At 62.5% G+C, this 52644-nt stretch carries 53 protein-coding genes; 46 read left to right on the forward strand and 7 right to left on the reverse strand.

All coding sequences use genetic code 11. The annotated features are described in order from the left end of the window. The first annotated feature begins 200 nt into the window (after nt 1-200). From QAT43_RS00995 to QAT43_RS01010, 4 genes are all read left to right on the forward strand, one after another. A complete protein-coding gene (locus QAT43_RS00995; protein ID WP_305041158.1) occupies nt 201-761 on the forward strand; it encodes a YkgJ family cysteine cluster protein in 561 nt (186 codons plus the stop codon). Nucleotides 762-901: 140 nt separating this feature from the next. Next, nucleotides 902-1282, forward strand: coding sequence for a DUF948 domain-containing protein (locus tag QAT43_RS01000; protein WP_305041159.1), 381 nt, complete (start codon nt 902-904; stop codon nt 1280-1282). 4 nt (nt 1283-1286) lie between these two features. Then, on the forward strand, nt 1287-1604 hold the full coding sequence (locus QAT43_RS01005; RefSeq protein WP_305041160.1) for a YtxH domain-containing protein: 318 nt from the start codon (nt 1287-1289) through the stop codon (nt 1602-1604). 78 nt (nt 1605-1682) lie between these two features. Beyond that, nucleotides 1683-3068, forward strand: a complete 1386-nt coding sequence (locus tag QAT43_RS01010) for a YihY/virulence factor BrkB family protein (RefSeq protein WP_305041161.1) — start codon at nt 1683-1685, stop codon at nt 3066-3068. On the opposite strand, the gene QAT43_RS01015 is transcribed toward QAT43_RS01010, so the two are convergent. Then, entirely contained in the window at nt 3055-3768 is a 714-nt protein-coding gene (locus QAT43_RS01015; protein ID WP_305041162.1) for a UDP-2,3-diacylglucosamine diphosphatase, read from the reverse strand. The two genes, QAT43_RS01010 and QAT43_RS01015, sit on opposite strands and share 14 nt — an antisense overlap. A 162-nt stretch (nt 3769-3930) precedes the next feature. Between QAT43_RS01015 and QAT43_RS01020 the strand changes: the two genes are divergently transcribed. From QAT43_RS01020 to QAT43_RS01085, 14 genes are all read left to right on the forward strand, one after another. Further along, nucleotides 3931-4335, forward strand: coding sequence for a CoA-binding protein (locus tag QAT43_RS01020; RefSeq protein ID WP_305041163.1), 405 nt, complete (start codon nt 3931-3933; stop codon nt 4333-4335). Between the two features lie 84 nt (nt 4336-4419). Continuing rightward, nucleotides 4420-5013 (forward strand): superoxide dismutase, encoded by a 594-nt coding sequence (locus tag QAT43_RS01025; protein ID WP_305041164.1) that lies wholly within the window; start codon nt 4420-4422, stop codon nt 5011-5013. Between the two features lie 152 nt (nt 5014-5165). Further along, nucleotides 5166-5618: a nucleoside recognition domain-containing protein gene (locus QAT43_RS01030; RefSeq protein WP_305041165.1), complete on the forward strand. Its 453-nt coding sequence runs from the start codon at nt 5166-5168 to the stop codon at nt 5616-5618. After that, nucleotides 5615-6061 (forward strand): nucleoside recognition domain-containing protein, encoded by a 447-nt coding sequence (locus tag QAT43_RS01035; protein ID WP_305041166.1) that lies wholly within the window; start codon nt 5615-5617, stop codon nt 6059-6061. The genes QAT43_RS01030 and QAT43_RS01035 overlap by 4 nt, the downstream gene beginning before the upstream one ends. Before the next feature lie 3 nt (nt 6062-6064). Continuing rightward, nucleotides 6065-6307, forward strand: coding sequence for a hypothetical protein (locus QAT43_RS01040; RefSeq protein WP_305041167.1), 243 nt, complete (start codon nt 6065-6067; stop codon nt 6305-6307). Nucleotides 6308-6397: 90 nt separating this feature from the next. Further along, nucleotides 6398-7672 (forward strand): tetratricopeptide repeat protein, encoded by a 1275-nt coding sequence (locus tag QAT43_RS01045; protein ID WP_305041168.1) that lies wholly within the window; start codon nt 6398-6400, stop codon nt 7670-7672. A 10-nt stretch (nt 7673-7682) separates the two neighbouring features. Continuing rightward, nucleotides 7683-8150, forward strand: a complete 468-nt coding sequence (locus QAT43_RS01050; RefSeq protein WP_305041169.1) for a TIGR00725 family protein — start codon at nt 7683-7685, stop codon at nt 8148-8150. 38 nt (nt 8151-8188) lie between these two features. Continuing rightward, nucleotides 8189-9250: a DHH family phosphoesterase gene (locus QAT43_RS01055; RefSeq protein WP_305041170.1), complete on the forward strand. Its 1062-nt coding sequence runs from the start codon at nt 8189-8191 to the stop codon at nt 9248-9250. 93 nt (nt 9251-9343) lie between these two features. Next, nucleotides 9344-10417 (forward strand): N-acetylmuramoyl-L-alanine amidase, encoded by a 1074-nt coding sequence (locus QAT43_RS01060; protein WP_305041171.1) that lies wholly within the window; start codon nt 9344-9346, stop codon nt 10415-10417. Continuing rightward, on the forward strand, nt 10417-11148 hold the full coding sequence (rph, locus tag QAT43_RS01065) for a ribonuclease PH (RefSeq protein ID WP_305041172.1): 732 nt from the start codon (nt 10417-10419) through the stop codon (nt 11146-11148). The genes QAT43_RS01060 and rph overlap by 1 nt, the downstream gene beginning before the upstream one ends. Before the next feature lie 5 nt (nt 11149-11153). After that, a complete protein-coding gene (locus tag QAT43_RS01070) occupies nt 11154-11777 on the forward strand; it encodes an XTP/dITP diphosphatase (RefSeq protein WP_305041173.1) in 624 nt (207 codons plus the stop codon). Nucleotides 11778-11950: 173 nt separating this feature from the next. Then, the gene (locus QAT43_RS01075) at nt 11951-12256 is read left to right on the forward strand and encodes a hypothetical protein (protein ID WP_305041174.1); all 306 of its coding nucleotides are present in this window, start codon (nt 11951-11953) and stop codon (nt 12254-12256) included. A gap of 66 nt (nt 12257-12322) precedes the next feature. Beyond that, nucleotides 12323-13825: an SDR family oxidoreductase gene (locus QAT43_RS01080; protein WP_305041175.1), complete on the forward strand. Its 1503-nt coding sequence runs from the start codon at nt 12323-12325 to the stop codon at nt 13823-13825. Between the two features lie 16 nt (nt 13826-13841). Then, nucleotides 13842-14339, forward strand: a complete 498-nt coding sequence (locus tag QAT43_RS01085; RefSeq protein WP_305041176.1) for an SRPBCC family protein — start codon at nt 13842-13844, stop codon at nt 14337-14339. A gap of 46 nt (nt 14340-14385) precedes the next feature. On the opposite strand, the gene QAT43_RS01090 is transcribed toward QAT43_RS01085, so the two are convergent. Continuing rightward, nucleotides 14386-15309 carry a L,D-transpeptidase gene (locus QAT43_RS01090; RefSeq protein ID WP_305041177.1) on the reverse strand — a complete coding sequence of 308 codons (924 nt, stop codon included), beginning with the start codon at nt 15307-15309 and terminating at the stop codon, nt 14386-14388. Between the two features lie 15 nt (nt 15310-15324). Next, nucleotides 15325-17469, reverse strand: a complete 2145-nt coding sequence (locus QAT43_RS01095; protein ID WP_305041178.1) for a cation:proton antiporter domain-containing protein — start codon at nt 17467-17469, stop codon at nt 15325-15327. Nucleotides 17470-17637: 168 nt separating this feature from the next. Between QAT43_RS01095 and ndk the strand changes: the two genes are divergently transcribed. From ndk to coaBC, 16 genes are all read left to right on the forward strand, one after another. Beyond that, nucleotides 17638-18054, forward strand: coding sequence for a nucleoside-diphosphate kinase (gene ndk / locus QAT43_RS01100; protein ID WP_305041179.1), 417 nt, complete (start codon nt 17638-17640; stop codon nt 18052-18054). 90 nt (nt 18055-18144) lie between these two features. Continuing rightward, nucleotides 18145-19200, forward strand: a complete 1056-nt coding sequence (gene rlmN / locus QAT43_RS01105) for a 23S rRNA (adenine(2503)-C(2))-methyltransferase RlmN (protein WP_305041180.1) — start codon at nt 18145-18147, stop codon at nt 19198-19200. 25 nt (nt 19201-19225) lie between these two features. Continuing rightward, nucleotides 19226-20095, forward strand: a complete 870-nt coding sequence (gene mtnP / locus QAT43_RS01110; protein ID WP_305041181.1) for an S-methyl-5'-thioadenosine phosphorylase — start codon at nt 19226-19228, stop codon at nt 20093-20095. A 105-nt stretch (nt 20096-20200) separates the two neighbouring features. Continuing rightward, nucleotides 20201-21118 carry a PfkB family carbohydrate kinase gene (locus QAT43_RS01115; protein ID WP_305041182.1) on the forward strand — a complete coding sequence of 306 codons (918 nt, stop codon included), beginning with the start codon at nt 20201-20203 and terminating at the stop codon, nt 21116-21118. 9 nt (nt 21119-21127) lie between these two features. Then, entirely contained in the window at nt 21128-21670 is a 543-nt protein-coding gene (locus tag QAT43_RS01120) for a hypothetical protein (RefSeq protein ID WP_305041183.1), read from the forward strand. 11 nt (nt 21671-21681) lie between these two features. Then, nucleotides 21682-22431 carry a tetratricopeptide repeat protein gene (locus QAT43_RS01125; RefSeq protein WP_305041184.1) on the forward strand — a complete coding sequence of 250 codons (750 nt, stop codon included), beginning with the start codon at nt 21682-21684 and terminating at the stop codon, nt 22429-22431. A gap of 72 nt (nt 22432-22503) precedes the next feature. Beyond that, on the forward strand, nt 22504-23343 hold the full coding sequence (locus QAT43_RS01130; protein WP_305041185.1) for a helix-turn-helix domain-containing protein: 840 nt from the start codon (nt 22504-22506) through the stop codon (nt 23341-23343). Nucleotides 23344-23353: 10 nt separating this feature from the next. Next, nucleotides 23354-23899 (forward strand): response regulator, encoded by a 546-nt coding sequence (locus tag QAT43_RS01135; RefSeq protein WP_305041186.1) that lies wholly within the window; start codon nt 23354-23356, stop codon nt 23897-23899. Next, the gene (locus QAT43_RS01140) at nt 23896-24726 is read left to right on the forward strand and encodes a purine-nucleoside phosphorylase (protein WP_305041187.1); all 831 of its coding nucleotides are present in this window, start codon (nt 23896-23898) and stop codon (nt 24724-24726) included. Before QAT43_RS01135 ends, QAT43_RS01140 begins: the two co-directional genes overlap by 4 nt. 138 nt (nt 24727-24864) lie before the next feature. After that, on the forward strand, nt 24865-25254 hold the full coding sequence (locus QAT43_RS01145; protein WP_305041188.1) for a response regulator: 390 nt from the start codon (nt 24865-24867) through the stop codon (nt 25252-25254). A 32-nt stretch (nt 25255-25286) separates the two neighbouring features. Continuing rightward, nucleotides 25287-25739, forward strand: coding sequence for a universal stress protein (locus QAT43_RS01150; protein ID WP_305041189.1), 453 nt, complete (start codon nt 25287-25289; stop codon nt 25737-25739). Between the two features lie 153 nt (nt 25740-25892). Further along, on the forward strand, nt 25893-27038 hold the full coding sequence (locus QAT43_RS01155; protein ID WP_305041190.1) for a sensor histidine kinase: 1146 nt from the start codon (nt 25893-25895) through the stop codon (nt 27036-27038). 51 nt (nt 27039-27089) lie between these two features. After that, the gene (locus tag QAT43_RS01160) at nt 27090-28682 is read left to right on the forward strand and encodes an NAD(P)/FAD-dependent oxidoreductase (RefSeq protein WP_305041191.1); all 1593 of its coding nucleotides are present in this window, start codon (nt 27090-27092) and stop codon (nt 28680-28682) included. Next, nucleotides 28679-29845 carry a 3'-5' exoribonuclease YhaM family protein gene (locus tag QAT43_RS01165; protein ID WP_305041192.1) on the forward strand — a complete coding sequence of 389 codons (1167 nt, stop codon included), beginning with the start codon at nt 28679-28681 and terminating at the stop codon, nt 29843-29845. The genes QAT43_RS01160 and QAT43_RS01165 overlap by 4 nt, the downstream gene beginning before the upstream one ends. A gap of 3 nt (nt 29846-29848) precedes the next feature. Continuing rightward, a complete protein-coding gene (locus QAT43_RS01170) occupies nt 29849-30466 on the forward strand; it encodes an MBL fold metallo-hydrolase (protein WP_305041193.1) in 618 nt (205 codons plus the stop codon). 19 nt (nt 30467-30485) lie between these two features. Beyond that, the gene (coaBC, locus tag QAT43_RS01175; protein ID WP_305041194.1) at nt 30486-31700 is read left to right on the forward strand and encodes a bifunctional phosphopantothenoylcysteine decarboxylase/phosphopantothenate--cysteine ligase CoaBC; all 1215 of its coding nucleotides are present in this window, start codon (nt 30486-30488) and stop codon (nt 31698-31700) included. A gap of 3 nt (nt 31701-31703) precedes the next feature. Here coaBC and QAT43_RS01180 read toward each other — a convergent pair whose 3' ends face one another. Beyond that, complete coding sequence (locus QAT43_RS01180) at nt 31704-32609, reverse strand: zinc dependent phospholipase C family protein (protein WP_305041195.1); 906 nt, start codon at nt 32607-32609, stop codon at nt 31704-31706. Between the two features lie 87 nt (nt 32610-32696). On the opposite strand from QAT43_RS01180, the gene QAT43_RS01185 reads away from it, so the two are divergent. From QAT43_RS01185 to QAT43_RS01195, 3 genes are read left to right on the forward strand one after another with little or no spacing between them, the layout of a single operon-like run. Further along, nucleotides 32697-33425, forward strand: a complete 729-nt coding sequence (locus QAT43_RS01185; RefSeq protein ID WP_305041196.1) for a uracil-DNA glycosylase — start codon at nt 32697-32699, stop codon at nt 33423-33425. A 9-nt stretch (nt 33426-33434) separates the two neighbouring features. Further along, nucleotides 33435-34184, forward strand: a complete 750-nt coding sequence (locus tag QAT43_RS01190; protein ID WP_305041197.1) for an ATP-binding cassette domain-containing protein — start codon at nt 33435-33437, stop codon at nt 34182-34184. After that, nucleotides 34181-34969 carry an ABC transporter permease gene (locus QAT43_RS01195; protein WP_305041198.1) on the forward strand — a complete coding sequence of 263 codons (789 nt, stop codon included), beginning with the start codon at nt 34181-34183 and terminating at the stop codon, nt 34967-34969. Before QAT43_RS01190 ends, QAT43_RS01195 begins: the two co-directional genes overlap by 4 nt. A gap of 70 nt (nt 34970-35039) precedes the next feature. On the opposite strand, the gene QAT43_RS01200 is transcribed toward QAT43_RS01195, so the two are convergent. After that, a complete protein-coding gene (locus tag QAT43_RS01200; protein ID WP_305041199.1) occupies nt 35040-35411 on the reverse strand; it encodes a DUF3135 domain-containing protein in 372 nt (123 codons plus the stop codon). Nucleotides 35412-35588: 177 nt separating this feature from the next. Continuing rightward, nucleotides 35589-36977 carry a sigma-54-dependent transcriptional regulator gene (locus tag QAT43_RS01205; protein ID WP_305041200.1) on the reverse strand — a complete coding sequence of 463 codons (1389 nt, stop codon included), beginning with the start codon at nt 36975-36977 and terminating at the stop codon, nt 35589-35591. A 165-nt stretch (nt 36978-37142) separates the two neighbouring features. On the opposite strand from QAT43_RS01205, the gene QAT43_RS01210 reads away from it, so the two are divergent. The 9 genes from QAT43_RS01210 to QAT43_RS01250 all read left to right on the forward strand — a co-directional run bounded on the left by QAT43_RS01210 (nt 37143) and on the right by QAT43_RS01250 (nt 52242). Beyond that, a complete protein-coding gene (locus QAT43_RS01210) occupies nt 37143-38495 on the forward strand; it encodes an NfeD family protein (protein WP_305041201.1) in 1353 nt (450 codons plus the stop codon). 37 nt (nt 38496-38532) lie between these two features. Then, nucleotides 38533-39303, forward strand: a complete 771-nt coding sequence (locus QAT43_RS01215) for a slipin family protein (RefSeq protein ID WP_305041202.1) — start codon at nt 38533-38535, stop codon at nt 39301-39303. Nucleotides 39304-39619: 316 nt separating this feature from the next. Beyond that, nucleotides 39620-43072, forward strand: a complete 3453-nt coding sequence (locus tag QAT43_RS01220) for a pyruvate carboxylase (RefSeq protein ID WP_305041203.1) — start codon at nt 39620-39622, stop codon at nt 43070-43072. Nucleotides 43073-43302: 230 nt separating this feature from the next. Then, nucleotides 43303-44343 (forward strand): hypothetical protein, encoded by a 1041-nt coding sequence (locus QAT43_RS01225; RefSeq protein ID WP_305041204.1) that lies wholly within the window; start codon nt 43303-43305, stop codon nt 44341-44343. Nucleotides 44344-44349: 6 nt separating this feature from the next. Further along, nucleotides 44350-46764: a DNA internalization-related competence protein ComEC/Rec2 gene (locus QAT43_RS01230; protein ID WP_305041205.1), complete on the forward strand. Its 2415-nt coding sequence runs from the start codon at nt 44350-44352 to the stop codon at nt 46762-46764. Further along, nucleotides 46761-48098, forward strand: coding sequence for a GGDEF domain-containing protein (locus tag QAT43_RS01235; protein WP_305041206.1), 1338 nt, complete (start codon nt 46761-46763; stop codon nt 48096-48098). Before QAT43_RS01230 ends, QAT43_RS01235 begins: the two co-directional genes overlap by 4 nt. A gap of 137 nt (nt 48099-48235) precedes the next feature. Continuing rightward, nucleotides 48236-49516 carry a histidine--tRNA ligase gene (hisS, locus tag QAT43_RS01240; RefSeq protein ID WP_305041207.1) on the forward strand — a complete coding sequence of 427 codons (1281 nt, stop codon included), beginning with the start codon at nt 48236-48238 and terminating at the stop codon, nt 49514-49516. A 94-nt stretch (nt 49517-49610) separates the two neighbouring features. Then, nucleotides 49611-51398, forward strand: coding sequence for an aspartate--tRNA ligase (aspS, locus tag QAT43_RS01245; RefSeq protein WP_305041208.1), 1788 nt, complete (start codon nt 49611-49613; stop codon nt 51396-51398). A gap of 109 nt (nt 51399-51507) precedes the next feature. Continuing rightward, complete coding sequence (locus QAT43_RS01250) at nt 51508-52242, forward strand: DUF4398 domain-containing protein (protein WP_305041209.1); 735 nt, start codon at nt 51508-51510, stop codon at nt 52240-52242. Between the two features lie 202 nt (nt 52243-52444). Here the strand turns inward: QAT43_RS01250 and QAT43_RS01255 are convergent. Next, a partial coding sequence (locus QAT43_RS01255; protein ID WP_305041210.1) for a hypothetical protein occupies nt 52445-52644 on the reverse strand: 200 nt, incomplete at its 5' end.

A 52644-nucleotide genomic window follows, 5' to 3' on the forward strand; every position in this document is an offset into this window, starting at 1 on the left:
GCGATTTTTCCCGCGCCTTTTTCAATTTCCATGGTCCCGTCTCTCCCCTGGTCGGTTGACGATGTAGGCTGTCGATGCTGCCCTTTCATACTCCTGGAACTAGGGCTTGTCAATGGACCTTGTGGGGGTTGAGCCCGGAACGCGTTCCGTGGTAAATGACGGGTCGGACGGGACGATCCGGCATATGGAGGGGGCACGTCATGGAGCGGGAAGCGGAGATGCCGAAGGCGGCGCTGGTCAGTCTGCGCAATTATCAGGAACTGCGCGCCAAGGTCGATGAATTCTGTGGGCGCATCGAGGCTGAATTCCGCGAACAGCTGGCCTGCCGCAAGGGCTGTTCCGATTGCTGCCGTCACCTCTCCCTGTTCTGGGTCGAGGCCGTTGCCCTGGCCCTGGCCCTCGAACAACTGCCCGAAAGCGAGGCCGAGAGGATTCGCGCCGCGGCGCGTTCGGCGACGCCCGAGGGTCCCTGCCCCTTGCTCGCCGAGGGCGCCTGCCTGCTCTACGCGGCGCGCCCGCTGATCTGCCGCACCCACGGCCTGCCGGTGCTCAACGACGCCGAGGGTGGCGCGGTCGTCGATTTCTGCGCGCTGAACTTTCGTGGCCTGAGCTCCCTGCCGGCGCGGGCCCTGATCAACCTGACCCTGCTCAATACCACCCTGGCCGGCATCAATCATCTGTTTGTCTCCGAAGTTTTTCACGGCAATCCCCCTGAAAAAGAGCGCCTGAGCATCGCCGAGGCCTTGCTGCTCGACCTCTGAGGACGGTTCATCCTTTCCCTTTTTTCGCGCACCGCTTTTCCCCCAAAGCATTGCAAACCCGCCGGGCTGTGCTCTAATTGATGGAAATCAGTGCCGGGTTCGCCTTTCGAACCCTGCCATTGTCCGTCGGGAGGGCGTGCATGCCGTTGGAAGTTTTTACCCTGGTCATGATGATCCTGGTGCTCATCGTTGTTATTTTTCTCATTCCGCTGTTGCTGCAGTTGCGCGGCACGGTGCAGCGCATTGATGATCTGGTGCGCGACGTCCAGCATGACCTGGTGCCCATGATCAAGGAGTTGCGCGAGGCCTCCGAGCATGTCAAGCGCACCACCCAGGCGGCGGAAAAGGGCAGTGAGCTGCTGGCCGCCCTGGGTGAGGCGGGGGGCGCCGTCAACCAGTTTTCCCATTACCTCAAGCATGATGTCGGCCGCATGGCCGGGAACCTGGCGGGTTTTTGGGCCGGTTTTCGGGCCGCGGGCAAAACCCTGGCGCGATACGCCGAAAACAAGGAAAGGAGCTGATCTCATGAACGGAGAATGTCGGAGCAGCGGGTTTGCCGGAATTTTGCTGGCCTTTATCGCCGGCGCCGCGGTGGGTGGCGGCATCGCTCTGCTGGCCGCGCCGCGCTCGGGGCAGGATACGCGCGATCGCCTGACCAACCTGGCGGATGAAACCCGCGAGAAGCTGCACGAAATGGCCGAGGAGGCCGAATCCCACGTGCGCGAGGTGATCGAGGAAGGGCGTCAGGCGCTGCTGGAAAAGCGTGACCTGATCAAGGCGGCGGTGGACGCCGGCAAGCAGGCCATGGAGGCCGAGCGCGACAAGCATGCCAAGGCGACCTGAGAGCCGGGTCGTCGAAGCGAACCCGCGGTCTCGGGACCGTGGGTTTTTTTTCGGGTGAAGCGGGAAGGGCAGGTTTCGGTGTCTGGACTCAAGGAGAAAATCGAGCGGGTCGTCAGTCTCTTTCGGCCCGAGGTGGAGGTTTCCCCGAGCGCGGGCTACAAGGGGTTTTTCCTGAAAAAGGGGCGCATCGCCTCGCTGGTGTTGCATGATTTCGCGGCCGACGGCTGCCTGTTGCGCGCCTCGGCCCTGACTTTCACCTCGCTGTTGGCCATCGTGCCGCTGCTCGCCCTGATGTTCGCCCTGCTCAAGGGGCTGGGCGTGCAGAATCAGCTCGAACCCCTCATCCTGGAGAGTCTGGCGATGGGGTCGGAGCCGGTGGTCAATGAAATCCTGCAGTACATCGAGAACACCAATGTCGGGCGCCTGGGCCTGGTGGGGCTGCTGACCCTGTTTTTCACCGTGCTGGCCATGCTCTCCAACATCGAAAAAAGCTTTAACGCCGTGTGGGGCGTGGCGGAAACCCGTTCCATCTACCGGCGCTTCGCCGATTATTTTTCCGTGGTGATGATCGGTCCGGTGTTTATTTTCGCGGCCATCTCCATGACCAGCACCCTGCAGAGCAATGCGGTGGTGCATGCCTTGCAGGAAAAGGCCCTGGTCGGCGACCTGATTTTGTTTTTGTTCAAGATCCTGCCCTTCGTCGGTATGTGGATCGCCTTCACGGCCCTCTACATCTTCATGCCCAACAGCCGGGTCAGCGTGCGCGCCGCCCTGATCGGCGGCATCTTCGGCGGCACCCTCTGGCAGCTGGCGCAGTGGGGGTACGTCCATTTTCAGGTCGGGGTGTCCAAGTACAACGCCATCTACGGCACCATGGCGGCCCTGCCCATCTTCATGATGTGGATTTATCTCAGCTGGGTGATCGTGTTGCTGGGGTTGGAGCTGACCTACGCGGTTCAGCATCTGCGCCGGGTCAGCCAGGAGGTGCGGGTTCCCGAGGTAAATTACGCCAGCCGCGAAATGCTCTGCCTGGGGGTGCTGCTGGTGCTGGCCGAGGCTTTTTATCGCGGCGGGCGGCCGCGCACCCTGGAGGATCTTTCCGGTGAATTGCAGCTGCCGCCGCGTCTGGCGCGCAGCATTCTGGATCAGTTGGTGCGCCTGGGCACCCTGAGCGAGGTGCGTAGCGACGAGGAGTCCGACTATGCCTACCAGCCCGGACGCGCCCTGGAGACCCTGGGCGTGCACGATTTTCTCGAAAAAATCCGCTGGGACGGGGTGGATGTGCGCGGCGCCCGGCAGGGTCGGGTGCGCGAGTTGGTGCGGGACATCGATCAGCGTCTGGTGCAGGCCCGGCGCGAGGCCCTGGCCGGCATGAGCCTGCATGAACTGGCCATGCGGATGGTGGCCGAGGAGCAGGACCCGCGCGCCGGCGAGAAAGGCCCCCGCCCGGTCAGTAGGTCTTGAGTTCGAACCGGCCGTTTTCGTAAAGCAGGTAGGAGTACTGGTCGATCCAGTCGCCGAGGCCGATGATCTGGCCTGCGTTGAGATCCAGTTGGAAAGCCTGATGGAAATGGCCGGTGACGACGAGTTCGCAGCCGGCGGCGAACTGCTTGCGGGCAAAGGCCGTGATCTGGGCCTGGGGCAGGCGCCTGACGGCCTTGGGGTCCTGACCCTTCTGGCTCTGGCGGCTGGCCCAGCGGGAAATGGCCCAGGTCAGATCCCCTGGGGCCAGGGCGATCATGCCTTGCAGCAGGCGGCTGCGCAAAAAGCGGCGCAGCAGGCGGTAGCCGCGGTCCGACCCGTTGATCAGGTCGCCATGGGTCAGGTGGACGCGCTTTCCGTCGATGCTGACCTCGCCCCCGTCGGGCAGCACCCGGCAGCCGAGGAGGTCGCGAAAATAGGGACCGAGATGGAAGTCGTGATTGCCCTCGACATAGACGATTTGACTGCCGGCGGCGCGGAGTTCGCCCAGGGCGTTGAGCAACGGCACGTAGGGGGTGAACACTAGGTGCCGGTAACCGACCCAGAATTCAAACAGATCGCCCAGGATGTATAGGGTGCGCAGCTGCCCGCGCTGCTCGCCGAGAAAGGCCAGCAGGCGCCGGTAGTTGGCATCCGCGGGGGAGAGCAGATGAGCGTCGGCGAGGAAAATGTCGCGATTCATGGGGCGCATTTAACCATTGGCCCGGCGCCCAAGTCAATAACCGAGAACGCAACCGAGAAGAGCCCGCACCAATGATGACCGTCGCGGTTGCGAAATCACGACCATCGGTTATTATCTTTCGCTGATGGCTTTGTTCGGCCAACTTTTTTTCAAGGATCTGCCATGAACATTCGAGACAAAATCGACCAGTTTCTTGCCGCCGAGGCGTTTGGCGTGGTGGGCGCCTCATCCAAGCCCTACAAATACGGCAACAAGGTGCTGCGCTGCTATCTGCAAAACGGGCGGCGGGCCGTGCCCGTCAATCCCGCTGAAGCGCGCATCGAGGGCCTGGATTGCGTGGCGCGGGTCAGCGAGTTGCCCCCCGAGGTGAAAAGCATTTCGGTCATCACCCCGCCGCAGGTGACGGACAAGGTGGTGGAGGAGGCCATCGCCCGCGGCATCCGCAACATCTGGATGCAGCCCGGCGCCGAGAGCCCGACGGCCGTGGCCCTGGCGGAAAAAGCCGGGCTCAATGTCATCGCCGACGGCAGCTGCGTGCTGGTGGTGCTCGGCTACCACGATCATTGATGTCCCTGAAACTATCCGCGGCGCGAAGCTTGCCTGGCCATCGCCGCGCCTTTTCAACCCAAATCCGTCAAGGAGGAAATTCCCATGAGTCTGGTTCTGCCTGATCTGCCCTTCGCCCCCAACGCCCTGGAGCCTCACATCAGCGCCCGCACCCTCGAGTTTCATCACGGCAAGCATCACAAGGCCTATGTCGACAACGGCAATAAGCTGCTCGAAAGCAGCGACCTCAAGGGCCTGTCCATGGAAGAAATCATGAAGAAGACCGCCGGCGATGCAACCAAGGCCGGCATCTTCAACAACGTGGCCCAGGTGTGGAACCACAGCTTTTACTGGAAATGCATCAAGCCGGGCGGCGGCGGGCAGCCCACGGGCAAGATCGCCGAGAAGATCCAGTCTGATTTCGGCGGCTTCGACAAGTTCGTCGAGGAGTTCAAGAACGCCGGCGCCACGCAGTTCGGCAGCGGCTGGGCCTGGCTGGTGCTCGACGGCGCCAAGCTCAAGGTAACCAAGACCCTCAACGCCGAAAATCCCCTCACCCAGGGGATGAAACCGCTGCTGACCATGGACGTGTGGGAGCACGCCTATTATCTGGATTACCAGAACCGTCGCCCCGACTACATGGCCACCTTCATCGACAAGTTGATCAACTGGGATTTCGTCAACGCCAATCTCGGCTGAGCACGCCTTGGCGCAAGCAGCCCCGGGCCCCCTGGAACCGCTCGTCGTTTCAGGGGGCCTTGCTGTTTTCTCGGTGGTGGACAAGCGTCGGTGTCGCGGTTATCATGCCCCGACGGACAACACTGCCAGGCCCGCATTCACCGACAGCTTTTATGACCGAAAGCGCCATCCCCGATATTCCCACCCGCCTGCGCGATGGCCTGCGCGGCGGTCTGCAGACCAGCCTCAAGCTGGTCAAATGGGTGGTGCCCCTGTATCTGGTCGTGGATCTGCTCAAGCACACTCCGGTGCTGGAGCGCATGGGGGCGCTGTTCGCGCCGCTGATGGGGCTCTTCGGGTTGCCCGGCGAAGCCGCCTTTGCCTTTGTCGCGGCCTTTCTGCTCAATCTCTACGCCGCCATCGCCATCCTGGTGCCCTTGGAACTGACCCCCTGGCAGGTCACCCAATGCGGGCTGATGATGGGCCTGGCGCACAATCTCGTGGTGGAAGGCGGCGTGCTGGGCAGCACCGGGGCGCGCGGCGGCCTGCTGACCCTCTACCGGGTGCTGATCGCCGGGGCTTGCGGTCTGGCCATGGCGGGACTGCACCGGCTGTTCGCGTCATGACGGCGCTTTTTTTCGAGAGTCTCTGGGGGGCGTGCCTGCTCGGTGTGAAGCTGACCGCCATCGTCGTGCCCCTGGTGGTGGCTTTCGAGTTGCTGCGCTACCTGCCGTTTTTTCGCCGGGTGGGCGAGGGTATCGATCCCCTGATGCGCGGCATGGGGCTGTCGCGCAACGCCGCGGTGCCCCTGTTCACGGGCATTTTTCTCGGCATTGCCTATGGCGCCGGGATCATCATCCGCGTGGCGCGGGAGAAAAACCTCTCACGACGCGAGGTGTTCCTGGTTGGCCTGTTTCTCGCCACCTGCCATGCGGTCATCGAGGATACCTTGATTTTTGTGGTGATCGGCGGCGACCTTTGGATCATGCTCGGTGTGCGTCTGCTGGTGGCGGTGGTCCTGACGGCGCTGCTGGCGCGGCTTTGGCGCCCTGAACCGGCGGCGGGCTAGGCCATGCGACTGTTGCAGATTCTCTGCGGCTGGCTGCTGCTGACCCTGGGCCTGTATGTGTTCATTCTCGGCTGGCGGGATTATCATGGTGAAGGAGCGCGGATGTCGCGCCTGATGGGCGAGCGGCTGGGCATCTCGCGGCCCTTCTGGAGTCAGGCGGGGGTGCCGAAAATGGCCGGCGGCTCCACCGGCGTGGTGGTCGGTGCGGTGCTGATGCTGGGCGGGTTGACGCCCCCGCGTCGCTGAGCACGCCGCGCTGGTCGCCTCCTTGCCCTTTGGTATAGTTTGAGTTGATTGAATCGCCCCGGCTAGGCCGGCGGCGTCCTTGGAGTAGTTATGGAAGAAGATTACGACGATCTGGACGATTATTACTTTGACGGCGAAGAAGAGGACGATCGTCTCGAGTTGGCACAGATGGCCCTGGATCGGGGCGAGAGTGAAACCGCCCTCGATCTCGTGGAGGAATATCTGGAGGACCACCCCTTTGACGTGGAGGCGCTGAATATCTGCGCCGTGGCGGCCACCAACCTGGAGGATGAGATCAAGGCCCTGGCCCTCTACCAGAAGGCGTTGCGTCTCGACCCCAAGAACGGCGCCATCCACCACAACTATGGCGTACTGCTCGATCGTTTGGGGCGCCGCGCCGAAGCCCAGGTGCATCTGCGCAAGGCCTTGGAATACCAGCCGGATTTTCCCGAGGCCTATGTTAATCTGGGCAACGTGTTGGATGAACTCGGCGAGACCGCCGAGGCTCTGGCCATGTACGACGAGGCCCTCAAACGTCGTCCGGACTCGGCCGATGCCTATTTCAACAAGGGTCATGCTCTTAATCGCCTGGGCCATTACGCCGAAGCCCTCGCTTGCTTCACCGAGGCACTGCGCATGGAGCCCCATGAACCCACCTGCCTCAACGGCGCCGGATACGCCCTCTCCGGCCTGGGCCGCGACGAGGAGGCGCTGGTTTATTACGGCCGGGCCATCGCGCGAGATCGCGCCAATCCCCACTATTTCTTCAATCGCGGCCTTTCCTTCCTGCGCCTGGGTCGCTTCGCCGAGGCCCTGTCCGACTTCGACGAGGTTCTGGCCCTGGAGGAGGACTTCTTCGATGCCCTGGTGGAGAAAGCCAACGTGCTTGCCGAACTCGAACGTTTCGACGAGGCGCGCGCGGTATTGGCCGAGGCCGAGCGGCGTGAACCGACCAGCCCCGAGCCGCCCTTTTACCTGGCCTTGGTTTACGAGCGCGAGGGCCGTCACGAAGAGGCCCTGCAGGCCTTGGAGGAGAGCCTGGCGCGCGATCCGGATTCCATCCACACCCTGAACAACAAGGGCAGCGTGCTCATGGACCTGGGGCGTCTCGACGAGGCGCTGGAGTGCTTCGAGGCGATTCTGGAGCGCACCGACGTCTATCCGCTGGCCTATTACAACCGCGCCTGCATCTTCGCTCTGCAAGGCCGGACCGCCGACGCGGTGCGCGCCCTGAGCGAGGCCTCGCGCTTCGAACCGCATTTTTTGCAGGATGCCGCCGAGGATCCGGATTTCGAGGGCATTCGCCATCGCCCGTCTTTCCAGAAACTGCTGCGCCGGCAGTCTTCCGTCGCGTCGTCTTCCTAGGGGATCTGCCTTGGCTGCGCGACTGATCATCGGGGTGATCGGGGCGGGACAGGCTTCCAACCAGGGGCGGGCCTGGGCCTACGAGGTTGGGCAACTGCTGGCGGCGCGGGGCGCGGTTCTGGTGTGCGGCGGCCTGGGCGGCGTGATGGAGGAAGCCTGTCGCGGGTGCAGCGACGGCGGCGGGTTGACCCTGGGCATCCTGCCCGGCGCCGATCCCCGGGCAGCCAATCCCTGGGTGAATTTGCCGGTGGTGACCGACATGGGCCATGCGCGCAATGTGATCATTGCCCAGACCGCCCGCGCGCTGATTGCCGTGGAGGGGGAATACGGCACACTTTCGGAAATCGCCGTGGCCCTCAAGCTCGGTCGCCCGGTCATTGCCCTGGGAAAATGGTCGCAGATTCCCGGCGTGCTTACCGCCGGTTCGCCCCAAGAGGCCGTGGATCTGGCCTTGCAACGCCTCGCGGCCGCCGATTGAGGAGCGGCCGCCCCATCCCGAGGAGATCATCCTTTGTCATGCCTTTGGACCTGAAGCATTCGCGGCGCTTTACCGACGGTTTTCTTGATTGGGTGCACGGCAAGGGCCGGGTTCTGATCCTGGCCCATGACAACCCCGATCCAGATTCATTGGCGTCCGCCACCGCCCTCCGTCATCTCATCCAGGTCAAGACGGGGCGCGAGCCGACGGTCGCCTTCGGCGGCATCATCGGGCGCGGCGAGAACCGGCAGATGGTCAAGGAACTCGATATCAAGGCCGTTCCCCTGCACAGCCTGGATCTCAACCAGTTCAACGTGGTGTGCATGGTCGACACCCAGCCGGGCACCGGCAACAACTCCTGGCCCCTCGACCGGCCGGTGCACCTGATCGTCGATCATCACCCGGTGCGGGAAACCTGCAACGCCTGTCGCTGGGTGGATATCCGCGAGGACTACGGCGCCTCTGCCACCATCCTCTACGAATACCTGCTGGCGCAGAAGGTGACCATCGGCACCAAACTGGCGACCATTCTGTTCTACGCCATCAAATCCGAAACCCAGGATCTGGGCCGCGAATGGTGCAAGGCCGACCGCGAGGCCTATCTGCAACTGCTGCCCCTGGTCAACAATCACATCCTTTTCAATATCACCCAGTCCAAGGTTCCCCTGGAATACTTTCGCTCCTTCAGCAAGGCCATCGGCAACGCCGTCATCGCCGACGGTGTGCTGGTCTTTAATCTCTTCGACATTCACAATCCGGAAATTGTCGCGGAAATGGCGGACTTTCTTATGCGCGCCGAGGGGATCGACGTGGTGCTGGGTATGGGCTGTTTCAAGGGCGATGCCGTGCTGTCCTTCCGCACGCTCTCCCATCTGATCAATGCCGGCGAGACGATGCAGGACGTGGTGGAGGGACTCGGTACCGCGGGCGGTCACGGCATGATCGCCGGCGGGCAGGTTCCAGGCCTTGCTCCCGGCCGTCAGGCACAGCTCGATCTGGCGGAGACGCTCACCCAGCGCTTGCTGCAGCGCCTGGGGCGTTGCGGCGCGCGCCGCCAGGCGCTGTTGCCCGAGGATCACGAGAGCCGGCCCCTGGGCTGAGACGGGCGGTGTCCGGTCGATTTGGCGCGGATAAAATTGACACTCTCGGCGGGGCTGGGTTATAAGATTTGGCTTCGACGGAGGAAGTCAGGAATGATGCGCCCATGGCTGGTCCCTGTAATTTTGCTGCTGCTGGCCCTGCCCGCGGCGGCCGCCGTTGAGATCGCCCCGGAAGGCACGCGGCCGGCGGTCGTCAATGAAGTATATTGGCAAGACGGGACCCATTTCATCGCCATTGACGATATCCTTTCGCCCTTCGGCATCAGCGGTCGCTGGGACTCGGTCCGTCACACCTACAGTTTCACCACGCCCCGCGGTACCGCGATTTTGTCGCCGGGCAGCCAGTTCGTCAAGGTCGGCGGGCGCTTCCTGCCCCTCGGCCAGCGCCCGCGGTTCATCGACAACCGCTTGCGGGTTCCTGAGGATTTCATCACCCGCCTGCTGCCCGATCTGCTCAGCACTTCCGTCTATTACCGCAATCTGGCGCCGCGCGCGGCTTTGCCCGTCGACGAGGCGACCACCCTAGACAGCCTCTTTGCCCTACTTTTGCAAAAAGAGCAGCCCCAGGGTGGGACCGGCTTGCGGGCCGTGGCCCTCGATCCCGGCCACGGCGGTCTGGACAACGGCAGCATGGCCGCCGACGGCACCCGGGAAAAGGATGTGGCCCTGCAGGTGGCGCGGCACCTTGAGCGCGTCCTCAAGATGCGCCTCGGCATTCCCGTCTACCTGAGTCGTGACGAGGACTATGCCCTCAATGCCCAACAGCGCCTGGAGCCGGCCGCGCGTCCCGAGGTCGACGCCATGATTTCCCTGCACGCCCAGGCGTCCTTGCGCGCCGAACCGCGCGGCATCGCCCTGATCGTGCGGCCGCGCGAGGAATACGATGGCCTGGTCATCGAGGCCGCCCAGGGCAACAGCCTCAAATTGGCCCGGCATCTGGGCCGCAGTCTTGAACAGGCCGGATTTCCCGTCGCCGGAATCTATCTGGCGCCCCTGCTGCCCCTGGGGCGGGGGAATCTGCCGACGGTTTTGGTGGAGATGGGTTATTTGTCCAATCCCGAGGATCATGCCCGCCTGACCGATGGCGCCGGCCAGGAAGCCCTGGCCCAGGCGCTGTTCGCCGGGCTCAACAACTTTGCCGAAGAGCAGAAGGAAAGGATGCGTTGATGAGTTCAGGTTTCAATCGCCCCGACGGGCGGCAAGCCAGCCGGCTGCGCCCGGTGACCTTCGAGCGGCGCTTCACGCGCTACGCCGAGGGTTCGGTGCTGGTTTCCTTTGGCGACACGCGCGTGCTGTGCAACGCCAGCGTGGAGGAGAACGTGCCTTCCTTCATGCGCGGTGAAGGACGCGGCTGGGTGACGGCGGAATACAGCATGCTGCCCCGCGCCACCCAGACCCGCAGCCCGCGCGAGGCCACGCGCGGCAAGGTCGGCGGGCGCACTCACGAAATCCAGCGCCTCATCGGCCGCTCCCTGCGCGCGGTCGTCGACCTGGCCGCCTTCGGCGAGCGTACCATCCAGATCGATTGCGACGTGCTGCAGGCCGACGGCGGCACCCGCACGGCGTCCATCACCGGCGCCTATGTCGCCCTGGTCGACGCGGTCAGCGGTTTGCTCGACCGCGGTCTGATCGCCCGTTCGCCCCTGCGCGAAGGGGTGGCGGCGGTCAGTGTCGGTCTGGTGGAAGGTCAGCCGCTGCTGGATCTCAACTATGAGGAAGATTTCCGCGCCGCCGTCGACATGAATTTTGTCATCACCAGTTCCGGACGTTTCGTGGAGGTGCAAGGTACTGCCGAGGAACACCCCTTTACTCTTCAGGAACTCGACGCCCTGCGCGACCTTGCCCTCGGCGGCTGCCGGGAACTGGATCGTCTGCAGCGCCAGGCCCTGGGACTCTAGAGCCCATGGAGCTGGTGATCGCCACCCGCAACGCCGGCAAGCTGCGTGAAATCCGTCATCTGCTGGCGGATGTCGGCATTGAGGTTCTCGGGATGGACAGCTTTTCCGCGCTGCCGGAGGTCGTGGAGGACGGGGAAACCTTTGCCGCCAATGCCGAGAAGAAGGCGCGCACCATCGCTGCATTGACGGGGCGGCCGGTGCTCGCGGATGACTCGGGGCTCGAGGTCGAGGCCCTGGATGGCGCGCCGGGGGTCTATTCGGCGCGCTTCGCCGGACCAGGTGCAGGCGACGAGGACAACAACCGCAAACTTCTCGCTACGCTGGCCGATATCCCGAAATCTCGTCGCCAGGCGGCGTTTCGCTGCGTGATGGCCTACTGTTTGCCGAGCGGCGACTGTCGTCTGTTCGAGGGGCGGTTGGCCGGACTTATTCTCGACGCTCCCCGGGGCGATGGCGGCTTCGGGTACGATCCCCTGTTTCTGGTTCCGGACCATGAAAAGACCCTGGCCGAACTGCCCCTGGAGGTCAAAAATCGCATCAGTCACCGCGGACAGGCCTTGCGCGAGGTCATCGCCTGGTTGCGGGATACCTCGGCGTCACGAGGACCGGCCTCTGGAACGCAGCTGTGACCGGTTCGACGGAAGGGCGGCAAAATAACGGTTGAAGTCTTTAAAATTTGTGGAATAATTGCAACGAATCCAAAAACCCGGCGACGGGTTTGCCTTTTTACAGGCGGTCAGTCAGCGACATGGTGTCCGGCTGACGATGTAAGTGCAACAGCTCAAATCAGGAGGAATACGTCATGAAAAAAGTTGGAGTGGCATTGGTTGCCGGTGCGTTTCTTATGGGTCTCGCGGGTTGCTCCGCGTCCTTGACCGCCGAGGATCAAAACATGCTGCGCCAAGCCCTGTCGGCGTCCCAGGAAGCCAAGGCGTCCAGCCAGCAGGCGTCTGAGGCGGCCGCGCGTGCCGAAGCGGCCGCGAACCGCGCCGAGAGCGCTGCCAGCAGCGCTGAAAATTCGGCTCGGGCGGCAGCCAACAGCGCGGCCCAGGCCGAAACCGCCGCGCAGAAGGCCACCAAGGCCTTCGAGATGACTCTGAAGAAGTAAAACAAACAAAAAAGCCCCGGAAACGGGGCTTTTTTTGTTTGGGGACACCCGAAAGAGAGGCGACCGATGGAGGTGGATGACAGGGCCGCGCTACCCGTACTCGTGGTCGGCTCGACGGGCTACATCGGCGGGCGCCTGATTCCCCGGCTGTTGCGCGAGGGATATCGGGTGCGGGCCCTTGCCCGCAGTCTGACCAAGGTGCGGGCGCGCTCCTGGGCGGAAAACCCGGGGGTGGAACTGGTCCAGGGCGACGTGCTGGATCGCGGTTCCCTGGAGCGGGCCGCGCGGGGGTGCCGGGCGGCCTATTACCTCGTGCACTCCATGAATCCCGCGACCCGCGATTTTGCCGAGGCCGACCGCAAGGCCGCGGAAAACATGGTCGCCGCCGCCGAGCAGGCGGGCCTGGAGCGCATCGTCTATCTCAGCGGTCTGGGCGAGGAGGGAGCGAGCCTGAGCAAGCATCTGCGCTCGCGGGCCGAGGTGGCCGGGATTCTGCGGCGCGGCGCAACGCCCGTGACGGTTTTGCGAGCCGCCATGATCATCGGCTCAGGCAGCGCGTCCTTTGAGATCCTGCGTTATCTGGTGGAGCGTTTGCCGCTCATGGTGACGCCGCGCTGGGTAGATACCCCCTGTCAGCCCATCGCCGTGCGCAATGTTCTGGAATACCTCGTCGGCTGTCTCGGCACGCCGCTGACCCTGGGTGAAACCTTCGATATCGGCCAGCCCGAGGTGACCACCTACCGCAAATTGATGGAAAGTTATGCCGAGGAGGCGGGATTGCGCCGGCGCCTGATTTTTCCGGTACCGGTCCTGACACCGCGTTTGAGTTCCTACTGGATTCATCTGGTGACGCCGGTACCGGCGGCCTTGGCGCGTCCCCTCGCCGAAGGACTGCGCAACGCCGTCATCTGCCGGGATACGCGCATCCGCGAAATCCTTCCCCAGGAACTTCTCGATTCGCGTCAGGCCATTCGTCTCGCTTTGCAGGATCTGCGGCGGCGCGAGGTGGAAAGCTCCTGGACGGATGCCGGGGAACTGCCGCCGGCGGAATGGGGCGCAGAGCACGATCCCGATTGGGCCGGCGGCACCCTTTACGAGGATCGGCGCAGTGTGCTGGTCGAGGCTTCCCGGGAGCGAGTCTGGGAGGTCGTGGCACGCCTCGGCGGAGAAACCGGTTGGTATTACGCCGACTGGCTCTGGCGGCTGCGCGGTTTGGCCGACCGTCTGGTCGGCGGGGTCGGTTTGCGGCGCGGTCGTCGCGATCCGGTGGAGATCCTGCCCGGGGACGCCCTGGATTTCTGGCGGGTGGTGGCCGTTGAGCCGGGCCGCAGGCTGCTGCTGGCGGCCGAGATGAAACTGCCCGGCCGGGCCCTGCTGGAGATTTCCTTGCACCCCGCTGCGGACCACCGTACCGAGTTGCGTCAAGTTGCCCGTTTCGTGCCCCGGGGGCTCGGCGGCATTCTCTACTGGTCGCTGGTCACGCCTTTGCATTCCCTGGTTTTTCGCGGCATGTTGCACGGCATTGCCCGTCAGGCTCGGTCGGGCCTCAAACCGGTTGCCGGAGGCTGATCCGAGGGGTGCGACCATGAGGCTTCAGCGGCTGTTTTTCCGCCAGCGCCTGCCCGCCACGCTCGAAGAGTGCTGGGCGTTTTTTTCCGATCCGGCAAAACTGCGCGACATCACCCCTGCGTTTCTGGATTTCCGCGTCACCTCGCCTCTGCCGCCGCGCATGCACGCGGGCATGATCGTCAGCTATCGCATCCGCCCCGTGGCGGGGCTCCGCCTCAACTGGGTCACGGAAATCACCCAGGTGCGCGAGCCCTTCTTTTTCGTCGACGAGCAGCGCTTCGGCCCTTACCGCTTCTGGCATCACCAGCACCATTTCCGGCCTGTCGCGGGGGGCGTGGAAATGGATGACGAGGTGCATTACAGCCTGCCGCTGGAACTTCCCGGGGCGCTGCTGGACCGCTTTCTGGTCGCGCCGAAACTGGAGCGGATCTTTGCCTACCGGCGTGCCGTGCTGGAAGAACGCTTCGGGCCTTTCGTGGCGCCCGCCGACCCTGCAATCACCCGCCCGACCTGAACTTCCCCCCAGTCAATTCCTGCGCGGTGGCGAAGCATTTCGCGCCTCAATCGAGGGAGATGCGCACCGGCATGCCGCTCTTCTTATCCAAGGCCAGCCGAATCGCATCGAAATCCACGCGCATGCCGTTGCCCAGGGCGGCTTTTTGCCGCAGGACTTCCGCCAGGGGATCGGCCACTACCCCGCGGTCATCGGGGTGAACCTCGAGATACAGATGCCCGGCTCGCAGACCGAGCTTGATGGGCTGATAGATGATCTCCACCGGGGTGCCCACCTGCACCCGATAGAAAAGATCGCTGATATGCTCCGGGTAGAGCCGGATGCAGCCGCTGCTGACCTCGCGACCGACGCCGAAGGGCTTGTTGGTGCCGTGCAGACCGATGCGTTTGTCGTTGAGTCCCAGCCAGTACTCACCCAGCGGGTTGTTGGGACCGGGCGGCACCGAGGCAGGCAGGTAGGGCTTTTCGGCACGCACCGAGGGGGGCGGTGTCCAGGTCGGATCCTTGGCGCGGTTGGCGACCCGGAACTTGCCCAAGGGCGTTTCGCGTCCTTCACGGCCGATGCCGATGGGGTAAAACCGCACCAGGGTGTCGGCCCCGTCGCGCCAGATGAAATAAAGGCGCTTTTCCGCGAGATTGATCACGATGCCGGGCTGGTTGGAAGGAATCACCGCGACATGCGGCAGAAGCAGTTGCGCGCCCGCGGGAGGCAGCCAGGGATCGACCTCCGGATTGGCCCGTACCAGGGCCTCATAGCCGATGCCGGCGCGCCATGAGAGTTCGATGAGATCCTCGCCCAGGCCGATGATATAGGTGCGCGCCGCGCCGACCACGGGCGCCGGTCCCTGGCCGGTGATCAGGGATTCCTCGCGCGAGCGGGGCTGCCAGGCAAGAGCCGTGCAGGCCCAGGCCAGCAACAGCGCCGTGAGGATGGTTGTGCGAAACACAGGGTGGTTTTTCAGTGACAGCATGGCTGACTCATTTGTTCAGGGTTGTTGACAACGCGCGGAGCGCAGGGATTCCAAACTTCCGACCACGACCAGGACATCCCCGGCGCGCAACATCTCGGCGGGAGAGGGCGAGGTGATCTTTTCCTGACCGCGGCGGATGCCGATGATGGTGATGCCGCACCGCCCGCGCAGATCCAACTCGGCAAGGCTGCGGCCGATCCAGGAGGAGTCGGGCTCCAGGGGAACCTCTTCGATGCGAAAGGCGCCGCCGCTTTGGGCGTCCAAGGGTTCGCGCTCTTCCAGCAGGCGCGCCGCCTGGTCCAGGCTTTCGCGGGAACCGAGCAAAACCAAACGATCCGCCGCCATGAGCAAAAAATCCGGCCCCGGGTCGAAATGGCTGCGTCCGGCGCGATCCACCGCAATAATGCTTACCCCGGTGCGGGCGCGCAGGTCAAGATCGCGGATGTGCATGCCGACGGCCCGAGCGCCGGGACGCAGGCGCACTTCGCCCAGGGTGACCGGCCAGGGGATACCGGCGGAGATGGTGTCTGCGGAGGTGGTCAGATAATCGACGGCCTGCTCGGCGGCATCGACGAACGGCCAGAGAACCTTGTCGGCCCCGGCCTCGCGATACATCTGCGCTTCATCGGGGGTGTGGGCGGTGAGAACGACCTTGCCGGCGAACCCGTGAGCGCGCAGCGCCTTGAGCAGGGTCAGGTTGGCTTCGCGGCCGGGGGTGGCATTGACCACCCATTGGGTCGAATGCAGGGGGAGATGTTCGAGAATCTCCGGGTCCTCGGCATCCCCGTAGCGCACCGGCAGACCCTGCCGGCGGCATTCGGAAACGATTTGCGGGTCGAAGTCGACGCCCAGCACCTTTTTTTTCCGTGCGAGCAGATTGGCGGCAATGTTGCGTCCGTAGCGGCCCAGGCCAAAGAGAATGACGTCGGCATCCTCGCTGCGCTCGCTGCTGTCCTCGTCGTGTTCGCGATGGGGGATGCGCCGCTCGAAAATGCCGAGAAACGGCGAGATGCGCTCGTAGAGCTGATGGCTGTAAATGATCATGTAGGTGGACAGACCGATGGTGATGAGCCCCACGAGGGTCACCAGGCCCATGGTTTCCTGGTCGATGTGCCCAAGGCTCAGGCCCAGCGCCGCCAGGATCAGGGAAAATTCGCTGATCTGCGCCACGGTGAGGCCGGCGAGAAAACCAGTGCGTTTGCGGTAGCCCATGAGGCCCATGATGATCATGACGATGATGGGGTTGCCGACGAGCACGAAGAGGGAAAAGATCAGGGCGGCGCCCAGTTGGGCGCCCAGCACCGAGAGGTCGAGCTGGGAGCCGAGGTTGATGAAAAAGAACAGCAGCAGAAAATCCCGCAGGCTCACCAGGCGCGAGCTGATCGCCTCGCGGTAGGGGGTCGTGGCGAGGGAGATGCCGGCGAGAAAGGCTCCGACCTCCTTGCTGAAACCGAGGACCTCGCCGCCGGTGGCGAGCAGCACCGCCCAGGCAATGGAAAACAGCAGCAGCAGTTCCTGGGAGCGGGCCACCTGGTCCATCAGCCGGGGGAGCACGAAGCGCATCAACAGGCCCACGGCGCCAAGCAGGACCACGCCCTTGACGATGACCCCGAGGCTGGCCAGCAGCAGGCTGTCGGATTCGCCGCCGGCGCCGATGGCGGTGAGCAGGATCATGGCCAGCACCACGGCGATGTCCTGCACGATGAGAAAGCCGATGGCGATGCGCCCGTGCAGCGAGTCGATCTCGCGCTTGTCCGAGAGCAGCTTGACGATGATGATGGTGCTCGAAAAGGTCAGGGCGACGGCCACGTACAGTGCGCCGATGGGGCTCATGCCCAAACCCAGGGCGATGAGAAAGCCGAACACCGAGGTGAACAGCACCTGGCCCAAGCCCGTGGCCAGGGCCACCGGGCCCATGGTGCGGATCAGGTGCAGGTCGAGCTTGAGGCCGACGACGAAGAGCAGGATGGCGATGCCCATTTCCGCCAGCAGGTGCAACTGTTCGTGGGAGGCAACCAGGTTGAGGCCTGAGGGGCCCACCAGAATGCCCACGGCGATGAAGGCGACGATGAGGGGTTGCTTGAGGCGTGTGGCGAGAAACCCGAGAGCTGCACTGATGCCGAGAATCAGCGCCATTTCGGTGAAGATATGTTCCGTCATGTTGAGGTTGGCTTCCTTGGCCGTTGCCGCGTGAGAACCGACGGAAGAAGCGCGGTTCAACGGGGATAAATCTTGACAGCGCCCGCGGGCGATGTTAAAAACGCGTCGAATTTTTTGAATCCTCTATAGTACTGACTCTGTCGTCAAATTCAAGGAGTATACGACATCATGGAAAGAACTTTCGCCATCATCAAGCCCGATGCCTTCGCCGCCGGCCACGCCGGCAAGATTCTGGCCCGCATCCATGCCGAAGGCTTCAAGGTCGTCGGCCTGAAAAAGCTCTACATGAGCAAGGTCGAAGCCGAGGGCTTCTACTACGTGCACAAGGAGCGCCCCTTTTTCGGTGAACTGACCGATTTCATGAGCAGCGGCCCCTGCGTGGTCATGGTGCTGGAGGCTCCCGGCGCCATCAAGAAGTGGCGCGACCTGATGGGCGCCACCGATCCCGCCAAGGCCGATGCGGGCACGCTGCGCAAGGAATTCGGCACCTCCATCGGCGAAAATGCCACTCACGGTTCCGATGCGCCGGAGACGGCCGCCTTCGAGATCCCCTACTTTTTCTCCGGCCTTGAGCTTCTGGGCTGATTTGTCAAGCTTTTCCAAAAGTTAAACCTTGTGAAGCCATAGCCCTTTGGGTACAATCCCGAAGGGCTATTTTTCTGGGTGCCCTTTGCGATGTCCGAGACCACCTTGTCGTCCGAGCCAAAAGTCGATCTGAAAAACCTCGATCTTGACGCCCTCACCGCCTTTCTCGCCGGCTTGGGCAAGGAGCGCTTTCGCGCCCGCCAGATCTTTCGCTGGATGTATCGCCAGGGGGTAAGCGATTTTGCCCGGATGACGGATCTCTCCAAGGAGTTCCGCGCGCAGTTGGCAACGCGGGCCTATGTTTCGCAACTGGCGCCCGAGGCGGTGGAGACCAGTCGCGACGGTACCCGCAAGTATCTGCTGCGCCTGGCTGACGGACAAACCGTGGAAAGCGTGCGCATCCCCATGGATGAGGGGCGCAGTACCCTGTGCATCTCCACTCAGGTGGGTTGCGCCATGCAGTGTGAATTCTGCCTGACCGGCACCTTCGGGCTGATGCGCAATCTCACCCCGGGGGAAATCGTCAACCAGGTCTGCGCCGCCCTGGTCGACGGCCCGGTGAACAACATCGTGCTCATGGGCATGGGCGAGCCCCTGCACAACCTGGACAACGTGGTGACGGCTCTGCGCATTTTTCAGGCCGAGGACGGCTTGAACTACGGTCCGCGCAAGGTCACTCTGTCCACCTGCGGACTGGTGCCGGAAATGGCGGAGCTCGGACGGCGCGTCCGGGTTAATCTGGCGGTGTCGCTCAATGCCACCAGCGACGAGGTGCGTGACCGGCTCATGCCCATCAATCGCCGCTATCCCCTGGCGCAGCTGATGGCGGCCTGTCGCGCCTTTCCCTTGCAGCCGCGTCAGCGCATCACCTTTGAGTACATCGTCATTCGCGACGTCAACGATTCGCCGGCCGACGCCAAGCGGCTGGTCAAGCTGCTGCACGGCATCAAGGCCAAGGTCAACCTGATTCCCTTCAACGAGCATGAGGGATCGTCCTGGCGGGCGCCGACGGCCGAGGCCATGGAAGCCTTCCAGACCTATCTGCTGAGCCGCGACATCGTCGCCATCCGCCGCGCCAGCAAGGGGGCCGACATTTCGGCGGCCTGCGGTCAGCTCAAGGGACGGCTGGAGAAAGATTCGCGCTAACTTTTCCCGGGAGGATTTTCAGTTCATGACTCAACCTGTGATCGGTGTCATCGGCGGCAGCGGCCTCTATCAGATGGAGGATCTGACGGACGTGCGCGAGATACGGATCGACACGCCTTTCGGCGCGCCTTCCGATGCCTACATCACCGGCCTGCTCGGCGGGGTGAAGATGGTGTTTCTGCCACGCCACGGGCGCGGCCATCGCTTTTTGCCCTCCGAGGTCAACTATCGCGCCAATATCTACGGCATGAAAACCCTGGGCGTGGAGCGCATCATCTCCGTGTCGGCTGTGGGCAGCATGAAGGAAGAGATCGTGCCCGGGCACATCGTCATCCCCGATCAGTTCTTCGATCGCACCCAGGGTAAGCGCGCCTCGACCTTTTTCGGCAACGGCGTGGTCGGCCACGTGCAGTTCGCCGATCCGGTGTGCGGCGATCTGGCCCAGGTCCTTTTTTCCGCGGCGGCCGAGGTGGGTGCCGTGGTTCATCGCGGCGGCACCTATCTGTGCATCGAGGGCCCCAATTTCTCGACCCGCGCCGAATCCAACATTTATCGCGGCTGGGGGGTGGACATCATCGGCATGACCAACATTCCCGAGGCGCGCCTGGCGCGGGAAGCGGAAATCTGCTACGCCACCGTCGCGCTGGCCACCGATTACGACTGCTGGCACCATGAGCACGAGGATGTTTCGGTGGAGGCGGTCGTCGCCATCATCCAGAAAAACGTCGCCACGGCGCGCGGCATCTTGCGCGCGGCGGCACGGCGCTTCGACGACGCACGCACCTGTGGTTGCGGCAGCGCCCTGCAGTTCGCCATCATGACGGACAAGACCTTGATTCCCGAGCAGACCCGCAAGGATTTGGCGCCGATTCTCGGGAAGTATCTCGACGTCTGATGGCTTGAAAGGGGCGAAGCAGGTTTTCGCCCGGGGCGGAGTTCTAGCACCGCCCCGGGCGCACGTCGGTGCGCCCCTACATTAAACTCTTTCAGGAATTTAACCATGAGCATACTGGTGGTCGGTTCGGTGGCTTTTGATTCGGTGGAGACTCCTTTCGGCAAGGTGGATGAGGTGCTGGGCGGCTCGGCGACCTATTTTTCCACCTCGGCCAGTTTTTTTACCGACGTCAATCTGGTGGCGGTGGTGGGCGAGGATTTCCCGGCTGAGCATGTGCGGTTCCTGGAAGGACGCAACATCAATCTGGCCGGTCTGCGGACAGCTCCCGGCGCCACCTTTCGCTGGAAAGGGCGCTATGAGTACGATCTCAACGAAGCGCACACCCTCGAAACTCGCCTCAATGTCTTCGAATCCTTCCGCCCTCAATTGCCGGCCGGCTTTGAAGAGGCCCGCTACGTGTTTCTCGCCAACATCGATCCGGAATTGCAACTGGAAGTCTTGCAGCAGGTGAAAAAGCCCAAGCTGGTTGCCTGCGATACCATGAATTTCTGGATCGGAGGCAAGCGTGAAGCACTGAAAAAGACCCTGGCGCATGTCGATCTGTTGATCATCAACGATGCCGAAACGCGCCAATTGGCCGAGGAGCCCAATCTGGTCAAGGCCGCCCGCATCATTCGCGATTTGGGACCGCGCACCCTGGTGGTCAAGCGCGGCGAGTACGGGGTGATCATGTTCCGCGACGATTCGGTTTTCGCCGCGCCGGCCTATCCCCTGGAAGCGGTCTTCGACCCGACGGGGGCCGGTGATACCTTCGCCGGCGGCTTCATGGGCTACCTTGCCGCGACGGACGATCTTTCCGAGGCCAATTTGCGTCAAGCCATCGTTTTCGGCAGCGTGATGGCGTCCTTTACCGTCGAGCAGTTTAGTCTCGATCGGCTCAAGACGCTGGAGAACGAGGAGATCCGCACTCGTTTTCGCCGCTTCAAGCACTTGACGCATTTCGAGGATCTCCGCGAGGCTTAGCCGACGACCATGTTTGCTCTCGAGCCAGAACGATTCTGCCTTGATGTTGCCGCCGGGCAGGTCGTGCGTCTGCTGCGCTCGAGCAATCCGGTGCAAGTGGCGCTCAGCGGCTTTCCCGGCCAGCGTGCCGGTGCTTTTGTATGCATTGTCCGCGCCGCCGTCGGGTTGGACGTTTTTGTCGCCCTGGAGTTGTACGATTCGCGGCGCCTGGTCTTTTATCGCGGTGAGGCGCAGGGGCGGCCGGCCCAGGACGCCGGCGCGCTGGTTGACGAGGGGTTGGCTTTTGTCGAGGCCATGGGATTTCTCATGGTCGACCTGGAGATGGAGGGCCTTGCGCCTGAGCAGCGTGAGCGGTTCTGGGCGCTGCTGCCCCTGTCGACGGGGCGGATTGTCGGCTCGGGCGCGATCCTTCCGGGGGATGCCCTCGCTTCGGCCGTCGCCGTGGCGGGCGTTTCCGGGGCGCGATCGCAGGCTGTGCCCTTGCGGGAAGATATAGAGGCGCGCCGCCGCCAGCTCTTGGATAATCTCGGCCGGATTCTGGCGGCTTTTTAGGAGGTCTGGGTGTGCGCAAGCTGACCATCGTGGTTTCTATTCTGGTTCTGGTTCTGTCCGTGGCGGCCTGTGCCCCGCGCCAGGACGCGGTCAAGCAGGCTGAAGTCCATTACACCCTGGGCGTTGCCTATATGCGCGAGCCCAATCTTCCCGGTGCCTTGCGCGAGTTCCTCAAGGCGGCGGATCTCGATCCGCGCAATGCGCAGATTCAACAGGTCTTGGGACAGACCTATCACCTTATGAAAGCCTATCCCGAGGCCGAGCGCCATTATCTCGAAGCCACACGCCTCGCTCCGCGCGAATCCAGTTATCAAAATAACTTGGGCGCGCTTTATCTCGACATGCAACGCTGGGACGAGGCCATCGTCCACTTTCGCCGGGCCGCCCAGGATCTGCTGTTCGACCAACCCGCCGTGGCGTTGACGGGAATCGGTATGGCGCATTTTCAAAAAGGCAGCTATATCGATGCCGTGGCCGCCTACCAGGAAGCCATCCAGAAAAACCGCCGCTACGCCCCCGCCCGGGTCTACCTCGGCGAAGCCTATAATGCCTTGAATAAACCCGACCTGGCCTTGCAGGAATTTTTGGAGGCCGCACGCGTCGACCCGAGCTATCCCCAGGCGCATTACCAGCTCGGGTTGGCCTACATGAAACAGAACGACCGGGACAAGGCGGCCGCGGCGTTTCGCCAGGTGGTGACGCTTAGCCCTGAATCGGAGACGGGGCGCCTAGCCGAGAGTTATCTGCGCCTGCTTCAATAAAATCGAGATGAGAGCGGGGCTGTCCCCGGTTGCGAAAGAACTATGAGCGAAATTCCGAATTTTGGCGATCAATTGAAGCAACGTCGAGAAGCGCGCGGCTTGTCCCTGGAGGACGTGGCGCAGACCCTGCGGATTCGCCGCCCTTTTCTGGAGGCCCTGGAATCCGAAAGCTGGGACGATCTGCCCGGCGAAGCCTATTTCAAGGGGTTCCTGCGCAGCTATGCCGAATATCTGGGGCTTGACCCGCGCCCCATGCTGGAGAGCTGCCGGCGGCACAAGCCCTCGACCCACTCGTCGTCGACTCCGTTGCTCAAGGTTGAAACCGAATTGGTGGAGCCATCATCCTCAAGGAAAAAAAGTTTTTTCCTTCTTGTCCTGGTTTTGTTGGCGGCGGCGGGCGTCGGCGTTTGGCTGGCCGGCCCCGACCGAATTAAGCCGACATCTCCGATGCCCACCGCGGAATCTCCCGCCGCGCCAGGAGCCGCGTCGAATATCGCAGGTTCCCCAGACCTAGAGGCCGACCTGTCTGTCGGGGAGGGAGAGGGCCTGAGCGAAACGCCCGCGGATGCCGCTCCTCGGGAGGCGTCCGGCGAGGCCTCCGCCACTCCCGGTCCCGGGGCGGCGACGAGCAAGCCGTCGGCGGATGTCCTCGCTCTGATCCAGGAAGGGGGGAGCAGCGTCAGGGTAAGGGCCCATGAAGCAACCCGGCTGGAAATCCTGCTGGATGATCGGCCGGCTCAAACCTATCAGCTGCAGGCCGGCGCGGCGCTGAACTGGACGGCCCGCCTGCGGGCGCATCTGGTCGTGGAAAACCCCGCGGCCATCAGTCTCTGGGTCGATCAGCAACCCGTGGAACTCGTTGGGCGGCATAGCCTGAGCATCACGGCGGTTGCCTCCGGCAGGGAAGAATAGGGGAGGGGCGATGCTGGTCCGCTGCCCCTTGTGCGGTTCCCGTTATCGGGTTCCCGCCGAGCGCCTCACCCCGACGACGCGCATCCGCTGTCCCAAGTGCAATGACGTTTTTAGTTTGCGTGGCGCGAAGGTCGAAATGCCGTCCGCGGAACCCGCTCCTGGTTTGCCTCACCCGACCCGACGGCTCAAGGTTGTCATCATCGAGGATGCCCGGTTTTTCCGCCAGTTGGTACGCGACGTGCTCGCGCCCTTGAACCTCGACATCCACGAAGCGGCCGATGGCCGCGAAGGGTTGGCCCTGATCCGTCAGGAACGGCCCCATCTGGTCATTCTGGACCTCAATCTCCCCCACCTCAACGGCTATGAACTGATGCGCCTGGTTCGCGCCGAACCCACCCTGGAGCACACGCGCCTGCTCGCCATGAGCGGGGTGTTCCGCAAGGAATCCGATCAGGAAGACGCCCTCAAGGCCGGCGCCGACGATTTCATGGGCAAATCCTTCACGCCCGATCTGTTCGTGGAGCGGGTGCGCAAGCTTCTCGACGACAAACGATGACGGCAGATTTTGACCAGGCGGCACGGCGGGTCCGTCGTGATTTCGGCGATGAACCCTTTGATCTGGCGGTTGTCCTGGGTTCGGGGCTTGGCAATCTGACCCAGTCCTTGACGACTCCCCTGAGTCTGGCTTATGCCGAGATCCCCGGATTTCGCCCGACACGCGTGGCCGGGCATGGCGGGAGATTGTGGAGCGGTTTGCTCGGCGGTTGGCGGGTGCTGGTTTTCGAGGGACGCTTCCATGTCTATGAAGGCTACAGTGCCGCGCAGGCGGCTTGTCCGGTTCCCCTGGCCGCCGCCCTCGGCTGCCGCCGCCTGCTTCTGACCAACGCCGCCGGCGGGGTGCGGGACGATTTGCGCCCGGGGGACTTCATGTTCATCAGCGACCACCTCAATCTGCTGGGCGACAATCCGCTGCGCGGTGTCACCGACCAGCCTTTCGTCGATTTGTCCCACCTGTATCGCACCGACCTCTTCCCGGCCTTGCGTGCCCAGGCGGCCGCTCTCGGCTGCGAGCTGCGCGAGGGGGTGCTCGCCGCGCTCTGTGGCCCATCCTATGAAACGCCGGCGGAAATCCGCATGATCGCTCGTTTGGGCGGCGATGCGGTATCCATGTCCACGGTTCCCGAGGCCATTCTGGCGCGCTATCTGGGGTTTGAGGTCGCGGGGCTTTCCCTGATCGCCAACCGTGCGGCCGGCCTGCATCAAGGGCGGCTCACCCATGAGGAGGTGCTCGCCGAAGGTCGGCGCGGCGCCGCGCTCCTCGGTGATCTGGCGGCGGCCCTCATCCGCTGCTGGCAAGCCGCCCCGCCTTTGGCCGCCAGCTGAAATTCCACACCGGTTCCCGCGTCTGGCGGGCGGCGTCCAAATTGTTCCAAAGGATGTCTTTTATCAGGTTTTTGACAGCTTGACAGCCGGCCTTGCCATGCTAAGCTTTATCAGGATTTTTTCCGCGAGGAGTTTTTTTTGGCGCATTCGGTTGGTAAGATTCTCATCGTCGATGACGAAGAAAATGCCCGCATCGGATTGAGCAGGCTGCTCTCCCAGGAGGGCTACGATGTGGAAAGCGTCGGCGACGGGCGTGAGGCTCTGGATTATATCCGAGACCATCAGGTCAGCCTGGTGATCAGTGACATCCATATGCCCGGGATGAACGGCTTGGTCTTCCTGCGTGAACTCCACCGCCACCACCCCGGCATCAACGTGATCATGATTACGGCCTACGGCGGCGTCGAATCCTATCTTGAGGCCATGAATCTCGGCGCCTTTGAGTACATCAACAAACCGGTCAAGCTCAATGAGCTCAAATCGGTCATGAGCAAACTTTTTCGTCCCGGGACGACGGCTACCGCCTGAGGACCCTCTTAGCGAACGCCAGGGGAGGCACCATGAAAGACTTCAAAACCATTGTCTATGCCACGGATTTTTCGGAGAGTTCCGATTATGCCTTTGGTTACGCCCTGTCCTTGGCGCGCAAATTCGAGTCCCGACTGGTGTTGGTTCACGTCATCAACGAACCGGTCGATCTGCGCGGATTCTACGTTCCCCATATCTCCTTCGAGAAACTGGAAGAGGAAATCCAGGAAGGGGCGAATAAGATGATGGAAAAATTTTGCCGCGCCCACCTGGCGGATTACGGCAACTATGAAACCTTCATTTTGCCCGGTATTCCTTACGATGAAATCATCAAGAAAGCCGAAGAGGAAAATGCCGATCTGATCGTCATGGGCACCCATGGACGAACCGGTCTGGATCATGTGCTCTTCGGCAGCACCGCCGAGAAGGTGGTGCGCAAGTCGCCCATTCCGGTCATGACCATACGCGTCACCGAGCCCGAATAGCAGCGCCTGGTTTCAAGGGATCACACCACAAAGGCAGCCTCGGGCTGCCTTTGTGATTTTCCAGCCCTTTGCCCTTGTCAAACAAGCGCGCGCCAAGGTATCCTAGCATCCGTTTTTTCTAAGGTTTTTCGCTCCCACCATGACCGGTATGCCATGAAAGAAAAAATCCTGGTGGTGGATGACGAAAAGGTCATCCTGCAACTCACCTCCATGATCCTGCGCAATAAGGGGTTCGAGGTCGTCACCGCCGACAGCGGCAGGGACGGGCTGGAGGTTCTCGAGCGTGAACCCGTGCCTCTGGTCCTGCTTGATTACATGATGCCGGTGATGGACGGCATGACCGCCCTCAAGCAGATCCGCGAACGCTTTCCCGCGACCTATGTCATCATGTTCACCGGCAAGGGCAGCGAAGAGATCGCCGTCGAGTTGATGAAGGCCGGGGCCTCGGATTACGTGCTCAAGCCCTTCAACAACCAGGATCTGCTCGACCGCATCGAGAATGTGCTGCGCATCCGCCGCATCGAGCTGCACAACGAGGAATTGCGCGCGGAAATCAAGCGCTGGAACCAGGAGCTGGAACAGCGGGTGGCGGAAAAAAGCGCGGAACTCGAGCGCGCGCAGATGGAAATCATTCAGGCGGAAAAACTCGCGGCCTTCGGTCACCTGTCGGCGGGCATGGCCCACGAGATCCGCAATCCCCTCAATTCCATCAGTCTTTTCGCCCAGATTCTCCAATCGGGCCTTTCGGATAACAGTGACCTGCGCGAGTACCCGGAAAAGATCATCAAGGAAGTCGATCGCATCGATGCCATTCTGCGCAAGCTGCTCAATGCCAGCAAGCGGCCGCATGTCGATTTGCAGGGAGTGAATCTGGCCGAGGAGGTTCAACGCGCGCTGGATCTATTCGAGGCCCAGATCCGCATGCAGGGGGTGCGGGTCACGACCGAGCTCGCCGATCCGCCGCCCATTGAGGCCGATGCCCATGAAATCGCCCAGGTCTTCAACAACCTGATCGTCAATGCCCTGTACGAAATGCCCCAGGGTGGTTGCCTGCGCATTTCCCTGCGTCATGACGAGCAATTCATCCATGTGGATCTGTCCGACTCGGGGGGCGGCATTCCCAAGGAAAATCTTTATCGGGTGTTCGATCCCTTCTTTACCACCAAGGACCGCGGCACGGGCCTGGGTCTGTCCGTCGTGCTGCGCATCATCAAAGGGTACGGCGGCCGCATCAACGTTGAGAGTGAGATCGGTCAGGGAACGACCTTTCACATCCAGCTGCCGGTCTCTGCCCCATGATGAAATCCCGGGTGGGTCGAAGGGATTGGCCGGGCGGCGGGAGTTGAGCCGATGGCCTGGCGCCTCAACGAACTCAGGCTCGATCTCGAGCAGCAGGAGTCCGAGCTGCGCGCGGTCGCGGCTCGACTGCTCGGCGTCACGGAGGAGCAGATCCTTAATCCGCGCGTGGTGCGCCGCGCCGTCGATGCAAGGCAAAAGCCGCGTGTCCGGCGGGTCTTCAGCCTCGAGTTCGACCTCGCCGCGGGCGTCGTCGAAAGCCTGTCCGGCGATGCCTCGCGCAGGCTGGAAAAGGTTGCTCCGGTGGAGGTTCCGCCGTTGCGCAGGCTAGATCAGGCCCCGCCGGTCGTGGTGGTGGGCATGGGGCCGGCCGGGCTGTTCGCCGCCTGGAACCTGGCGCGCAGCGGGGTCGCCGTGACCCTCATCGAACGAGGCAAGCCCGTGGAGGAGCGGGTGCGCGACGTGCGGCGCTTCTGGCAGGACGGGGTGCTCGACGCTGAAAGCAACGTGCAGTTCGGCGAGGGCGGCGCCGGGACTTTTTCCGACGGCAAACTCACCACCCGCCTCAACCATCCCTGGATTCGCCTGGTGCTGCAAGCCCTCGTGGAATGCGGGGCGCCCGAGGATATCCTGGTTCAGGCCAAGCCCCATGTCGGCACCGACCGCCTGCGGCTGGTGCTGATCAACCTGCGCCGACAGCTTGAGAATCTGGGTGTCAGACTTCGTTTCCAGACGCGCCTGGTCGGCCTGGTCCGGCAGGGGCAAAAGGTGGCCGGGGCGCTGCTCGCCGACGGCAGCCGGCTCGACTGCGAGGCCTTGGTGCTCGCTCCGGGGCACAGTGCCCGCGACACTTACCGCATGCTGGCCGCCGCCGATGTGGCCCTGGAGGCCAAGGACTTCGCCCTGGGAGTGCGGGTCGAGCACCCGGCGGAACTGATCAACAGCATTCAATATGGTCTGCCACGTCACCCGCAGCTGCCGGCCGCCGAATACAGTTTGGCCTGGAACGACCCGCAAAGCGGCCGCGGAGTGTATTCCTTCTGCATGTGCCCCGGCGGCGAGGTCATCAATTCGGCCAGCGAAGCGCGGCGCCTGGTGGTCAACGGCATGAGCTCCCTGCGCCGGTCCGGGTCCTTGTCCAATTCGGCCCTGGTGGTCAGCGTGCGGCGCCAGGATTTCCCCGCCGACCATGTCCTGGGGGGCCTGGTCTTGCAGGAACAGCTGGAAAGCGCCGCCTTTGTCGCGGGAGGCGGCGACTATTGTGCTCCCGCCCAGAATCTTCTGAGCTTTCTCGGCCACGGCCGCGGGTCCCTGCGCTCAAGCTGTCGTCCCGGCGTGCGCGAGGCCGATCTTGCCGCCTTGCTGCCCGAGTTCGTCACCAGCGGACTGCGTCGAGCCTTGCCTCATTTTGAACGGCGCATGCGCGGTTTCATCACCGCCGAGGCGACGCTGGTAGGTGTTGAGACACGCACCTCGGCGCCGTTGCGCATCCTGCGCGGCGAGGACGGCCAATCGCTTTCCCATCCCGGGCTCTTCCCCTGCGGCGAGGGGGCCGGCTATGCCGGCGGCATCATGAGCGCGGCACTCGACGGCTTGCGCGTCGCGGAAGCCATTATGACGAAAATGATCAACAGGAGTGCTCAGTGAAGCAGGTTTTCGTGGAAAACATCCAGGAACGCGATTGGGTTGAAAGCCCGTTTCTGGTGCGTGACAAGATTATGGCCATGGCGAAGAACGGCAAGCCGTACATGACCCTCAAGCTCATGGATCGCACCGGCGAGATCGAGGGCCGCGTGTGGGACCGGGTCGACGAATTCGCCGAGCGTTTCGACAAGGACGATTTTGTTCTGGCGCGCGGCAAGGCGAGCGTGTATCTGGGCAAAATGCAGCTGGTCGTGCAGGATCTGGAAAAACTCCCCGAAGCGCAGGTTGATCTCAGTGATTTCCTGCCGGTCAGCAGCCGCGATCGCGCGGCGATGGAAAGCGAACTGCAGGCCAAGGTAGCCTCCCTCGACGATCCCTATCTGCGCGGCTTGCTGGAGGCGTTTTTCGCCGACGCGCAATTTCGCGGCCGTTATTGCACGGCACCCGCCGCCAAGGCCATGCATCACGTGTATCTGGGCGGCCTGCTTGAGCACAGCCTGGCCGTGGCCGAACTGGTGGATGACATTTGCCGACGCTATCCCGGGCTCAACCGCGATTTGCTGGTGGTCGGCGCGCTGCTGCACGATGTCGGCAAGGTTGATGAGTTGTGTTACGAGCGCTCCTTCGACTACACCGACGAGGGCAAGCTCATTGGACATATCGTCATGGGCGTGGAGATGGTGGATGAGAAGATCCGCGCCATCCCCGGTTTTCCCTCCCGCACCGCGGTGCTGCTCAAGCACCTGCTGCTGTCCCATCACGGGCAGTACGAATTCGGCTCGCCCAAGCGCCCCAAGACCCTCGAAGCGGTGATTCTCAATTTTCTCGACGATCTGGATTCCAAAATCAACGGGGTCCGCACCCACATGGAGCGCGAGCCCGACAACACCAGCGGCTGGACGGCCTATCACCGCCTGTACGACCGCTACTTCTTCAAGGATTCCTTTCCCGGTGCGCCGGAGCCCGGCACTGCCCCGGCGCCGGTCGCGCCGGCACCGGCCGCCGCGCCGCCCTCCGCCGCTCCGCCCAAGGACGCTCAGTCCAGGGACGCTCGGCCCAAGGCCGAGGGGCCTGGTGGGCAGCGTCAACGTACCCTCAGTTTCACCCTTGGCGACCAGTTGCGCGGCAAGAGCCTGGATCTGTTCGCCGACGATTCCAAGGAGTGATCCGTGATTTTGCAGCGCATTCCCGTCGGCCCCTTGCAGGTCAACTGCTTTCTGATCGGCTGTCCCCAAACGCGCGAAGCGGCGATCATTGATCCCGGCGACGAGGGCGAGCGAATTCTGGACGTCCTGCGGCGCCTGGAACTGACCGCGAAACTGGTCATCAACACCCACGGCCATTTCGATCATATCGGCGCCAATCGCCTGGTGGTGGAGCGCACGGGGGCCGAGCTGCTCATCCACCGCGCCGATTTGCCGCTGCTGGAGAACGCCGCGCGGCATGCCGCCATGTATGGGCTGCAGGTGACGGCATCCGTTCCGCCGACACAACTGCTCGATGGGGGTGAAGCCCTGGAACTGGGAACCCTGAACCTCAGGGTTCTGCCCACGCCTGGGCATTCTCCGGGTGGTATCTCGCTTTGCGTGGATGGACATGTGTTCACCGGCGATGCCCTGTTCGCCGGCTCCATCGGCCGCACCGATCTGCCCGGCAGCGACACCGAGCAGCTTTTGGCGGCCATTCGCGAGCAACTGCTGAGCCTTCCGGATGAGACCATCGTTCACCCCGGCCATGGCCCCGACACCAGCATCGGCCGCGAAAAACTCTCCAATCCTTTTTTCTAGGGCCGCCGGCGCGGCCTTCATGGGAATTGCCATGCATCTGCGCGATAAAACCATCGTTATCGGAGTTTGCGGCGGCATTGCCGCCTACAAGGCGGCGGAGCTGGTGCGTCTCTACGTCAAGGCCGGCGCCGAGGTGCATGTGATCCTGACCCGCAGCGCCCAGGAATTCATCACGCCCCTGACGTTTCAAACCCTGACCGGCAACCCGGTGCACACCGAGATGTTCAATCTGGTGCAGGAACGCGAGATCGGCCACATTTCCCTGGCCGACCGGGCCGATGTGTTCGTCGTCGCGCCGGCCACGGCCAATCTGATCGGCAAGGTGGCGGCGGGGCTGGCCGACGATCTGCTCAGCACCTCCCTCATGGCGACCAAGGCGCCGGTGCTGTTCGCCCCGGCGATGAACGTCAACATGTGGGACAACCCCATCTATCAGCAGAACCAGGCGCGGCTCAGGATGCTGGGTTATCGCTTTGTCGATCCGGTGACGGGTTTTCTCGCCTGTGGTTGGGAAGGTAAGGGCAAGTTGGCTGACCCGGCGGAGATTTTCGAGGAAACCCTGGCGCTGCTGACGCCTCAGGACTTTGCCGACGAGACGGTGCTGGTGACCGCCGGGCCGACGCGCGAGGAGATCGATCCGGTGCGCTTCATCAGCAATTATTCCTCGGGAAAAATGGGCTACGCCCTGGCCCGGGCCGCGCGCCTGCGCGGTGCCCGCGTGATTTTGGTGAGCGGCCCCAGCGCCTTGGCGGTCCCGTGGGGCGTGGAGCGTCTGGCGGTGGTGAGTGCCGAGGAGATGCGCGAGGCGGTGCTGTCGCGCTGGGAGGAAGCGACGGTGGTGATCAAGGCCGCGGCCGTGGCCGATTATCGGCCGGCCGTGCGCGCCGCCGGCAAGGTCAAGAAGGAAGGGCGGGAGAGCCTCAGTCTTGCCCTGGAGAAAAATCCCGACATCCTCGCGGAACTCGGCCGGCGCAAGGGCCATCGTTTTCTGGTGGGCTTTGCCGCGGAAACCAGCGACCTGCTGGAGAATGCCCGCAAGAAGCTTCGCGCCAAGAATCTCGACCTGATGGTGGCCAACGACGTGACCCAGGAACGCGCGGGGTTTGACGTGGACACCAACATCGTGCGGCTGCTCGGGCCGGACGAAGCCGAGGAAGCCCTGCCCGAGATGAGCAAGGACGAGGTGGCCGGCCATATTCTTGATCGCATCCGCGCCCTGCGCCGCAAGGCCTGATTTTCAGGCGTTGGATAGTAGGTCGAGGACTTCCCTCGGCCGAGTGATGCCTTCGCGAAAGCGCAGCCTAAGACCGTTGACGATGGCCTCGGCCTCGGCGTCGCTGATCTTGCCTTCCAGCCAGAGCAGGTGCAGGTTCTTGCGGATCATGCGGGCGGCGGAAATGGCCCGCTCCCCGGTGGGATCGGCTTTCCAGTAGGGGCTTTCATCCATATGCATGAGCACGCTTTCCGCCGCGTCGCAGGCCAGGTCGAAATATTCCCGGCGGCTGGTTTCGGGAAGCTCGAAGCGCGAGGTGGAGGACAGGGAGCGCAGCACCTTCTGCCACTGCTGCAGGCGATTGAGCAGCAGCAGCGAGTTGAAGATGCGCTTGTTGGTGTTGAAGGAAAAAATGGTGTCGGCCAGCACGCCGCGCATCATGGTGTCGTTTTCCCGGAAATCCAGGCGTGCGAGGCCGCGGGCGATACCCCAGACCTCGCGCGGCACGTCCGCTTCGAAGCGCAGCTCCCAGTAGGCATGGTTGAGCATCACGGTGTTGAAGCTGCGCACCATCTTGAAGGGCACGAAATAGGAATGGGCGATGGTGTCCGCCGCCAGGTGGGTGATGTAGCCGTAGGCGCAGGCCTTTTGCCGGTCGGTCACCGAGGCCGCAAGAATCTTGCGCCCCAACCGCCAGGAATGGCAGTGGTTGAGGTAGTGGGTGAACTTCTTGCCGATGGTGATGTCGGCACTGATGCATCCGTAGAGAAAATCCTGCGGATGCGCAACCAGCAAGGTCTGCAGTGCCGCCGGCAGAAGATGAAGTTTGTCGAGGATATGGCTGCCGAGTTGCAGGTGGATGCCGATGCCCCAGGCGAAGGCCTCGGCCGGCCACAGCAGGAGGCTCAGGGTGGCAGCCAGAACTATCATGAAAGCCATCAGGCACCTTATCTTTTTCTTTACCAGAAAGGATAGAATACCCCTGGTGTCCTGTAAAGCGAGCAATCGTCGAAGCCGATGAAAAAGGATCTCCTGGAAATTAGCCGTCAGGCACGTGCTTTGCTGCAAGATTTGCGCCTGCTCGGCGTTGGGGACCTGGTCATGTCCTCGCCCCGCGCGGTTCCGCCGGACCTGCCGGTGTGCCCCTTGCATGTCACCGGTGTCGAGCGCGGCGGTCGGGTCCTGTGTCGTCAGGAAACCCTCGAGGAAATCCGTGCCGAACTCGAAGACTGTCGCCGCTGTCCCCTCTGCGAGGGGCGCCGGAACATCGTTTTCGGGGTCGGCAACCCCCAGGCGCGCCTCGTGTTCGTCGGCGAGGCCCCAGGTCGCGAGGAGGACGAACGGGGAGAGCCCTTCGTCGGCGAGGCCGGACGGCTTCTCGATCGCATCCTCTTCGCCATGGGGTTGCGCCGCGACCAGGTTTATATCTGCAATGTGGAAAAATGCCGTCCGCCGCAGAACCGCGATCCGCGTCCCGAGGAAATCGCCGCCTGCGAGCCCTATCTCCAGCGCCAGCTTGCCGCCATCAATCCGCGCATCATTGTTGCCCTGGGACGCATCGCCGTACAGAGTCTGCTGCGCGAGCAGAGCCCCATCAGTCGCCTGCGCGGCCGCTGGCATACCTATCAAGGCATCCCCCTCATGCCGACCTACCATCCGGCCTACCTGCTGCGCAACCCGGCGGGCAAGCGCGAGGTCTGGGAGGACATGAAGCAGGTTCTCAAGCGCCTGCGGGAAGAAAGCTAGGGCGCTGACATGCTTGAATTTCAAGACATCCGCAAAACGCGCCGCCGCGATGGCAAGTCCTTGGGCATTCTGGATGGTCTGACCCTCAGGCCGGCGCCCAACCGGATTACCGCCGTGGTCGGTCCCTCGGGGTGCGGCAAGACCACCCTCATCCGCCTGGCCAACCGTCTGGAGGAGCCCGATGCAGGCCGCATCCTACTCGGCGGCCGGGATGTTCGCGCCTTCGAGCCTCAGGAACTGCGCCGGCGCGTCGGGTTGGTCGGACAGCTGCCCTTCATGTTCCCCGGCACGGTGCTCGACAATCTGGGCAAATCCTTCGTGCTGCGCCGCGTGTCGCCGCCGTCCGCCGAATCGGAGCTGATCCGCGAACTTCTCGACATCTGCCAGCTACCCAACGATCTGTTGACCCAGGACGCACGGCGGCTCTCGCCCGGCCAGCAGCAGCGCGTCAGTCTGGCTCGTACTTTGGCCGCCGCGCCGGAGGTGCTGCTGCTCGACGAACCGACCAGCGCCCTGGATCGGCCCACCGCCGACCGCCTGACGGCCACCCTGCGCGAGGTTGCCCGGCAGCGGGGCCTGACGGTGCTCATGGTGACCCACGATTTGCGTTTGGCCGAACGCTGCGCCGAACGCCTCGCCTATCTCAACGAGGGGCGGGTGCTTGAGGAAGGGGAGACCAGCGACGTGCTGCGCAATCCACGCCACGAGAGTCTGCGTCATTTTCTGCGGGAACCCGCGGATGGAGAAAACCATCCATGAGCGATGCCGCGATTCTTGACCTCGGCCTGTTTGATCTGTTGCTTGCCTACGGGCTCTTTTTGCTGGTGGTGGGGTTGGCGCGTCTGCGCGACGTGGGCCAGGAGCGCGATCTGATCTGGGCTTCGCTGCGCATGGTCGGGCAGCTTCTCCTGGTGGGCTATCTCCTGCACTGGATTTTTGCCTGGAACCGCCCCCTGCCGGTGCTGGTGCTGCTGGCCCTGATGTTTGGCTTTGCCGTGCAGGTCATCGGCCAGCGGGTCAGTCGCAAGATGCCTGGCTTCTATCGGGTGCTGACCCTGGCGCTGATGTTGGGCTGCGGGCTGGTGACCTTTTTGTTCTGCGTGGTCATCGTCGGCCCCACGCCCTGGTACGACCCGCGCTATCTCATTCCCTTGACGGGGATGATCATCGGCAATTCCATGAACGGGGCCACACTTGCCGCCGAACGCCTCAGCGCGGAGATGAGCGAGCGCCGCCAGGAAATCGAAACCGCCCTGTGTCTGGGGGCCAGCGCCACCCAGGCCAGCCGCGAAGCCTTGCGCGGCGCCTTTCGCGCGGCGCTGATCCCGGCGACCAACTCCATGGCGGCGATGGGCATCGTATTTCTCCCCGGCATGATGACCGGCCAGATTCTTTCCGGTACCGAACCGATGATCGCGGTGCGCTACCAGATCGGCATCATGTTCGCCATCACCGGGGCGGTGGGCATCACCAGTTTTCTCATCGTCGCCCAAGGAGTGCGCCGTTATTTCACGCCGGCCCATCAATTGCGCGATATCGATTGAAATTGTTCGTTGACCAGACGACAAAAGCCGCCCCGAAAGGAGCGGCTTTTGTCGTTCTATCCTCTATCGTTCAATGCGGCAGATTCGGAGTATGATCGTCGTCCCGGCGCCGCAGGGGAATAATTTTCGCGCTTTGCCGAGCCTCGCGCCGCTCTTGCATGATTTTTTCCGGATCGTTGATGGTCTCCTGAAATTGCGCGAATTGCTGCCAGAAAATTTCAACCATCTTGTTCATGCGCATGATCGGATCCGTGTATTTGCGCAATTGGCAGTCGATGGTGAACTGCAAGCCGTAAGCCCGCTGTCGACATTCCTCGGGGAAGCTTTCAATAGTTTGGTCAATTAAACGTTTCCGCTGTTCTTCGAATTTCTCCGGATCTTGTTGATAAAGGGAACTCAGTCCTTCAAAAAATTGATCCGACGCGCGTTTGTCAGAAGTCATAAGCGCCCCCTCATTATTTATGGATCACATTTTTTCTTTTTATCTTTTCTTATACTATTACTTCATAAGTGGTTGTATTGCAAATGGAAATTTTATTGATAGGGAGGCGGGGGTTGAGTCAGGGCGGGAATTATATTTTTCTGTAATGAAAGAAAATACAATGTCGAATTGCGAACTTCAGCTGTCCATGCCCAGGCGCTTGATCTTTTCAACCAGGGTCGTGCGGTTGATGCCGAGCAATGCCGCGGCGCGGGCTTTCACGCCCTGGCCGAGTTCGAGGGCCTCGCGGATCATGATGCGCTCGATGTCGCCGATGATCTGGTTGAGGTCCACGCCCGCCTCGGTCACCTTGGGGGCCGGAGTCGCGTGGTTGGCTTCAGTGAATTCCTGTCCGGAAATGGAGGCGGGCAGGTCGCGCAACCCGATGACTTCGCCGTCGGTCAAGGCCACGGTGCGTTCCATGAGGTTTTCCAGTTCGCGGACGTTGCCCGGCCAGGAATAGGCTTCAAGGGCGGCCATGGCTTCCGGGGAGATGGACATGAGCGGCCGGTTCATTTCGCGGCAAAATTTCTGCAGGAAGCTGCGGGCGAGCAGGGCGATGTCCTCGCGACGCTCACGCAGCGGCGGCAGGACGATGGGGATGACGTTGAGGCGATAGTAGAGATCCTCGCGAAACTGGCCCTGTTTGACCTCCTGCTCGAGATTGGCGTTGGTCGCGGAAATGACGCGCACATCAAGCTTGATGCCGCGCGTCGAGCCGACCCGCTCTACTTCCTGCTCCTGAAGCACGCGCAGCAGTTTCATCTGCAGATGCATGGGCATGGTGCCGATTTCATCGAGAAAGATGGTGCCGCCGTTGGCCGCCTCGAAGCGTCCGGCCTTGTCGGCCACCGCCCCGGTGAAGGAACCGCGCACGTGGCCGAACAGTTCGCTCTCGAGCAATTCGGCGGGGATCGCGCCGCAGTTGATGGCGATGAAGGGTTTTTCCTTGCGTGGGCTGTTATAGTGAATGGCCTTGGCGACCAATTCCTTGCCAGTGCCCGATTCGCCGAGAATCAGGATGGTGGAGTCGGTGTTGACGATGCGTTCCATGCGCGAAAACACCTGCTGCATGGCCAGGCTGTTGCCGATGATGTTGTCGAACTTGTATTTGCCGCGCAACTGCTGGCGTAGGTAGAGATTCTCGGCGACCAGACGGCTTTTCTCCACCGCCTTGGCGACGATGACCTTGAGCTTTTCAAAGTTGAAGGGCTTGGTGATGTAGTCGAAGGCCCCTTCCTTCATGGCTTCCACGGCGGTTTCCGCCGAGGCGTTGCCGGTGATGAGAATGACGCTGGTGTACGGCGATTCCTCCTTGACCCGCTTGAGGATGTCGATGCCGCTTACGCCGGGCAGAAAGAGATCGGAAATAATGATCTCGAAAGGTGTTTTCTGCATGATCTCCAGGGCTTCCTCGCCGCTGGCGGCGGACTGCACCTGATAGCCCGAATGGGACAGCAGCAGGCTCAGGGCCTGACGGTTGTGCCCTTCATCATCGATGACGAGGATCTGGGTGGTCAGTTTCATGCGGCGGGGCTCCAGGTGTAACCGAGCGTCATTTGTTTGACGGGTCAAGGTAGCATGGGGACCGCGCTTAACGCAAGAGCGTTGCCGGGCGCCCGCGGGAGAATTATTCGTCGCGCCGCGGGCAAGGGCAATTGACAAGGCGGGGGCTTCGGCTACTCTTTCCTTATGAAACGATTTCAGCGGGTTATCTCATTTCTTCTGGTGGCTATGCTCCTGGCGGGGCTGGGTGTGACATTCACCCCGGTCAGTGAGGCGTCGCAATCGGCGGCGGCACGGATCAACATCGTGCGCATCGCCGATGTCATCAATCCCGTGGTCGCGCGTTTCATCATCGACGAGATCGATCGCACCAATCGCGAGGGCATGCGTGCTTTTCTCCTTGAAATCGACACGCCGGGCGGGCTTGACACCTCCATGCGTGAAATCATCCAGGGGATTCTCAACTCGCCGGCACCGGTCATCGTCTATGTCTCGCCCAAGGGCGCGCGGGCGGCTTCCGCCGGCGCCCTGATCACCCTGGCCGCTGATTTTGCCGCCATGGCGCCGGGTACCAATATCGGCGCATCGACCCCGGTTGCCCTGGGAGGCGGGGGCGGCGAGCAGGATCAGGCGATGATGGAAAAGGTGTTGCAGGATGCCGTGGCCTATGCGCGCAGTCTCGCCGAGCAGCGTGGACGCAACCAGGAATGGGCCGAACGCATCGTGCGCGAGGGACTTTCCTCTCAGGCCAGCGAAGCGCTGGAATTGCAGGTGATCGACCTGATCGCCGAGGATGAGGCGGATCTTCTGGTTCAGCTTGACGGGCGTCGTTACCTGCGGGCCGGTCAGGCCCTGGTTCTGGAAACTCGGGGTGCCGAGTTGGTGCGGGCCGAGATGAACTGGCGCCAGCGCATCCTGACTGCCATCAGCAATCCCAACGTCGCCTATCTGCTGCTGATGCTGGGTTTTCTCGGCATCTTTTTCGAGCTGTCCAATCCCGGCGCCATCGTGCCCGGCGCCATCGGCGCCATCGCCTTGCTGCTTGCCTTTTTCGGGTTGCAGACCCTGCCGGTGAATTACGTCGGGGTACTGCTGTTGCTGCTCGCCATCGTCTTGTTCATGCTGGAAATCTATGTGTCGTCCTACGGCATGCTGACCGTCGGCGGCATTTTGTCCCTGGCCCTCGGGTCGCTCATGCTCATCGACACGGCCGACCCCACGCTGCAGATTTCGCGCGCGGTGATTTTTGCCACGGTTTTGGTTTGTGCCGGATTTTTCATCATAGTCATCTATTTCGTGACCCGCACGCAGCGCCGTCCCGCCTACTCCGGGGCCGAAGGCCTGGTGGGCGAGCGCGGCACGGCGCAGTCGGCCATCGCGCCCGAAGGGCGGGTATTCGTTCACGGCGAACTTTGGACGGCCCGCTCCGCAGAGCCCATTGATGCGGGCGAGGTGGTGGAGGTGATCGCCATGATCCCGGGCATGAAACTCGAGGTGCGTCGGGTTGATAGATCCCAGGACGCGCAGGCAAGGTCCTGATATTTGCCGATACACTCGGAATCAAAGGAGGTTTTTCATGGAACTGCCCATCAATATTTTCTGGCTGGTGCTTCTTGCCCTGCTGGTGGCCATCGTGGCCAGCGCCGTGCGCATGCTCTACGAATACGAGCGCGGCGTGGTGTTTCGTCTGGGCCGCTTTTCCAGCGTCAAGGGACCGGGGCTGAGGTTCATCATTCCGGGCGTGGATCGCCTGGTGAAGGTCAGCTTGCGAACCGTGGCCATGGACGTGCCGCCCCAGGACGTGATTACCAAGGACAACGTGTCAGTCAAGGTCAATGCCGTCATTTACTTTCGCGTCGTAGGCCCGGAAAAGGCCTTGATCGAAGTGGAAAACTACCTCTACGCCACCAGTCAGCTGGCCCAGACCTCCCTGCGGAGCGTGCTCGGCCAATCCGAACTAGACGATCTGCTGGCGCATCGTGATCAGATCAATCAGCATTTGCAGGAACTTCTCGACCGTCAGACCGATCCCTGGGGGGTGAAGATTTCCAACGTGGAAATCAAGCATGTCGACCTGCCCTCCGAGATGCAGCGCGCCATGGCCCGCCAAGCCGAAGCCGAGCGCGAGCGGCGCTCCAAGGTCATTCATGCCGAGGGCGAATTCCAGGCCTCGCAGCGATTGGCCGACGCAGCAAAAATCATTACGGGTGAGCAAGGCGCATTGCAGCTGCGTTTTCTCCAAACCCTGACCGAGGTGGCCACCGAGAAAAACTCGACCATCATTTTTCCGGTCCCGATTGACCTGCTTCGCCCGTTTCTTGAGCGGGAAGACCAAAAAGGCAAGTGATTCAACCCTTGCTTCACAGGAGGCGGACCCTGAAGGGGCCGCCTTTTTTGGATTTTGACTTTCACCTATGTGGGAATTGCTGCGATGACAAGGATTTTTTTTGTCGTGTAATTTCCAGAAGTTGCGCGTTAGAACAATATTCTACCTTGACAGCCCATGGGCGCTTTGCTTATATGGGCCTCGCCTTTGAGGTCGGCTAAGCTTTTAAATTTACTAAAAAATTTCAGTAAAGCTAAAGCGGGAACCTGTTTTTTTTATCGGGATTGTCGTTCACGTTGCGCCGGCGCACCTGGGGATGCCGGCCGGAGGAGGTTTCATGGCAGTGAAGAAATTCAAGAAGGTGATGGCGGCCAACCGGGGCGAGATCGCCATCCGCATTTTCCGGGCCTGCACCGAGTTGGGCATCAAAACCGTGGCGATCTACTCGGAGGAGGACAAGATCTCCCTGCATCGCTACAAGGCCGACGAGGCCTATCAGATCGGCAAGGGCAAGGGGCCCATCGAGGCTTACCTGTCCATTGACGAAATCATCGACCTGGCGCGCAAGAAAGAGGTCGACGCCATTCATCCCGGGTATGGTTTTCTTTCGGAGAATCCTGATTTCGCCGAAGCCTGCGCCCGAGCCGGCATCACGTTTATCGGCCCCACGCCGGAGATTCAGCGGGGCCTCGGCGACAAGGTCAGTGCGCGCCTGGTGGCCATGGAGGCCGGAGTGCCGGTGGTGCCCGGGACGGAAAAACCCATCACCACCGAGGAACAGGCCCTGATCTTCGCCAAGGAAGCGGGGTATCCCATCATCATCAAGGCCGCCGCCGGGGGCGGGGGGCGCGGCATGCGCGTGGCGCGCACCCAGCGCGAGTTGCTTGAAGGGCTCAAGAGCGCGGCGTCCGAGGCCCAGGCGGCCTTCGGCAATCCCTCGGTTTTTCTTGAAAAATACATCGAGCGGCCCAAGCACATCGAAGTGCAGATCATGGGGGACAGTCACGGCAACGTGGTGCATTTCTTCGAGCGGGACTGCTCGATCCAGCGTCGCCACCAGAAGGTGATCGAAATCGCGCCCTCCATCAGCCTGTCTGCCGAAAAACGTCAGGAAGTCTGCGACATGGCGATGAAAATCGCCCGTGCGGTCGGCTATGTCAACGCCGGCACCGTGGAATTTCTGCTGGATCAGGACGGCAACTTCTATTTCATCGAAACCAATCCGCGCATCCAGGTCGAGCACACCGTGACCGAGATGGTCACCCAGCGCAATCTGGTGCAGATCCAGATTCGGGTCGCCGAGGGGCACGCCCTTTCGGATCCCGAAATCGGCATCGCCGGTCAGGAGGACATCGAACTGCGTGGTTTCGCCATCCAGAGCCGCGTCACGACCGAGGATCCGCGCAACAACTTCGCTCCCGATTTCGGCACCATCAAGGTGTATCGCACCGCGGCGGGCTACGGCGTGCGCCTCGACGCCGGCCAGGGCTACGCCGGTGCGCAGGTCACGCCCCATTACGATTCGCTGCTGACCAAGATCACCACCTTCGGGCGCAGCTTCGCCGATGCGGCGCGCACCATGCATCGCGCCTTGCAGGAATTTCGCATCCGCGGAGTGAAAACCAACATCGGCTTTCTCGAAAACGTCATCACCCATCCGATCTTTCTGGCAGGGCAGTGCGACACTTCCTTTCTCGACACGCACCCCGAGCTTTTCCAGATCCCCGTCAAACGCGATCGCGCCAACAAGCTGCTGAGTTTCATCGGCCACACCGTGGTCAACGGCTATCCCGGCATCAGGCCGGAAAAAGCCCTGCGCTACCGCGACCTGCGTATGGCCGAGGTGCCGGAAATTCATTATGACACGCCGCGGCCGCGAGGCACGCGCGATATTCTGCGGGAAAAAGGCCCCGAGGGGCTGGCCCAATGGGCGCTCAAGGAGCGCAAGCTGCTGATTACCGACACCACCATGCGCGATGCCCACCAGTCGCTGATGGCTACGCGTTTCCGCACCGCCGACCTGGAGCGCATCGCCGAGGCGACCAGTGTCCACGGCGGCGGCCTGTTTTCCCTGGAGATGTGGGGCGGGGCGACCTTCGATGTATCCATGCGCTTTTTGCGCGAGGATCCCTGGGAGCGCCTCGACCGCCTGCGGGCGAAGATTCCCAACGTACTCTTCCAGATGCTGCTGCGCGGCTCCAATGCCGTCGGCTACACCAACTACCCCGACAACGTGGTGCAGGAGTTCGTGAAGAAAGCCGCCGAGAGCGGCATCGACGTGTTCCGCGTCTTCGATTCCCTCAACTGGACCAAGGGCATGGCGGTGGCCATGGAGGCGGTGCGCAAAAGCGGCACGGTGTGCGAGGCGGCCATGTGCTACACCGGCGACATCCTCGACCCCAAGCGTGACAAGTACCCGCTGAAATACTACGTCGAGACGGCCAAGGAACTGGAAAAAATGGGCGCGCACATTCTCGGCATCAAGGACATGGCCGGGCTGCTCAAGCCCTTCGCCGCCGAGAAGCTGATCAAGGCCCTCAAGGCCGAAATCGGCATCCCCATTCATCTGCATACCCACGACACCTCGAGCAACGGCGGCGCCATGCTGCTGGTGGCGGCCCAGGCCGGAGTGGACATCGTCGATTTGGCCCTGTCCTCGGTTTCGGGCCTGACCGCCCAGCCCAACCTCAACGCGCTGCTCGCGGCCCTTGAGGGCAGCATCTGGGATCCCAAGCTCGACCAGGAGGGGCTGCAGAAACTCGCCAATTACTGGGAGACGGTGCGCACCTACTACGCGCCCTTCGAATCCGAACTGCGCAGCGGCACGGCTCAGGTTTACTACCATGAGATTCCCGGCGGCCAGTATTCCAACTACAAGCCGCAGGTCGAGGGCCTGGGCCTGGGCCATCGCTGGGAGGAGTGCAAGGAGATGTACCGCAAGGTCAACGACATGTTCGGCGACGTCATCAAGGTGACGCCCTCCTCGAAGATCGTCGGCGACATGGCCATGTTCATGGTGCAGAACAACCTGGAACCCGAGGATGTCTACGAGCGCGGCCATGAACTAACCTTTCCCAAGGGGGTCATCGATTTCTTCAAGGGCATGATCGGCCAGCCCGTGGGCGGTTTCCCCGAGGAGTTGCAAAAGATCATCCTCAAGGACGAAAAACCCCTGACCTGCCGTCCCGGCGAATTGCTCGAACCGGTGGATTTCGCCGCCGCCAAGGCTCAGCTCGAAGAAAAAGTCGGGCACAAGGTGAGTGAGCGCGATGTGCTCTCGGCAGTGCTCTATCCCGGGGTATGGGAAGAATTCGACGGCCATCGCCAGGAGTTCGGTGATACCTCGGTGCTGCCGACCCCGGTGTTTTTCTATGGCTTGGAAACCGGCGACGAGATCAACGTGGAGATCGAGCCGGGGAAAAACCTCATCGCGCGTTTGAACGCCGTGGGCAGCCTGCAAAAAGACGGCACGCGCAACATTTACTTCGAGCTCAATGGCGAACCGCGGCAGGTGACGGTGCAGGATCTCTCCGTGGAGTCGGATCAGGCCAGCCACCAGAAGGCGGAAAAGGGCAACGCCAAGCACGTTGGCGCGCCCATGCCGGGCAAGGTGTTCAAGATTCTGGTCAAGGTCGGCGACGAGGTCAGCGCCGGCGATACCCTGCTGAGCACCGAGGCGATGAAGATGGAGACCAACGTCAAGGCGCGCGTCGCCGGAAAAATCGCGGAAATCCTCTTCAAGGAAGGCGAGTCCGTGCAGCAGGACGACCTGCTCCTGGTGTTCGAGTAGGTTTGACTCAAAACCCATCGCTTAATAAGAAGCCGGGCCTCGCGCCCGGCTTTTTTGCGCCTTCATCGCGCCTTCTCAAAGCCTGGGCGCTGTGTTAGGCTTGCGGGCAGCGCTGTGAGAGATTTGGCTTTTATGCGGGGGGATTTGTGAAACATCTTGCTTTTGTCATGTTATGGCTGCTGCTGGGACCCGGACCGGTTTTGGGGGCCGGGTTGACCCAGGGTGATTGGATGAGGAGCCTGGTGGACGGCCTGGGGCTGTCTTTTGGACTGCCGGATCAGCCGGAGGATGAGGATTACCGGCGAATCCTGTCCGGACGGCGCAATCTACGCATCGAGGCGGAAGAGACGCTTGATCCCGACAGCCTGGTGTCCATCAAGGATTTCACCAATTTCGGAGAGTTCAGCGGTAGCGGCTGGGTGAGCGGCATCGCCTCGCCGACCACCGCGCGCCTGGAGTTTGTCCTGCCCCTGGCGGGAGATTACCGGGTTAAGGCCGTGATACGTCTGCCCGACCATGTCATCCGTTTGGACGGCAAGGAATTTTCCGTCTCCGGTGAAAATCTCTTTACCCCCGTGGACCTTGGCATCCTGCCCCTGGATGCTGGCATGCTGGAGGTTGAACTGCGCCTGCCGCCCAATGGGGCGATTGATTACCTGGAATTCCAGGCGGTCGACCTGCCGGAAATCGCCCCCATCGGCGGCTGGCAGCCGGACCGGCCCCTGGGGCGGGTTGATCTGGCCGTGACGGCGCTGCAAGCCTTGGGTGTGGACCACCTGTTGCCCCGCGCGGCGCCGGATCTGGCCCTGGAGGCGGAAAACGCCGAGGATCCCGGCGGGGCGACAGTGGTGACGACCCGTTATCTCGGCGCCCCGAGCGGCGGCCGTTGGCTGCGCGCCACGACGACGAACGCCGAGGTCTTGCTGTCCTTTTCCATAACTCACCCCGCCTTCTATCGCATCGACCTCATCGGGGCGGGAAGTTTGCCGGCCGGCGTGCGGATCAATGAGGGACGACAGCGTGACATCGCCTGGCCGTCCTATCTGGCGCCGGCATCGGCCGGCGGCGTCTATCTGGAACGGGGACGCCATCAGCTCAAGGTTTTGTTGCCGCCAGGTTCAGGTTTCGACCTGGTTCACCTGCGGGGGTTGCGGTCCCGTCCCGAAGACCTGGCCAGCCTCGCCGGCATGGGTGGTTTCCCCGAAGTGCCCCATGTCGCGGAGCTTGATGCTCTCCTGGCGCTGCTCGCCGCACTCGGCCCCTTGCCCTGATCCATCGTGGGAGTTCTGCCCTGGTTGCTTGCCTTGGGCGGCGGCATCGCTGCCGCGCCCTATGGCCCCGCGAGCGTTTGGCCGGCGGCTCTTGCCTTGGTCTGTGCCCTGGGTGTTGTGCTGTTGCGCCGCCATCCGCGCCGGCAAACGGCGGCCGGCTTGGCCTTTTTTTTCCTTAGCGGCTATCTGCTCTATGGCCTGGCGCTCGCACCCGACGCCGGGAGGAGCGGCTTGCGAGCCTGGTGCGGAGTCGGCGAATTGGGGGTGGACGCCGAGGTGTTGAGCCTGGGGCGTCGCTCCGGGGACAAAAGCTATCTGGATCTACGGGTGCATGTCCTGCGAAAAGACGGCCAGGTCTTGCGGGTCGATGGGCGTCTGCGATTGTTCCTGGACGGTCCGGCAACGGCGGTGCTCCCCGGCGACCATCTGCGCTTTCGGACCTCCCTGCGCACACCGCACAATTTCGGCACTCCCGGTGAATTTGATTATCCCCGCTATCTCGCGGCGCGCGGCATTGAAGCCAGCGCCTATCTGAAAAACCTTGAGGAGGCGGCCGTCTTACCCGGTACGGCGCCTTTGGGTCCGCGCTTGCTGGCCGCCGCCTGGCGGCAGCGGGTCCTGGGCCTGATCGAGGCGTGCGTGCCCGAGGATACCGCCGGCCTGCTGGCTGCTCTGCTGGTCGGCGACAAGGGCGGGTTGAGCGACACGCAGCGCCAGATCTTGGCCCGCGGCGGCATTTCCCACCTGTTTTCCATCTCGGGCTTGCATCTGGGCCTGATCGGCTTCTATGCCTATCAGCTGGTCTTTTTTTTCTGGCGGCGCAGCACCTGGCTGCTGCTGCACTTTCCGCCCAAGCGCTTTCTCCCCGTGTTTCTGCTGCCGTTGTTGTTGGCCTATCTGCTTCTGACCGGCGAGGCGCTGCCAACCCAGCGCGCTTTTCTCATGGCGACAGCAGGGGCCGTGCTCTGGGCCTGTTCCCGGCGCACGGCGCCCCTGAATCTTCTGTGGAGCGCCGGACTGCTGTTTTTGCTGTTCGAGCCGCTGCTGCTCTTCGAGGCGTCTTTCCAGCTGTCCTTTGCGGGGGTGCTGGGCATCATGCTGCTGGTGCCGCGCTGGTCTCCCCATTGTCCGCAGCGGCCCTTTGTCCTGCGCTGGCTATGCCTGTTGGCCCTGACCACTTTGGCCGCCACCCTGGCCACCTTGCCGTTGACCCTGCTGCATTTCCATCTGCTGGCCCCCGCGGCACTGGTGACCAATCTTCTCGCGGTACCGGCCATCGGACTGGTGGCGGTGCCGGTGGGCCTGGCTGCAGTGGTGCTGGCTCTTGTCTGGGAAGCGGGCGCCAGATACCTGCTGATCCTCGATGGGCTGGTGGTACAAGCCACCTTTGACCTGATGGCTTGGCTGACGGAAACGCCCCTGCTGGGGGGAGTGCAGCTTTATCTGACGCCGCGCGTGCTGCTTGGGGTGTTTGCCCTGTGCCTATTGGTTCTGGCCGGGCACCATTGGCGTCGGCGCTGGCGCGGCGCAACGGCAGGCATGGCGAGCCTGCTCCTCCTGATTCCCGTCGCGCCCCCGCCAGGCCTGCAGGTCATCGCCCTGAGCGTCGGACAAGGGGATGCGACGCTGCTCTCCGCGGCGCCGGGGCGCCACATCCTGATCGATGGTGGCGGGGTGCGCAGTGAAACCTTTGATGTGGGTGCGCGACTCATCGCTCCGGCCCTTGGCCATTTGGGCATTGGGCGGCTGGACGCGGTGGTGCTCACCCATGATCATCCCGACCATCGCCTGGGTCTGCATCAGGTGCTCACCCATTTTCCCGTGGATGAATTCTGGTCGCCACTTCCCCTGGAGGAACTCGACACCGAATTGGCCCGGCTTGTTCAGGCGCGCTCCATCAAGGTCCGCCATTTTGCGCCAGGATGGACCGTGATAGAGCGGGAACCTTGCCTGCTCGCGGTTTTTCGCGCGGAAGGAGAGGGGCTGTCCGTCAACGACCAGTCCCTGGTAATCTACGCCGGTCAGGGACAGGATGGCGTGCTGCTGACGGCCGACCTTGAGGAGCGAGGCGTCGGCGCGCTGCTCTTGCATCCCCTGCCCGGACCTGTATCCTTGCTGAAGCTGCCCCATCACGGCAGTGCACGCTCACGGACGGAACAACTTGCGGAGGCCTTAACGCCGGCTGCGGCTTTTGTCTCCGCCGGGCGTCACAATGTCTATCGGCTTCCGGCGCAATCCGTGGTCGAGGGATTGGCGCGACAGAACATTCCTCTGTTTCGCACCGATACCCAGGGCAGCTTGCGCATGCGGTCCCAGGGCGCCGGCTGGGTGATTGAGAATTGGGAAAAGGGTCGCTTCCGGCAATCGGGTGGCGCGGTTTTTGCTAATTATTTCATGGATTCTCATGCGGAGCCCTTATGAAAACCCCCACCCTGCTGGTTGTCGATGGCGAGCAGCTTTTTCGTCAACTCCTGGTTGAACTGCTCGGCCGCGAAGGCTTATCCGTCCAAACCTGCGACGGGGGGGCTGGTGCCCTGCGTCTTCTTGAGGGCGGCGGCATCGATCTGGTCATGAGCGACCTGACTCCGCCGGGCTTGGCCGAGGGCGAAATTGTGCGCTTTTGCCGTCAGCTCGATCCCCCTCCCGAAGTTTTGCTGATGGTCGCCCAAGCTGATCAGGAACAGGCCATCGCGGCTTTGCGCGACGGCGCCGCTGGCTATCTGATCAAGCCGTTTCACCCCGAAGAGTTGCGGCATCGGGTGCTTGGCCTGCTGGAGAAACGTCGCCTGGCGGAGGATAACGCGCGGCTTTGCGGCCAGAACGATCTGCTGCGCGCCGGCCTCGACCTTTTCGCCCAACACGAACTGGATCCCCTGCTGGAGAAAGCTCTGCCCCTGGCCATGGGAGAGCTCGGGGTGACGATGGGTTTCGCCTTTGTTCACCGCGACGGGGATTTCGGGTTGCCCGCCCTGGTGGGGATGGATCGGTCCCAGGCGCAAAGCTGGGCGCCCTTGCTTTTTTCCGGCCTTTCCTGTGGCCAGGGCCCCTGGTGGTTGAGCGGCGAGGAAAGCCAGGCCTTGCATTGCGATAAGCCAATTTTGGTTTATCCCTTGAGTTTTCAGGAACAGATCCAGGGGGGCCTGGTTTTGGTCGGCGCTGCCTTGTCCAACCGGGCGCCCGGCTTGCTCTGCGCCCAGGCGGCGCTAGCCTTCGAGAATGCCTCTCGGTTGCGTGACGCGCGCGAACTCATGTATTGCGATGACCTGACCGGGCTCTTCAATCATCGTTATCTGCACCTCATCCTGGAGCAGGAGCTGCGCCGTTCATGCCGCTATCGTCTCGAATTCGCCCTGATTTTCATCGACTTGGATTATTTCAAAAATATCAACGACCGCCATGGCCATCTGGTCGGCAGTGCCGTGTTGGCCGAAGTGGGGCAGGTGCTGCGTCAGTGTCTGCGGGACACGGATCTGCTCTTTCGTTACGGCGGCGATGAATTCACCGCACTGCTGGTGGAGACCGAGGAACAGGGCGCCCTCGTGGTGGCGGAGCGCATGCGGGCCACCCTGGAAAAACATCGTTTTCTTGCCGAGCAGGGCGTCAATGCCCGCCTGACGGCGACCCTCGGTGTCGCGACCTTTCCCCACGATGCGGAGGATCACGCCGAGTTGCTCATGCTCGCCGACCGCGCCATGTATTGGGGCAAGAAAAAGCGCAATGTGGTGTGTCCGGCCCGCGACCTGAAGGATTTTTGACGGGTTGCGCCCCTGCCTTTTGCGCGTCGCGTGTCTTGGGCGTTGACGGGTCGGGTCGCGCCGGGGTAAATATGGCACGCATTCGGCCGGCGGCTTTGCACGGCCGAAATTTTTGACAGGGAGCGTATCGGATACACATGAGCATTACAGGCATCAAGGGGATGAACGACATTCTCCCCGGCGAGGTGGAAACCTGGCAATTTCTCGAAAGTACGGCGCGCCGGGTGTTCGCCCTGCACGGTTTTTCCGAGATTCGCGTGCCGGTGGTGGAAAAAACCGAACTCTTTCAGCGATCCATCGGCGAGACCACGGATATCGTGGAAAAGGAGATGTACACCTTTGTCGACAAGGGCGGCACCTCCCTGACCTTGCGTCCCGAGGGGACGGCCTCGGTCATGCGCGCGTTTATCGAGCACAAGATGCACGCCGCCGATCCTGTCGCCAAGCTCTACTACCTGGGGCCCATGTTCCGCTACGAGCGGCCGCAGAAAGGACGCTACCGACAGTTTCATCAGATCGGCGTCGAGGCGGTTGGTGTCGACGACCCCCGCATAGATGCACAGATCCTCGCCATGCTCAGCCAGTTCTTCGATGAAATCGACCTCGGTGAGGTCGAATTGCAGATCAACTCCCTGGGCTGCCCCGAGTGCCGCCCGGCCTACCGCCGGCAACTGGTCGCATTTCTCGAAGCGCGACTCGGGGATCTGTGCGACGACTGCCGACGACGTTTCACGAGCAATCCCCTGCGGGTTCTCGATTGCAAGGCGGCCGGCTGCCGCGAGGCGACCTTGGATGCTCCCGCCATGCTCGATCATTTGTGCGGCGGCTGCGAGCAGCATTTTGCCGCGACGCGGGCTTATCTGGACGACCTTGGCACGCCCTACGCGGTGAACCGGCGCATGGTGCGCGGACTCGACTATTACACCCGCACCACTTTTGAAATGCTGACGGCCAACCTCGGCGCCCAGAACGCCGTTGCCGCCGGCGGGCGCTACGATGGCCTGGTGCGCGAGCTGGGCGGACCGGCGCTGCCCGGCATCGGCTTTGCCATGGGCGTGGAACGGTTGGCCTTGCTGATGGGCGACAAGGACCGCATCTCGCCGCCGCCCGCGCTGTTCATCGCGGCCTTGGGCGAGGCCGCGCAACGGCGCGCCTTTGTCCTCATGCACCAGTTGCAGCGGCAGGGCCTGCGGGTCGAGATCGACTATCAGGGGAGAAGCCTCAAGGCGCAGATGCGTCGGGCCGACAAACTGGCCGCCCCCCTGGTGCTGATCATCGGCGAGAACGAACTGGCGCAGGGTGTCGGGCAACTGCGCTTGATGGCCGACAGCAGCCAGCGTGAAATCGCCCTTGAGGGTCTGCATGAGGCCGTGGTCGCCGAGTTGACCAAGTTGTCCGGCGCCGGGCAAGGCGCTTGAGATTTTTCATGGCGGTTTGTATAATCCACCATTCTCCACCATCCCGCCCGGAATGCCGGCGGGACATCCGCAATTGACGAGGGAGGAACCACTCTTGAACGACATCCTTGGCGACTGGAAACGAACCCATTACTGCGGGCAACTCACCGCCGACCAGATCGGTCAACAGGTCTGCCTGATGGGCTGGGTGCAGCGGCGGCGCGACCATGGCGGCCTGATTTTCATCGACCTTCGCGACCGCGAGGGGATCGTGCAGTTGGCCCTTGACCCCGACCGTGATCCCGAGGCCCACCAGAAGGCCGACCGGGTGCGCGGCGAGTACGTGGTCGCCGTGAAGGGGCATGTCTCTCGGCGCCCCGAGGGCACCCTCAATCCGAAGATGAAAACCGGCGAAGTCGAGGTCGAGGTGCATGAGCTGCGCATTCTCAACACCGCCAAGACTCCGCCCTTCATGATCGATGAATTTACCGACGTCGCGGAGAATACCCGCCTCAAATACCGCTATCTCGATCTGCGCCGCCCGGCCTTGCAGCGTACCCTGATGCTGCGGCATCAGGTGACCCGTGTGGTGCGCGATTATTTCGCCGGCGAAGGGTTCCTCGAACTCGAAACACCCTTTCTGACCAAGAGCACTCCGGAAGGCGCGCGTGATTACCTGGTGCCGAGCCGCGTCAACCAGGGCACCTTTTACGCTCTGCCCCAGTCGCCCCAGCTCTTCAAGCAGATCCTCATGGTTTCCGGGTTCGATCGCTACATGCAAATCGTCAAATGCTTCCGCGACGAAGACCTGCGCGCCGATCGGCAGCCCGAATTCACCCAGATCGACTGCGAAATGAGCTTTGTCGATCGCGACGGCGTGATGAAGACCATGGAGGGCATGATCGCCCGGGTGTTTCGCGAAACCATCGGCGTCGAAGTGCCCCTGCCCGTGCCACGCATGAGCTATGCCGAGGCTCTGGCGCGCTTCGGCGTGGACAATCCCGACCTGCGTTTCGGCATGGAGCATGTCGAAATATCCGATATCGTGCGCAGCAGCGGCTTCAAGGTCTTTACCGACGCGGTCCAGGCGGGCGGCATCGTCAAGGCAATGAACGTCAAAGGCGGCGCCGAGCTGTCGCGCAAGGATCTCGACGATCTCGGCGAATTCGTCAAGATCTACGGCGCCAAGGGCCTGGCCTGGATCAAGATCAATGCCGACGGCTGGCAGTCGCCCATCACCAAGTTTTTTTCCGAGGGGGAAATTGCCCAGATCGGGCAGGCCCTGCAAGCGGAGGTAGGCGATCTGCTGGTGTTTGTCGCCGATAGCTTCCGCATTGCCAACGAAGCCTTGGGGCGCCTGCGCGGCCATCTCGGCCACAAACTCGGCCTGGTCGACAAGAATGCCTACAAGTTCGTGTGGGTCACGGATTTCCCCCTTCTGGAATGGGACGGCGAAACCCGCCGCCATGTGGCGGTGCATCATCCCTTCACCGCGCCCATGGACGAGGACGTTCCGCTGCTCGACACCGACCCTGGCAAAGCGCGCGCCAAGGCCTACGACATGGTGCTCAACGGCTCGGAAATCGGCGGCGGCAGTATTCGTATCCATGATCGGGCGGTGCAGAGCAAAATGTTCGAGCTGATGGGCATTGGAGACGAGGAAGCCCGCGTCAAGTTCGGTTTCCTTCTGGAAGCCCTCGAATATGGGGCGCCGCCCCACGGCGGCATCGCCTTCGGCCTGGATCGCCTGACCATGATTCTCGCCGGCACCGATTCCATCCGTGACGTCATTGCCTTTCCTAAAACGCAGAAGGCCACCTGTCTCATGTCCGAAGCACCGGGCGAGGTGGACGAAAAACAACTGCGTGAACTTGGTATCCGGCTTGCCGCTCGCCCGAAATAACCGGAACAGCATCGGTTCGCAAAAAGGGGGGGGCGGCGACCATGACGGGCACCGCTCCCCCTTTCGTGTCGTTCCAAATCGCCTCTGAGGTTTTCATCTGTCGACCCTGATGCCGAAACTATTTCTGGCCCTATTGCTCCTGGCGACCACCCTGGCCGGTTGCTCCGCACCGCCGCCGCGTCAGGAGCTTGAGGGCGCGCGCAGCCTGGTGGCCCGTGCCTATGCCATCGGGGCCGAGCAACTGGCCGGCGCGCCTTATCGTGCGGCCCAAGAGGCCTTGCGCCAGGGGGAGCTCGATATTGCCCAAGGTGAATACCCAAGGGCTCGCTCTTCGTTTGCTCTTGCCGAGCATCATGCGCGCGAGGCGATTCGTCAGACCGAGCAGGAGCGTTTGCGCCGGGAAGAAGAGCGCCTGGCGCGGGAAGCCGCGGAGAGACAAGCCCTGGTGCCGGCTGCGCCGACTCCCGCTCCCGCGCCGTCTCGATCTCGTCCCGCGGCACCCTCCGCCGCCGCGCCCGCTCGTCCCGCCGCGCCCGCCGCGGCGCCCGCCGTTGCGCTTGTTCCGGCACCGCCGCGGGTTTCGACCTACGATGTCCGGCACGGCGATACCCTTTGGCTTATCGCAGCACGGCCCGAAGTCTACGGGGATCCGCTGCTCTGGCCCTTGCTCTACAAGGCCAACCGTGACCAAATCAAGGATCCTCGCCAGGTATTTCTCGGCCAGACCCTCGACATTCCCCGCAACGTCTCCCAGGAAGAAAGGGATGAGGTTCGCGCCCAGGCCCTGCAATCCGAAATCTTCCCCGTGGACCCCGCACTAAGAAAGACTTTGTCTTCTCCCTAGCCCTTTCCTGAAACGCAGCATGCTCTGTGCTTCATGCCCTGGCATCCTTGCTTGGTCATTGGCCGTCAAAGGCTTGAGCTTCCACAGAAAATCGTTTTAATCCCGTGACGGTTTCCCAGGTTTTCGCACCGCCTGCCCTAGGTACATTTTTCTTGACACCCCAAGGGGGTTTGTATACTGTATACACGATTCGGAGGGCCGCTCAGCTGTGCGGCGTCGGCGGATTTCCCGCTCGTCGCGGTTGCGGTATCGAATCTTCGGTTGGGTTTGGCCGGTTTTTTCCGGTTAAAACATTGTTGGTCAATGCAAATGAGGTTGGTTTTTCGTTTGCCTTGAAGGTGCCTGGATTACCACTAAGGAGAAATTCATGACAACGAAACCCGCGAAAATTATTTGGACCGA

This window comes from Geoalkalibacter sp., from assembly GCF_030604225.1.
Lineage (GTDB): Bacteria > Desulfobacterota > Desulfuromonadia > Desulfuromonadales > Geoalkalibacteraceae > Geoalkalibacter.

Excerpts from the sequence above, each read along its gene's own strand:
- QAT43_RS00995 (WP_305041158.1), top strand. The coding sequence starts at position 201 with ATGGAGCGGGAAGCGGAGATGCCGAAGGCGGCGCTGGTCAGTCTGCGC.
- QAT43_RS01000 (WP_305041159.1), top strand. The coding sequence starts at position 902 with ATGCCGTTGGAAGTTTTTACCCTGGTCATGATGATCCTGGTGCTCATC.
- QAT43_RS01005 (WP_305041160.1), top strand. The coding sequence starts at position 1,287 with ATGAACGGAGAATGTCGGAGCAGCGGGTTTGCCGGAATTTTGCTGGCC.
- QAT43_RS01015 (WP_305041162.1), bottom strand. The coding sequence starts at position 3,768 with ATGAATCGCGACATTTTCCTCGCCGACGCTCATCTGCTCTCCCCCGCG.
- QAT43_RS01020 (WP_305041163.1), top strand. The coding sequence starts at position 3,931 with ATGAACATTCGAGACAAAATCGACCAGTTTCTTGCCGCCGAGGCGTTT.
- QAT43_RS01025 (WP_305041164.1), top strand. The coding sequence starts at position 4,420 with ATGAGTCTGGTTCTGCCTGATCTGCCCTTCGCCCCCAACGCCCTGGAG.
- QAT43_RS01030 (WP_305041165.1), top strand. The coding sequence starts at position 5,166 with ATGACCGAAAGCGCCATCCCCGATATTCCCACCCGCCTGCGCGATGGC.
- QAT43_RS01035 (WP_305041166.1), top strand. The coding sequence starts at position 5,615 with ATGACGGCGCTTTTTTTCGAGAGTCTCTGGGGGGCGTGCCTGCTCGGT.
- QAT43_RS01040 (WP_305041167.1), top strand. The coding sequence starts at position 6,065 with ATGCGACTGTTGCAGATTCTCTGCGGCTGGCTGCTGCTGACCCTGGGC.
- QAT43_RS01045 (WP_305041168.1), top strand. The coding sequence starts at position 6,398 with ATGGAAGAAGATTACGACGATCTGGACGATTATTACTTTGACGGCGAA.
- QAT43_RS01055 (WP_305041170.1), top strand. The coding sequence starts at position 8,189 with ATGCCTTTGGACCTGAAGCATTCGCGGCGCTTTACCGACGGTTTTCTT.
- QAT43_RS01060 (WP_305041171.1), top strand. The coding sequence starts at position 9,344 with ATGATGCGCCCATGGCTGGTCCCTGTAATTTTGCTGCTGCTGGCCCTG.
- rph (WP_305041172.1), top strand. The coding sequence starts at position 10,417 with ATGAGTTCAGGTTTCAATCGCCCCGACGGGCGGCAAGCCAGCCGGCTG.
- QAT43_RS01070 (WP_305041173.1), top strand. The coding sequence starts at position 11,154 with ATGGAGCTGGTGATCGCCACCCGCAACGCCGGCAAGCTGCGTGAAATC.
- QAT43_RS01075 (WP_305041174.1), top strand. The coding sequence starts at position 11,951 with ATGAAAAAAGTTGGAGTGGCATTGGTTGCCGGTGCGTTTCTTATGGGT.
- QAT43_RS01080 (WP_305041175.1), top strand. The coding sequence starts at position 12,323 with ATGGAGGTGGATGACAGGGCCGCGCTACCCGTACTCGTGGTCGGCTCG.
- QAT43_RS01085 (WP_305041176.1), top strand. The coding sequence starts at position 13,842 with ATGAGGCTTCAGCGGCTGTTTTTCCGCCAGCGCCTGCCCGCCACGCTC.
- QAT43_RS01090 (WP_305041177.1), bottom strand. The coding sequence starts at position 15,309 with ATGCTGTCACTGAAAAACCACCCTGTGTTTCGCACAACCATCCTCACG.
- QAT43_RS01095 (WP_305041178.1), bottom strand. The coding sequence starts at position 17,469 with ATGACGGAACATATCTTCACCGAAATGGCGCTGATTCTCGGCATCAGT.
- ndk (WP_305041179.1), top strand. The coding sequence starts at position 17,638 with ATGGAAAGAACTTTCGCCATCATCAAGCCCGATGCCTTCGCCGCCGGC.
- rlmN (WP_305041180.1), top strand. The coding sequence starts at position 18,145 with ATGTCCGAGACCACCTTGTCGTCCGAGCCAAAAGTCGATCTGAAAAAC.
- mtnP (WP_305041181.1), top strand. The coding sequence starts at position 19,226 with ATGACTCAACCTGTGATCGGTGTCATCGGCGGCAGCGGCCTCTATCAG.
- QAT43_RS01115 (WP_305041182.1), top strand. The coding sequence starts at position 20,201 with ATGAGCATACTGGTGGTCGGTTCGGTGGCTTTTGATTCGGTGGAGACT.
- QAT43_RS01120 (WP_305041183.1), top strand. The coding sequence starts at position 21,128 with ATGTTTGCTCTCGAGCCAGAACGATTCTGCCTTGATGTTGCCGCCGGG.
- QAT43_RS01135 (WP_305041186.1), top strand. The coding sequence starts at position 23,354 with ATGCTGGTCCGCTGCCCCTTGTGCGGTTCCCGTTATCGGGTTCCCGCC.
- QAT43_RS01140 (WP_305041187.1), top strand. The coding sequence starts at position 23,896 with ATGACGGCAGATTTTGACCAGGCGGCACGGCGGGTCCGTCGTGATTTC.
- QAT43_RS01150 (WP_305041189.1), top strand. The coding sequence starts at position 25,287 with ATGAAAGACTTCAAAACCATTGTCTATGCCACGGATTTTTCGGAGAGT.
- QAT43_RS01155 (WP_305041190.1), top strand. The coding sequence starts at position 25,893 with ATGAAAGAAAAAATCCTGGTGGTGGATGACGAAAAGGTCATCCTGCAA.
- QAT43_RS01160 (WP_305041191.1), top strand. The coding sequence starts at position 27,090 with ATGGCCTGGCGCCTCAACGAACTCAGGCTCGATCTCGAGCAGCAGGAG.
- coaBC (WP_305041194.1), top strand. The coding sequence starts at position 30,486 with ATGGGAATTGCCATGCATCTGCGCGATAAAACCATCGTTATCGGAGTT.
- QAT43_RS01180 (WP_305041195.1), bottom strand. The coding sequence starts at position 32,609 with ATGATAGTTCTGGCTGCCACCCTGAGCCTCCTGCTGTGGCCGGCCGAG.
- QAT43_RS01185 (WP_305041196.1), top strand. The coding sequence starts at position 32,697 with ATGAAAAAGGATCTCCTGGAAATTAGCCGTCAGGCACGTGCTTTGCTG.
- QAT43_RS01190 (WP_305041197.1), top strand. The coding sequence starts at position 33,435 with ATGCTTGAATTTCAAGACATCCGCAAAACGCGCCGCCGCGATGGCAAG.
- QAT43_RS01195 (WP_305041198.1), top strand. The coding sequence starts at position 34,181 with ATGAGCGATGCCGCGATTCTTGACCTCGGCCTGTTTGATCTGTTGCTT.
- QAT43_RS01200 (WP_305041199.1), bottom strand. The coding sequence starts at position 35,411 with ATGACTTCTGACAAACGCGCGTCGGATCAATTTTTTGAAGGACTGAGT.
- QAT43_RS01205 (WP_305041200.1), bottom strand. The coding sequence starts at position 36,977 with ATGAAACTGACCACCCAGATCCTCGTCATCGATGATGAAGGGCACAAC.
- QAT43_RS01210 (WP_305041201.1), top strand. The coding sequence starts at position 37,143 with ATGAAACGATTTCAGCGGGTTATCTCATTTCTTCTGGTGGCTATGCTC.
- QAT43_RS01215 (WP_305041202.1), top strand. The coding sequence starts at position 38,533 with ATGGAACTGCCCATCAATATTTTCTGGCTGGTGCTTCTTGCCCTGCTG.
- QAT43_RS01220 (WP_305041203.1), top strand. The coding sequence starts at position 39,620 with ATGGCAGTGAAGAAATTCAAGAAGGTGATGGCGGCCAACCGGGGCGAG.
- QAT43_RS01225 (WP_305041204.1), top strand. The coding sequence starts at position 43,303 with ATGAGGAGCCTGGTGGACGGCCTGGGGCTGTCTTTTGGACTGCCGGAT.
- QAT43_RS01235 (WP_305041206.1), top strand. The coding sequence starts at position 46,761 with ATGAAAACCCCCACCCTGCTGGTTGTCGATGGCGAGCAGCTTTTTCGT.
- hisS (WP_305041207.1), top strand. The coding sequence starts at position 48,236 with ATGAGCATTACAGGCATCAAGGGGATGAACGACATTCTCCCCGGCGAG.
- QAT43_RS01250 (WP_305041209.1), top strand. The coding sequence starts at position 51,508 with ATGCCGAAACTATTTCTGGCCCTATTGCTCCTGGCGACCACCCTGGCC.